Here is a 57,671-nt window from a genome sequence, read left to right as displayed (position 1 = left end):
TCAGGAGTTCGCCCAGTACCGGCAGCCCGGCAACAACGCCAATGCCGTGCAGTTCCGGCAGCGTAGCTGGGTTGCCCGGTACAATCCGGTATCGCTGGCCCTGAAAGGAGCCATGCTGGGCTATCAGCGGCTGATGTCGCAGCAGCTGGCCCGCTCCTGTCCCTATCAGATTTCCTGTTCCAATTTCAGCAAACAAGCCATTGAGCAATACGGTGTGCTGAAAGGTGTTTTCCTGAGTGCCGACCGGATCATGCGCTGCAACCGCATCGGATTACTGGATGTTCATGCCATTGACCTTGATCCCGATACGGGCATGATCATCGATTCCCTCAGCCGCTACCGCTAATGTCACTGCCTTCTGTTCTCCGTTTTCTATGGCTGTGCTGCCTGAGCCTGTCGGGTTCACTAACACTGGCCCAGACAAAGCCCGGCTTTACGCAGGAGTGGCGCTTTGCCCAGTATCTGTCGGATAAAGATGCGTTTGACGAAGCAGCCTATGTCCTCGGCAATATCAGCCCTGACGGCCTGACACCGGCTCAGCTCGACTCCCTGCTGTTTTTCCGCGGCTGGATTGCCTACAGTACCAAATCGCTCGACGAAGCCAGCCAGCGGCTATTGCAGGTATCGCCCAACTCGGCCTTTTACCTCAAATCGCAGTATTTCGGAGCCTATTGCCTGGCTTTTCAGGGTCACCGGCAGCAGGCTGCCGATGTGCTTCAGAAAGCCCCTGTACCCGACTCATCCCTGCGTGAGTTACGGGCGTTGCAGCTCGGCGGCATTGCGCTGCTACAACGGCAGTATGAGCAGTATGACCGCCAGCGGCAGGCCTTCAGCTACGGCTCCTATGCCATGGCCAATGAAGAAAAGCGCATGGACGACTACCGCAGACAGCTGCAATCGGTCAAGCGCCGGTCGCCGGTGGTGGCGGGACTGTACAGTGCCATTTTACCGGGCTTAGGGAAAGTCTATGCCGGCAAAACCAAACAAGGTATTGCCTCCTTTCTGCCCGTGCTGACGCTGGGGCTGCTCACCTACGAAGGGCTGCGGAAAGACGGGCCGTTGAGTGCGCGGTTTATCGGCTTCGGCTCTCTGTTTACCGTCTTTTACGTGGGCAATATCTGGGGAAGTGTGGTCTCCGTCAACATCAAACGCAGTGAAATTAACCGGGTATATGATAACAAGATTCTGTTTGATATGCATATTCCTATCCGGAACTTGCTCAATTAAGGCGCAGTCGTTTCTGCAACAGGCTGATTCCCTGCTGACTGCCGGTCAGTATCTGGAAGCCAGTGTGGCTTACGAACGGGTGCTGTTTTCCGAAACGGCTCCTGAGGTCCGGTTTGCTGCGGCATCCGGAAAAACCCAGACCCTTAAACTACGGGGCCGCTATACGCAGGCCATCGATTTTCTCAATACGCAGATTCAGCAGACGGGTACCGACAGTCTGTTGTTTCAGCTCCGGCAGGAGCAGATCCTGTGTGCCTACCTGGCCGGTCAGTTCGAAAACACGATTTCATTAACCGACCGCATTGCTTACATCCACCCCGACCTGCCGCTGTCACCGGTTACGCAGGCCGTCCGGATTCTGTCCCTTAATGAGTTACAGCGCTGGCCGGAAGCGGCGGCTTATTTCAAGCGGCTGGCCTACGGGAGCGGGCAGGATACAACACTGATAACGGCCTACGATCAGCTGCCTAAACTCAAAAGTGCGAAAAAAGCCCAATGGCTGTCGACGTTTATTCCGGGCGCGGGGCAGTTTTATGCCGGCCGGCCGGGCGAGGCGGTACTGAGTATTCTGGTGCAATCGGCGGGGCTGTATTTTGGTGTGGTCAGTTTCATGCAGCACTACTACCTATCGGCCTGGGGCGTAGGCGCAGCCTTGTTCGGGTCGTTCCATGCGGGTGGCGTACGCCGCGCCGAAGTACTGGTCAACCAGTATAACGCAAAGAAGATCAATGCCTTTAACGAAAAGCTGAAAGAGCAGACGTTGCAGCTGGCAGGACAGCAGAAGCAATAAAAAAGGTGGTACAGTCTGACGATCCGTACCACCTTTTTCAGTCAGTATAAATCAGTGTGCTTACTTAGCCCACATGAAGAACTTAGGGTTATCGACAAACTGAGACAGGTTCTCGTTGTTGATGATGATCACGATGATATCGACCAGCGGTACGATACCAAAGATACCACCGCACGTCAGGATATAGCCAATCCAGGTCAGCGGCTTAGTGCCCAGATACAGACGGTGAATACCGAAACCACCTAAGAACAGGTTTAATAACAGGGCCGGCACGAATTTTTCATCTGACGATTTTACTTTAGCAGGCTGACCAAGCGTGTTTGTCGCTTCGGTTGTCTGCATCAGATCGGCCTGGGCTACCATCATGCTCATGTCTTCGCTCTGAGCAATCAGTTGTTCGACCTGCTGATCATCAACCATGTACATCTCAGCTGTTTCGGCAGCCAGGGCATTATTTGAGATAAAAAAGGTTACGGCAACAAAAAATGCAAGGATTAGTTTTTTCATAAATAGAATGATGGTTTTAATTGTTTACTCGCTCAAAACAACAGCATTATCCCTCACTAAGCAACTTCTGATAAACATTTTTCTGATCCGGTAACCTGTTGACTCCCACCTGCTAACCGGGATTTATTACCTGTTCAGCCTGAAGCTAAAAACTTATCAACTGGTAATCAGCACCTTTTACCGGCAATATGCCTCGCCGCCGGGCGTAGCCTTTTTGTCTTTCCGGATCACTCATATGTCCCGCTGATAAAGATCATTCAAACTTTTTCAGACTTCCACTAGTTTGGATTTGACTTGATAAAGTACACATAAAGTCACTTGAACACAGGATTGGTACTGACGAATTAGTTGATTTAGCCACTTATTAGCTCAGAGTCGCGTTTTGTTAACCGATTTCGACCGAATAATAAGTCCTCGTTACCAATAGTTGTTCTGTTGCTTTTGATGTCCTTTTCTTTGCACTGTGTTTTCACTCAAAACTCTAATCAGGATGAAAAAAATTCTCGCGACTGTTCTTTTCATATTTGCCCTGGCAGCAAGCCAGCAGGCATTCGCACAGTACCAAAAGGGTGATAAGCTGCTGAACCTTGGTCTCGGCTTAGGATCTTACTACGGTGGTGGTGTCCCTATCGGTGCTTCTTTAGAATTTGGTGTTACAGACAATATCAGCGTAGGTCCACAAATTGATTATTATTCATGGAGCTACGGTTATGTGGGCTACAAATGGCGTTATACATTTATCCCTATCGGTGTTCGTGGCTCGTATCACGCAAACGAATTGTTAAATCTGAACAACGACAAACTTGACCTGTATGGCGGTGTAAGCCTTGGTTATTATATTTCAAAATATAGTGATAACACAGGCTATACCGGCACTTATGACAATGCATACGGTGGTCGTGCATTTTTAGGTGTACACGTAGGCGGCCGTTACTACTTTAAGCCAAATCTTGGTGGTTTTGCTGAATTAGGTTACGGTGTATCAACTCTTAAAGTAGGTGTAGCCTTTAAGTTTTAATATAAATCTACGTATAAAAGCGAATCGGCCGCCGGACTTGTCCGGCGGCCGATTCCTTTTATACGTCTGCCTGTTACTTAGCTGCGATTTCGCGCAGGCTCTTCACGCCCATATTCCAGAGCGTAAAGGCATAAATATCGGCCATTGTTTCGATGTTCTTTTTCGTGTTGCTGGCGCCGTGTCCTGAGTTCACATCGATCCGGATCAGCATCGGGTTATTGCCCTTGTACTTCTCCTGCAATGTGGCTGCATACTTGAACGAGTGGGCCGGCACAACACGGTCGTCGTGGTCGGCGGTAGTGATCAGCGTTGCCGGATAGTTTACACCTTCGCGGATGTTGTGGATCGGCGAGTAGCCCGCCAGTACCTTAAACTCTTCCGGATTGTCGCTGCTGCCGTAATCGGCAATCCAGTTCCAGCCGATAGTAAACTTGTGGAAACGCAGCATGTCCATAACCCCAACTTGCGGAATCGCCACCCGGAACAGGTCAGGCCGCTGGTTCATGACGGCACCTACCAGCAACCCGCCGTTAGACCCGCCACGGATCGCCAGTTTCGCCGGACTGGTATATTTCTGCGCAATCAGGTATTCGCCGGCAGTGATAAAGTCGTCGAACACATTCTGTTTTTTGAGTTTCATCCCCTGCTCGTGCCATTTCTCACCGTATTCACCACCACCGCGCAGGTTCGCCTGTGCATAAACGCCGCCCTGCTCCAGGAACGGGATCAGCAGCGAGTTGAACGACGGCGGCAGGCTGATGTTGAATCCACCGTAGCCATATAACAGGGTCGGATTGGTACCGTCCAGTTTAATGCCTTTCCGGTAGGTGATAAACATCGGCACCTTTGTACCGTCCTTGCTGGTATAAAATACCTGCTTTGTTTCGTAGTCGGTCGGGCGGAAATCAACTTCCGGCTCGCGGAACACCGTGCTTTTTTTCGTGGCAATGTCGTAGCGGTAAATTGTTGGCGGGAAGGTAAACGACGTAAAGGTGTAGAACACAAACTTATCGTCTTTCTCACCGCCGAAACCGCTGGCGGTTCCGATACCCGGCAGCTGGATTTCGTTTTCAAGCTTACCGTTGAGGTCATAGACATACACCCGCGACGTAACGTCTTTCGAATACTGCACAAACAGCTTACCGCCGGCCGTTCCCGAGCTGGTCAGCGGTTCCGGCTTCTCGGGCAGAACCACCGTCCATTTCTTAGTGGCCGGACTGTACTTCATTACCTTGCTGTTCGGGGCATCGGCATTGGTTTCGATCAGGAAATCCCCGCCGATGTTATCCAGAATGCCGTAGCTGAAATCGGTGATGTCGGCCACAATCGGCGTAAAGGGCTGCGCCGGCTTTGTGGCATCGATGTAAAACAGGGCGTTACCGTCTTTTCCTTTTCCGCGGTCGCTCACGTTCAGGATCGCAAAGCGCTCGTCTTCGGTCGTACCCAGCGTATGAAACCGCTGCGGATTGCCCTTGTCTTCATACACCAGCCGGTCGGCCGACTGCGGTGTATTCAGCTTGTGGTAAAAGACCTGATGATTCTCATTTTTAGCGGCCAGGGCGCTGCCTTCCGGCTTCGGATAACGGCTGTAGTAGAAGCCGTCGCCCTGCCATGACGCACCCGATACCTTTACCCATTCGATTTTATCGCTCAGGTACTGCTTCGTTGTCATGTCCATCACACGGTATTCATTCCAGTCGGAGCCGCCCTGAGACGTTCCGACGACGGCATGTTTACCGTTTTTCGACAAGGCAAAGGTGGTCATGCGGGTTGTACCGTCGGCTGAAAGCTTGTTCGGGTCAATCACCACCTCCGGCGCCCCGTCAAGGCCTTTTTGCCGGTAGAGCACCGACTGGTTCTGCAGGCCGTCATTTTTGTAAAAGTAATACCACTCGCCTTTCCGCGACGGGGCCGAATATTTCGGGTAGTTATAGACCTTTTCGAGGCGGTCCTGTAGCTGCTTCCGGTACGGAATCTGATCCAGATAGGCGAAGGTCACCTTGTTTTCGGCCTTAACCCATTCCGCCGTTTCGGCCGAGCGGTCATCTTCCATCCAGCGGTACGGGTCCGCAATGACGGTACCGTGGTAGTTGTCAGTCTGATCTGTTTTACGGGCTTGCGGATACGTCAGGGGGCCTTGCTGGGCCAGTGTTGCAGAAGTCGTTAACATCAACGAATAGGCAATAAAGTTGGAAATACGCATCGATGAAGCGAGTTGAGGGTAAAATTAATTTCTCCTCTAAATTAGACAGATTTATAATCCAGGGCGAAATCTGTATCTAAGTTTGTCATTTTCTGACGGTTTTGTTACTTTTCAAGGCATTGAAGGCAACAGTAAAGTACCACGAACCCAGCTTTACCCCCGCATGCCGGCACATCGACGTCATATCCTGCGCTATCTGTTGATGGTTCTCTGGTTAACCGCTTTGACACGGATGGCCGGGGCACAGGCGTTCCGTATTGACCATATCGGTGTTGCCGAAGGACTCACGCAAGGATCGGTTTACTACATTTACAAAGACAGCCGCGGGTTTCTCTGGCTGGGTACGCAGGACGGACTGAACCGGTACGATGGCCAGCACTTCAAAACGTTCCGGCCCGACGCCCGCTTTCCGAAGCAGGTTACGGCCAGTGGCTCCAAAAACCACGGCCGCCAGAGCGTGCAGACCCCTAACGGATCTATTCTGGGGGTAAATATCTTCGGCATTGTCGAATCGCCGGACGGCAACCTCTGGATCGGAACCGAGGAAGGTCTCAACCGGTACGACCGCCTCAGCAGCCGCTTCGACTGCATTCAGGCCACGGCTCCCAACGGCAACAGCCTGTCGAACCGCACATTACCGTTCTACAGCGATCAGGAGGACGTACTGTACCTGAGCGACCTCGAAGGGCTGGTGGCTATCAACTGGCATACGCTCCGAAAAACCGTCATTGACCCCGCGTTACGGCCCACACGGGAATACGACCTGCAAAGCTCAACCACCCGGACGGCCTCCGGTGATGTCTGGCTTCATGCCCCGAAAGGCGTGCTGCGCTATAACCTCGCCGAACGGAAAACCTACGCCTACTTCAGCGACCGGCCCGACAATCAGGTTGGCGACCCGCAGGCTATCTTTTCATTTCTGCTCGATAAAGACCAGAAAACGGCCTGGCTGGGTACCTCCAACGGCCTCATCCGGCTGGATTATACGCAGTGTCAGGTGCAGACCTACCACGCCTTTCCCAACCGCCCGATGAGCCCCGTCTTCAGTATGGACGAAGATCACAGCGGCGGGCTCTGGCTGGGCACCCAATCCGACGGGTTACTGCTGTTCGACAAACGGGCGCAGCTTTTCCGGCAGTTTACCCGCTTTACGAACAACAGCCGCCGGCTCACTGATTTTGAGATCAACAAGGTATTTGTTGACGACCATAACGTCGTCTGGGCCAACGTTGATCCTGACGGACTGGCTAAAATTATTCCGAATGCCTTTCTGTTTGGCGGCCTGACCAAACAAAGTCAGAACGACATGGTACCCGCCGGACAGCAGCTGACCAATTATACCGTCCGCAGCTTTATGGAAGAGACCCCACGCCGCATCTGGGTTGCCAATGAGGGCGGGATTGATGTCTTCGATCCGATGAGTTACCAGATTGTCGACCGGTTTAAACTGAATGCCCAGCGCCAGAATCTGCCTACCTATAACCCTGTTAAAAGTCTGCTCAGCGACGATTGGGGCCGTATCTGGGTGGGCAGCATCGGCGGTGTACTGAAATACTCGACGGCGTCAAAGCACTTTACACGCATCGATTTTCCGGATAACTACAACAGTCTGGTGGCCGCCAATTATGTGCGGAATATGTGTAGTCTGGATCCTGCCACCTTGCTGGCAGCAACGGAAGACGGCCTGTATCTGCTCGATGTGCCTACCAGCAACTGGTCGAAAGCACCGGTATTATCCGGCAAAAACATCTTTTCGCTTCATCTGGATACACGCAACCGGCAGCTATGGGTAGGCACGTATCTGAACGGGTTTATGGTCTATCAGCTGCCGGCAGCCGGACAGACCGGACCGTGGAAGCTGCTGCGGCTTGGACTGAAAGGGTTTACCGTTCTGAATATGCTCAACGATACCACGCGGCACACCACCTGGATCGCAACAGACCGCGGCCTTGGTGCCTACAACCAGCAGACCAAACGGATTAAGCTCTTCACCGAATCAAGCGGACTGGCCAATGCCTTTATTTACGGCACGCTGATGGACGATCACAAATGCCTCTGGATGAGCACGAACCGTGGTATCGCCCGGTTTGATCCGGGGACAGAGACCTTTACCAATTTTACCCTGACCGATGGCCTTCAAGGGTATGAATATAACGGGAACGCCTACCTGAAAACAACCGACGGCAAACTATATTTCGGCGGGGTCAACGGCTTTAACTACTTCCGGCCAACTCATTACCGAAGCAGCCTCTTCAACCCGAAAGTTCATATTTATGACCTGAAGGTGAAGGAGGAACCATACATGACCGACCACTACGTCGGAGAAGTGCCATCGATTGAGCTCTCGTATGCCGACAATACCTTTTCGCTTGAGTTTGCCGCCATCGACTATTTCAGTAACGGCCAGAATGTATACCAGTACCAACTCTCCGGCTACGACGATTGGTGGGTACAGGCCGGCAATAAGAACTACGTCCGGTATGCCAACATCCCGCCCGGCGATTATACGTTTATGGTCAGGGCCGCCAACAAGGATAAACACTGGAGCGGCCACATCCGGCAGCTGCACATTCATGTCCGGCCGCCATTCTGGCTCAGGGCACCGTTTATCCTGACGATGCTGGTCGTTATCGGCACGCTGATTTACAGCATTTTCAGACGGCGGGTAAACGACCTGCGCAGGCAACAGGCCGAACGGCTGCAACTGGCTTACGATATTCAGGAGCAGGTGAAGAAAGACATTGCCCGCGACCTGCACGACGAAATCGGCACCCGCCTGGCGACACTGAAACTCTATGCGTCGCAGCTGGTGCAGCATTTACAGCAATCGCCGGATGTGCTGGGGATAAAGACCAACATGTTCGGGCTGATCAACGATACCATCAGTGATGTGCGGAACCTGCTCCGGAAACTCGATCCGCGCACGCTGGAACAATACGGCTATGTCGCGGCCGTGGAAGAACTGTTTGGCCGCATCAATGCAGTGGAGGCCGTACAGGCGCATCTGACACTCAATCAGGCACCCGAAACCCTGCCCCACCGGACGGCGCTGATGCTGTACCGCATCACGCAGGAGTTGCTGAATAACTCACTTAAACACGCCGCCCCCTCGCAGATTGACCTGCTGATTAAAGGCCAGGAAAACAGCATACTGCTCGAATATCAGGACGACGGCACGGGGTTTGATTATGACCTCAGCCAGCGCGGTCTGGGCATCGGCAACATTGAAGCACGAGTGGCTATGCTGCACGGAAAAATAATCTGGATTACCGAACCCGGCAAAGGCACACGGGTCATCATCGACATACCCACCCGCGACGTTCAACCAACACAGGGTCAGAACACAATGACCACATCGTCACTTTCGGGATAGCCGGTGCAGGTCAGCACCCAGCCTTCGCGCAGGTCGCGTTCGGTCAGAACATCGTTGATCGTCATGTGCACCTGCCCCGATGTACAGCGCCCCGCACAGGTTGAGCAACGCCCGCCGCGACAACTGTACGGCAGTGAAATGCCCTCGTCCAGCGCAGCCTGTAGAATCGATTTATAGGCAGGAACCAGGATGTCAGTTTCTTTATCAGCAAACAACAGCCGGACCATACGATCAACCGAGTGAACGGGCGGAGCACTGACAAAGAGCGGCTCCACCACAAAATTCTCCTTGTGAATCTGCGCCGCCCGCATACCGCTGAACACCAGCGTAAACTGCACCATCCGCATGTAATCGCCGGGGCCGCAGACGTAGCATTCTGCCGCCGCAAGCGGCCCGTGTAACAGCGTGGGTAACAAGGTTTCCAGCAACACATTATTAAGCCGGCCCGTCCGGACAATACCATTCAGTCCCTCCCCATCCTGTGTTGGCTGGCTAAGCAGATGAATCAGCCGGAAACGGTCCGGAAATAACGCTGCCAGCGTATTAAGCTCCTCCCGGAAAATAATGCTCCGTTCGCGGGTGTTACTGTAGAGCAGGGTCAGTTTCGTAGCAGAGGTCGTGGTCAGCGCGGCTTTAATCAGGCTCAGCACCGGCGTAATGCCGCTGCCGGCCGCCACAAACAGCAGGTCCTGCGGTTCGGTATCGCCCATCTGGCTGAGGGTAAACCGGCCGGCCGGAGCCAGGCACCGGATCTCGTCGCCAATCCGCAGTGTGTTGAGCAGGTAACGGGAAATCGCTCCGTTTTCAACCCGTTTGATGGTAATGCGGAGGGGTTCGCCGGGGACTGAACTAATCGAGTACGACCGGCGCACTTCGTGCTCAATGGCCTCATCGCCGCCTTTCGGGTGCAGGATAATGGTCAGAAACTGCCCGGGCAGATAAGCCACCGGCTGTCCGTCGGCTGATTCAAGGTAATAGCTGTTGGTATCGGCTGTTTCAGCCTCAATGCGGGTGATGCGCAGGTCAAGCGTTTGGGTCATATTGGTCAGCCAGGTTCGCTAAAGCAACTCAATTTCATCCGGAAACAAACCGGTGTATTTTACAATCAGGTCAACCGGTATGCCATCCTGTTTCATCTTACGGGCAACTTCGCGCGATTTCTGCAACTGACCTTCCTGAACGCCTTCTACCCTTGCCGTCTCCATAACATCTTTTTCAATACTCGTATTTTCCAGCGTTCTTCTGTAAGCCGCTTTTTCGTCGGGTGTAAGCGCATCAAAATCGAGCCGTTGCCGGACACTTTCAAGTCCTTTTGCATTGAATTCATCTTTTACCTGATTGTTTTTCAGATAATAAATCCATTGGTCCAGGGTATCCTTAGCCACATTATCAAACCGGTTTACTTTGATGATGTAATATTCAGGATAAATCTGGTGAACGTGCTCATAGCCCAATGATGATTTTTGCCGGGCCGATAGTCCCAATACATCGCCATTATGGATGCCCACAAACTCATTCTTACCGTGATACACATAATCGTCACCCTGTCCCAGATCAAAATAGACAATATTGATTGAGTACACTTTCCGGACACTCCTGTAGGAGTCGCCCAGCTGGAAATAGTCGGTCAGGGCTTTGGATGTACCAAACAGCATCCGCTGAAAATAATCAGCTTCGCTGTTATTCTGCAGTTCAATAATCACCAGTTCTTTCCGGCTGTTCAGGGCCAGCATATCTACCCGGTTAAACTTCGTCAGTTCATCCTCCTGGTTGCCTTCACTTTCCAGAATCTGTTCAATCTGAATGTCTTCGCGCAACAGTTCCGATAAAAAGCCTTCCAGGACTACGTAATTGGCTTTATTACGCAGCAGCCGCTTCATCGCCCAATCGAACCGGACCAGATTTTTTGCCATGGTACTTTTTTTTTCAAAGATACATCAATTCCCTTCGCCCGAAAACCGGGCATATCCTGCCGGAAGCGGCGGCTCATATTGCCTGACGGGTTGGGTTAACGCGGGCAAACGTGTAACTTTGCGGATTCTATGGCAAGACTCTTAGCAATCGACTATGGCACCAAACGCACCGGGATCGCAGTTACCGACCCGATGCAGCTTATTGCCACCGCCCTCGACACCGTCCCGACTCATCAGCTGCTCGATTTCCTGAAAAAATACACCGGAACCGAAGCCGTTGAAGCCTTCGTGGTCGGGATGCCGACCCGGCTGGATGGCACTGATACCGATAACACGCCACGGGTCCGTCAGTTTGTAACCCGGCTGGAGAACGCTTTGCCGCAAATTCCCGTTTATCTTCACGATGAGCGGTTTACGTCGTCAATGGCCTTGCAGGCAATGATTGCCGGAGGTACCAAAAAGAAAGACCGGCGCGAAAAAGGCAACATCGATAAGGTGTCTGCCACCATTATTTTACAGTCGTTCATGGAAAGCAAAAAATAGTGCGCCCGATAGAACCTCTTCACTGACTGCTATCAGACGACACACATTTGTCCTATTATGATTCTTCCAATTGTTGCGTATGGCGATCCGGTTTTACGGAAGCCGGCAAAAGACATCGAACCCGGCACGATCGATGTAAAAAAATTCAGTGACGATATGTTTGAGACGATGTACGCATCGTCGGGAATCGGGCTGGCTGCTCCGCAGGTTGGCCAGGGTATCCGGTTGTTTGTCGTCGATGGCACGCAGATCGACGCCGATGAGCCGGAAGAGGAAAAAGACCCCAGCCTGATCAACTTCAAAAAAGTATTTGTTAATCCGGAAATCATCGAAGAAGACGGCGAGGACTGGGGCTTTGAAGAAGGTTGCCTGAGCATTCCGGGTATCCGGGCGGAAGTTTACCGGCCCGAAATCATCCGGATCCGCTACGTTGACCTCGACTGGAACGAACATGAGGAAGAGTATGACGGCATGGCGGCCCGCATCATCCAGCACGAATATGATCACCTGGAAGGCAAGCTGTTTACCGACTATCTCTCGCCGCTGAAACGCCAGCTGATTAAAAAGAAACTTTCCGACATCACGAAAGGTAAAGTGGATGTCGATTACCGCATGCGGTTCCCTAAATAACGGGCCAATCAGCGATGCCTGTCCTCAGGCATCGCTACTCCTCTTCCTATGCGCATTACCCTTATTCAAACCGATCTGCACTGGCAGGACCCTGTTGCCAACCGGGCCATGCTCGAGGAACGTATCTTTGGCTTACCCGAAGCTACTGATCTGATTGTGCTGCCCGAAATGTTTACGACCGGCTTCACCATGCAGGCTGCTTCGGTAGCCGAACGGATGAACCTGACGACCTTCCGGTGGCTGAAACAGATGGCGGCCCAGACGGGGGCGGTTGTCACGGGGAGTTATGTGGTGCAGGAAGACGGTCGTTTTTATAACCGGCTGGTCTGGATGGAGCCCGACGGGACAGTTGATACCTACGACAAGCGGCATTTGTTCCGCATGGCGGGTGAAGACAAAACCTATACGGCCGGTGAACGGCGGCTGGTGAAGGAATGGAAAGGCTGGCGGATTTGCCCGCTGATTTGTTATGACCTGCGGTTTCCGGTCTGGAGCCGTAACCGGGTGATTGAGCCGGGGCCACCGGCGCAGCTCGATTACGACTTGCTGCTATACGTTGCCAACTGGCCGGAAGTGCGCCGCGATCCGTGGAATACCCTTCTTCAGGCCAGGGCCATCGAAAATCTGAGCTATGTCGTGGGAGTGAACCGTGTCGGCGCCGACGGCAACGGGATTCCTCACAGCGGCGATTCGGCCATCATCAATTACAAAGGTGAGGTTCTGGTACGGCATACACATACGGAAGTCTGCCATCAGCAAACACTGTCGCTGGACGAACTCCGCGATTTTCGTGCTAAGTTCCCGGCGTATCTGGATGCGGACGGGTTTGGATTGACCTACCCGTAGAGACGCAACATCTTGCGTCTCCTTTCCTCGCATGATGCACTACTCTCCGGTCTCCCGATACCCAATTACGCTGAGACGCAGGATATTGTCCTGATACCCTTAGCGCTATACTGAGACGCAGGATATTGTCCTGATACCCCATGAGACGCAAAATATTGCGTCTCTACTCGAGGACTTTGGGTACCTGGAAAAACTGCTCGTCGTGTTGCGGGGCGTTGGCGAGGGCACGCTCACGGCTGAGGTGTTCGCCGACAGCATCTTCCCGGACTACGTTCAATTCCTCCGAAATGTGCATCAACGGTTCAACACCCGTTGTATCGACTTCGTTCAGCTGCTCCATCCAGGTCAATACCTCATTCAGGCTGCTGAGCATGCCGGCTTCTTCTTCCGGCCGGACTTCCAGACGCGCCAGATGCGCAATCTTGTGCAAGGTTTCTTTATCTACTTTCATCGTTAACTGGTCGGCCGCCACGGCGGCAATTGCGTACACCCGATAGCTGTCTGCCGGTATTCAATCGGGTGACAGGTTATACACTGGCCACTTTTTCTGACTTCATCAATTCAGCGTCGATGATCCGGAACGTCTGTTCTTTCAGCGACTCAACGTCTTCCTGCGTCATGCCCTGCGTAAGGATGGGTTCATGCACCACGACACGGAGCGCCATGTGATGCATCCGCATTTTTTTCTTGTCCGGCAGAATCTTGTAGTTATTCAGCAACGAGATCGGCACAATCGGTACCTGCTGCTGAATAGCCATCGTAAAGGCCCCGTCCTTAAACGGATGCGCCATCTTTGGCGGTTGTTTGGCACGGATGCCTCCCTCCGGAAAGATCACAATACTACGGCCTTTCGCCAGGGTCCGGATGCATTTGTTCAGCGAATAGGCCCGGCTTTTGGCTTCCTCCCGCGTTACCTGAATGTGCAGTTTGGCAAACATATACCCCAGCAACGGGATTTTCTTTACCTCACTCTTGCCGACAAAGGAGTAATAATTTTCGATCACGACCCCCATCATGGCAATATCCAGGTAGGAAAAGTGATTGGCGCAAAAAACATAGGCCTGCTTCCGGTCCGGCCGGAACCGGTACTCTACCCGCACGGGCATGCCGATCCCGAAGAAAAACAGCTTGCCCCAGATGGAATTAATCCGGTGGGCTGCCGGTTTCCAGGCTTCCCGCTGCAGACAAATATACTGTATCGGAAACAACAGCAGATACAGTACAGTAATCCAGACGGCGCACCAGATTGAGTAGAGGAGTGTCATAAGCGGTTGAGACATTGGCCATTCAGACGGCGCAGCCCATACAGGCCGGCCGTCTGAACGGTCGCAAATCTATATTAATGTTTGAAATGCCGGACGCCTGTGGTCACCATAGCCAGGCCGTTCCGGTTGCAATAGTCAATCGAATCCTGATCGCGGATGGAACCGCCAGGCTGTACAACCGCCGTAATGCCGGCCTGATGCGCGATTTCGACGCAGTCAGGGAACGGGAAGAAGGCATCAGATGCCATCACGCTACCCGTCAGGTCGAATCCAAACGACTTTGCTTTTTCAATGGCTTGTTTCAGCGCATCCACACGGCTGGTCTGGCCGACACCGCTTGCCAGCAGCTGACCTTCCTTCGCCAGTACAATCGTGTTCGACTTGGTATGCTTACACACTTTCAGCGCAAACTCCAGGGCCGACAGTTCGCTGTCGGTCGGTGCTTTTTCGGTAACGGTTTTAAACTGAGCCGCTACTTCGGTCTGCCGGTCCTGATCTTGTTCCAATACCCCGTTCAGGATGGTTTTGATCATTTTCGATGGCAGCGTTACCGGCTTACGGGTCAGCAAAATCCGGTTTTTCTTTGATTTCAGCAGTTCCAGCGCTTCCGGTGCGTAATCCGGCGCAATCAGAATTTCCATGAACAGCTTGTTCAGTTCTTCTGCTGTTGCCAGATCAACCGGTACGTTAGTGATAATCACCCCGCCAAACGCCGATACCGGATCACAGGCCAGGGCGTTCAGGTACGCCTGCTGCGGCGTAGCGGCCGTGGCAATACCACAGGCGTTGGTGTGTTTGATGATCGCAAACGTAGCACCTGCCGAAGCCGAAAACTCGTCGATCAGGTTAACACACGCATCCACGTCAACGAGGTTGTTATACGACAGTTCCTTGCCATGCAGCTTGTCGAACATCGCTTCCAGGTCACCGTAGAACGTTGCCTGCTGGTGCGGGTTTTCGCCGTAACGCAGCGGATTAGCCGGCAACTGCCTGTACGACGACTGATCGTCGGCAGTAAGCCCGGCAAAGTAGCCGTGGATCGCCGTATCGTAGTGCGACGTCACGCCGAACGCTGCCTGCGCAAACTGCTTGCGGTCGGCGAGTTCAGTGCCACCATCTTTTTCGGTCAGCAGGTCAACCACGGCACCGTACTGGCTCCGCGACGACACAATCAGTACGTCTTTATAATTCTTGGCTGCCGCCCGGATCAGCGAGATACCGCCAATGTCAATTTTCTCAATAATATCTTCCTCTGAAGCACCTGATGCCACCGTCTCTTCAAACGGGTACAGATCAACCACCACCATGTCGATATTCGGAATCTGGTGGCGTTCGGCCTGGGCTACGTCCTGATCCAGATCACGGCGGTAAAGGATGCCACCAAAAACGGCAGGGTGCAGTGTTTTCACCCGGCCGCCGAAGATCGACGGATAGCCGGTCAGGTCTTCAACGGCCGTAACCGGAATGCCTAACTCTTCAATAAATGTCTGGGTACCACCTGTTGAATACAGTTTTACATTGTGCTGGTGCAACAACTTCACCAGGGGTTCGAGACCGTCTTTGTAATAAACGGAGATTAAAGCGGAGGAGATTTTCATGATTCTTCCTGAACAGCATCCCTGCTGTTTCCAGCCTTTTGATTGATTTGATTGCCGGATTTGATGTTCGATGGTGCTGCGGCACAATACCGCTGCCATCAATGAAGCCGCAAAGATAACCAAAAGCCTGCACACCACACGCGTTAACACCGGCTTCCTCACGAATGCCGGTAAATTTCCGTTATTTTTGCAAAGCAGCCCTGAACAGGTCGCCCGGCGATGCTGTTCAGGGCGGATGAACCACTACGATGAGTACATTCAAAAAACTGGCCGGCGACACGGCATTATACGGTGTCAGCACCATTCTGGCGCGCTCTATCAATTTTGCACTGGCTCCCATCCAGACCTATGCCTTTGAAAATCCCGCTGACCTTTCGTCCAACGTAACGCTCTATGCCTGGATCGGTATGCTGATGTCGGTGTACACGCTAGGGCTCGAAACGGCGTTTTTCCGCTTTGCGGCCCGCGCCAAAGGCCCTGAACTGGCCGGTGAACGCCAGCTGATTTTTAACCGGAGCACGAGTCTGCTCATCCTGTCGGGGCTGATTCCGGCGATCCTGACTATCTTTTTTGCAGCACCGATTGCCGGTTATTTGGGCTATCCAGGCGAAACTACTGCCGTCATGTGGTCGGGACTGATTCTGGCCGTTGATACCATTGTCGCCATTCCGTTTGCCCGGCTGCGCGTTGAGAACAAAGCCCGCCGGTTTGTGCAGGCCAAGGTGATCAACATTCTGATCAACGTAGCCCTCAACGTCTTTTTCATTGTGCTCTGCAAGGATATCTCGGAAGGCGATTACCTGACTGCCCTCCAACCGGTGGCCGCCTGGATTTACCGGCCTGAGATTGGACCGGCGTACATTCTGCTGGCCAACCTGCTGGCCAACGCCCTGTATTTTGTTTTCATGCGCGACGCTTTTGCCGGCTTCCGCTTTACCTTCGAATGGGCCGTTGTCCGGACGTTGCTCGCCTACTCCCTGCCCATCATGCTCACCAACATGTCAGGGGTGCTGAACTCATTGACTGACCGGCTGCTGCTCCGCCGTTTTCTGCCCGAAAACTTCTATCCGGGTCTGACCTCAGAGGATGCGCTGGGCATTTACGGCAACTGCCTGAAGCTGTCTATTTTCATGGCCCTCGCCATCAACTCCTTCAAGTTTGCGGCCGACCCGTTCTTTTTCAGCCGGGCCGAAGACAAAAACTCGCCTAAACTGCTGGCCGACGTGACCAAGTGGTTCCTCATCGTCTGTGTGGTCCTCTGGGTTGGTGTCAGCCTGAACCTGGATCTGGTCGGGTTGTTGTTATCCCCCAAATACCGCGTCGGGCTGGTTGTGGTTCCCGTACTGCTGCTGGCCAACCTGTTTCTCGGCGTGTATTACAACATTTCGTTCTGGTTTAAACTCAGCGATAAAACACAGTTCGGTACCCTGATTACCGTCATCGGCGCCATTACAACCATTGTGCTGAACATAGTACTGATTCCGCGCATGGGCTACATGGGATGCGCCGTTGCCTTTCTGGCATCGAGTCTGGTGATGATGGTGTTGTGTTATGTACTCGGGGAGAAATATTATCCGGTGCCGTACCACCTCAAATCGGCGCTATGGTACATCGGCAGTGCCGGAGCACTGATTTATTTTTCGGGGCAGATCAGCATCAGCAACCTGTGGGTGGCCGTCCCGTATCACATGGCCCTGTTTCTGGCCTATCTCGGCACCATTGCCATCATCGAACGCGATACGGTGAAACTGGCGCTGGCCCGCTTCCGGAAATGAAAATGGCGGCCACGCCAAAGGCAGTTATTTGTATTTGGGCGACCACGTGGGGTCGCCCGTACGGGGAAAGAAAAGAAGGCTATTTAATATCGCGCAATAATTTGTTGGCGTAAATAAATTCGTTCAGTTCCGGAACGGTCGAGCGGGTAATGGTGGTGTTATCGCCTTCCCACAACTTATGGCCCTGATACAGGAACATAATTTTCTCGCCGATTTCCAGCATCGAGTTCATGTCGTGGGTAATCACAACCGTTGTAATGTTAAACTCGTCGGTGATTTCTTTAATCAGCTGATCGATTTTGATGGATGTCAGCGGATCGAGGCCCGAATTAGGTTCATCGCAGAAGAGGTACTTCGGATTCATCACGATGGCACGGGCAATACCTACCCGTTTTTTCATCCCGCCCGACAGCTCCGAAGGCATCCGATCGGCGGCAGCTTCGAGGCCCACCCGTTGCAGACAGAACATGGCCCGTTCGTGTTTCTCATCCGACGGCGTATCGGTCAGCATATCGAGGGGAAACTGTACGTTCTCCAGCACGGTCTTCGAGTCGAACAGAGCCGATCCCTGGAACAGCACCCCCATTTCGCGGCGGATTTCCTTTTGTAGTTCTTCATCGCCCGTCAGGAAATTACGGCCGTCATACAACACATCGCCCTGATCCGGCTTCACGAGGCCGATCATACACTTCAGCAACACGCTTTTACCGGTACCGCTCCCGCCAATGATCAGGCTGGTTTCGCCAGGCCGGAAGTTACCACTGATCCCGGCCAGTACCTGCCGGTCGCCGAAGGTTTTGGCAATATTTTTTATCTCAATCATTGTCTGAATCCTTAGTGATGATGGTGTGTTTAGAGCAGCAACTGCGCCAGTAAGAAATCAGCAGCCAGTACGGCAATACAGCTGTTGGTTACGGCCGTTGTTGACGCCGCCCCGACCTCCAGCGCACCGCCCCGTACATTATATCCCTGATAAGCCGAAATCGTCGAAATCAGGATAGCAAACACCACCGATTTAATCAGCGCAAACGTCACGCTGAACGGCTTAAAGTCAGACCGAAGCCCGTACACATAATCCTGCGGCGTAATGATGTCGGTTAGCGTACCCGCCACGTATCCGCCCCAGATCGACAGAAAGCCGGCCAGAATAATCAGCAGCGGAAACATGACCATTGAGGCAATCATTTTGGGCAGCACCAGATACGAGCTTGAATTGATACCGATCACTTCCAGCGCATCAATCTGTTCGGTAATCCGCATCGTTCCCAGCTGGCTGGCAATATTTGATCCGACCTTACCGGCCAGTACCACGCTCGTGATAGTCGGCGCCAGCTCCAGAATCGTACTATCCCGGACAATAACGGCAATAATCGACAGCGGAATCAGCGGGCTAACCAGGTTATACGCCGTCTGTACGCACGTAACCGCCCCGATAAACGTCGACACGATAGAAACGATAAAGACCGATTTGATACCGATGGAGATGCATTCTTCCATGACTAACCGGTAGTAGACTGCAAATTTTTCCCGGTTGGTGAAGAGCGTACCTAAGAAAATAAAATACTTCCCTATATGTGACATGTCTGGTAATTTATGCTGCTGCCCTGCTAAACCCGTCGTTATCTGTTCAAAAAAAGGGGCGGTATAGCCCGCAAACGACAATTTACAGTAGACTCAATTAGAAACGCCGGTAAAGATAGAATGGTTTGTTCCGTAAATTGCCGCTTCGATAAAAATTGATAGCCATACCGGGCGATTCCGGCTGCCAGCCGGCGCGGCATTTCCCGATCACTTTACCAACAAAGCCAATTATGAATCCATTACTTGTTGTGACGGGCGGTACCAAGGGAATCGGACGGGCCATTGCCGACCGGTTTGTCGGCGCGGGATTCGATGCCGTGATCTGTGCCCGCACGGTAGACGGTATCGACGGCCCGAACTACCTGCCGTTCGCCGCCGACCTGTCGACCCGCGACGGCGTAGACAGCCTCATCGGTTACCTGCAATCGCTGAACCGGCCGGTTGATGTACTGGTCAATAATACCGGTGTGTTTCAGCCGGGGCAGATTCATACCGAGGCGGAGGGCGTTTTTGAGCAGCTCATGACGACCAACGTAGCCAGTGCCTATCACCTGACCCGAGGGCTGGTCGGCGACATGATTGCCCGCCGCAAGGGACATATCTTTATGATGTGCTCAACGGCCAGCATTACAGCCTACACCAATGGCGGGTCGTACTGTATTTCTAAATACGCGCTGCTGGGCATGAGCCGGGTACTGCGCGAGGAGTTAAAAGTCCATGGCGTAAAGGTGACGGCAGTATTGCCGGGTGCCACATTAACAGCGAGTTGGGAGGGCACTGATTTACCCGAAGACCGCTTCATGAAACCGGAGGATGTAGCGGATACCGTCTGGGCAGCCTACACCCTTTCGCGAAGTGCGGTGGTTGAAGAGGTGCTGATTCGGCCACAATTAGGCGATATTTAGTAAAGATGTTTGTATCTTGCGCGCCACTTCATCCGTAAACTCCCAACTGTAAACTGCAAACAGCAAACTGTATATTCATAAAATGTCTTCTATTCAGTATCTAGGCATTGATGTCGGCGGCACAAATGTTAAAATGGGCATCGTAGACGCCCAAACCGGCAAAATTTCTAACTTCTACAGTCACGATACGTCCTCCTGGCGCGAATCGGGCCATTTCATGGAACGCTTCGGCGACGCTATTGCCATTCAACTGGCCGATCACAAGGACATCACCAAAGTTGGAATCGGTTTGCCGGGCATGATTAACCGTCAGCGTACGGTTCCGCTCGAAATCACCGCCATCCCTGAACTGAATGGCGTTCCGATGGTTGAGACCCTCACAAAGCGGTTTCCTTCCGTTCAGTTCTTCCTGGAGAATGATGCCAACGCCGCTGCGCTGGGTGAGTTCTACTTCGTGGACGACATGAACGATGAGAACTATATCTTTATTACGCTCGGAACCGGTGTAGGCGGTGCGGCGATCATCGATAAAAAAGTGTTCAAAGGCGGCGACGGTAACGCGATGGAGCCCGGCCACATTCCGTCACGGAACGGTAAGGTACTGGAGCGTAACATCGGTAAAAAAGAGCTGCTGGATCTGGCGAACCTGCGGCGTTCGGAGTATACCGGTGCCACGCAATTGCCCGACGACGGTGAAATCTCGACTACCGGTCTGGTGGCCGCTGCCGCCGAAGGCGACAAACTGGCGCTACAGATCTGGACGGAAGTCGGCGAAATGCTGGGCGAAGGCCTCGTCTCACTCATCCGCATTCTGGACATCCGCAATATCCTGATCGGCGGTGGCCTGTCGGCTTCATTTGAGTACATTCTGCCGGCCGTGCAGAAAGAACTGGATTTCTGGCTGACTCCTTACTACAAAGACGGCCTGTCGATCAAGCGGGCAACGCTTGGCAATGATGCCGGTCTGCTGGGTGCAGCTTCGCTCTGCTTCGAATAAAAAAGCCATTACTTACCTAAAGCCCTGATTATCCTAATATTAAAGGATAGTCAGGGCTTTCTTTTTTGTATAGCCACCACACAAATTCCGGGCCAGTTCCAATAAAATCTAAAAAAAATGATCTACAGACACGGCTACGTTCCCGTTTAATAATTAGTTACCATTTTTAACATAAAAGTCCACATAAAACAGGCAAAACTATACCCTATTTGTTATTCAGTGACTTTGACTGAATGCATAACGTCAATACATTTGGTCAGACATTTGCATATTTTAACAGTATTCACCCAAATCTGAGCGACTATGGCAAAACCTCAACTTAGCTATTCTATTTAAAATCCACAGGAGGTCAGACGGCCCACACACCGCTGACCGGTTTACTGCCAGGGTAAGGCCTGTTCCGGCTTTATTCCGCTTCAGGTGCTCACCTGCCTGAAGAACGGTCTCTGCTTTCTTATTACTTCGGGGCAGGGTCATCTATATCGTTTGGAACGCATTCAGCATCATGTTATCCCTACCTCCGGAAAAACCGGAGACTGGTATTGCTTTGTCTGAATCGTCATGTCAACTATCTCTTATTCAACGTTTATGCAAAAAACACTACTTCGTACCCTTAGGCCGTGGCTTCTGGTTTGGGTGGTACTTGCTATGTCCCTGAGCGGAGCACTGGCACAAAATGCTACGGTTACACCCATAGGGCAAATCTGCCTCGGTCAGCCGTTATCGCTTAGTATTGTACCAATTAACGTATCGCAGTTAGCGGAAATTCGTATCAGCGGCCCTAACGGGGTAAGCGCTGTTGTTGGCGGAAATGGCGTTGTCACCCTGCCTACCGGCCCCGGCGGGCTTCAGGCCGGAGCCAACAACCTGACTGTGACAGCGGTACTGCTCGGTCAAACGATTTTGACCGTTCCGGTTACCATTACATTGCCTAATGCGGTCCAGGCTGTTACTAACCTGGTTTCACAAACAGTGCTACAGGGAAACACTCTTACGTTAGCGGGCACCTGCCCGACCGGTGTGCTGAATTATACGTCAACCAGCGGGACTGGTACAGGAAATCCAACCATCCCGACGGGTACAACAGGCGTACAGTCGTATACGGTAGTCTGTATAGACGGCAACGGGTGTGTCAGCCCGGTTTCCGTAGCGAACGTAACCGTCGTCGGCGGCGGGCTTACTCTGTTACCCGGCACACCCTCGCAGATCTGTCTGGGTCAACTCCTGAACCTAAACTTGCTGGGCAGCGGTGTTCTGAGCGACCTCACCGGTGGCATTAACAGCGGCCTCATTAGTTTGTCGGTCACCGGTCCTGTCGGCGTTTCAGCGACCGTGCTCGGTCCGGGCCTGTTGCAGGTCACCGGACTACCGGCCGGACCAAACAACCTGACCGTGACAGCCTTTCTATCAGGGACACCGGTAGCTAACGTAGCCCTGACCACCAACGTCATCAGCCTGCCTGCGGTGCAGAATCTCGTATCTGTCAGCGGCCTGACCGGCTCAACGCTTAACCTTGCAGGTACCTGCCCGACAGGTATCCTCAACTATACGTCTACCAGCGGTACTTCCGGCTCAACGGCTTCGGGTGTAATTCCGGTGCTCACCGGCAGCGCGGGTGTACAGTCGTATACGGTAGTTTGTATAGATGGCAACGGCTGTATCAGTCCGATCTCGGTAGCGAACGTAACCGTCGTTGGCGGCGGGCTCAGCGTGTTACCCGGCACACCATCACAGATTTGTCTGGGTCAGCCCCTGAATCTGAGCCTGCTGGGCAGCGGTATCCTCAGCGACCTGACCGGCGGAGGCGCCAACAGCGGCCTCATCAGTTTGTCGGTCACCGGCCCTGTCGGCGTTTCAGCGACCGTGCTCGGCCCGGGTTTGTTGCAGGTTACGGGTCTGCCAACGGGTCCCGGCATCCTGACCGTGACGGCCTTTCTATCAGGCACACCGGTAGCAACCGTAGAAATCGCCACCAACGTCATCAGCCTGCCTGCGGTGCAGAATCTCGTATCTGTCAGCGGCCTGACCGGCTCGACACTTAATCTTGTTGGTACCTGTCCGACAGGTATTCTGAACTATACGTCTACCAGCGGTACTTCCGGCTCAACGGCTTCGGGTGTAATTCCGGTGCTCACCGGTAGCGCGGGTATACAGTCGTATACGGTAGTGTGTCTGGATGCTAACGGCTGTATCAGTCCGATCTCGGTTGTCAACGTGACGTTAGTAAACGGAACCCTTACGCCATCGGGTGTTATCAATCCGGTTTGCCTCGGCAACGCCTTAAGCCTTACCCTGTTAGGCGGCAATGGGCTGGATCTGAATCTGGTCAGCTTATCCGTTACCGGTGTTTCGAACCTTAACGTAGTAGCCGGCGGCCCGGGCGTACTGACCATCAACGGCTTACCAGCCGGCACCAATAACCTGACGGTAACAGCCTATCTGCTGGGTGCACCGGTGGCCAGCGTTATCCTGCCGGTTACAGTGCTCAGCGTTCAGCCGCCATCGGTTGCGTCAAGCCCGACAGTGGGTCAGACCTATCCGGCCGGTCAGACATCGGTATCGGTTACACAGGGGTCCAATAATCCGGTGGTCTTTACGGCCAGTTGTTCCGGCGGCTCGTTAAGCTATGTTGGCTCAAACGGACTGAGCGGCACCAGCAGCCCGATCAACGTACCAACCACAACGGCCGGTACGATCTCTTACTCGGCGGTCTGTGTGAACGGCGGATGCGTTAGCCCGACAACCATTGTCAGCGTTATTGTGGCATCACCAACCAACCAGAATCCGGTCTTAGTAAATGGCGGTATTCCATCGCCGCAATCGGGTACCGTGGGGGTTGGTTTCAGCACCAACGTTGCGACGGCTTTCAGCGATCCGGACAACAACACGCTTACCTTCAGCAGCACGCCCCTACCGGCCGGATTAGTCCTTTCGCCAGCCGGTACGATTTCCGGCACACCAACCGTTGCCGGTACGACCAGCGTTACCGTAACGGCTAACGACGGTCAGGGCGGTTCGGTATCCGACGATCTGGTACTGGTTATTTCACCGGCAAATCAGCCACCATCGCTTGTTGGCAGCGGTATTGCCAGCCCGCAGACGGCTACGGTAAATACCTCGTTCAGTACACCGACAGCCTATGCGTTTAATGATCCGGACGGAGGGCCGCTGAGCTACTCGGCAACAGGCCTGCCAACCGGTCTGGCTATCAATTCAGGCAACGGCATTATTTCCGGTGTACCGTCGGTGACCGGCAGCTTTGCCGTAACCGTAACCGCCAGCGATCCGCAGGGAGCGGCTGTTTCATCGACCTTTACGCTGAACGTAATCGCACAAACGGCTCCGAATCAGGCACCGGTTGTTAACGGTACACTGACATCGCCGCAGTTCGCAACCGTGAATACTACATTCCTGACGAATACCTCAACGGTATTTACGGATCCGGACGGCGGGCCGCTGAGTTACTCGGCAACGGGGCTGCCAAGCGGTCTCAGCATTGGTAATACAAATGGTATTATCAGCGGGGCACCTTCGGTAAGTGGTACGTTCCCGATTACAGTAACGGCCAGTGATCCGCAGGGAGCAAATGCATCAGCCAGTTTCACACTGGTGGTAGCACCGCAGAATACGCCGAACCAGGCGCCTCAGCTGACCGGTACACCACTGGCGAATCCGCAGTCGGGCACGGTAGGCGTAGCGTTCAGCACCACCACCGCCGGTGCCTTCACCGATCCGGACGGCGGACCACTGAGCTTTACGGCAACAGGTCTGCCAAACGGCGTCAGCATCAATCCAACGACCGGCGTTATTTCGGGTACACCAACGCAGTCGGGCAGTTTCCCGGTCGTTGTCATTGCTTCAGATCCGCAGGGAAGTGCCGCGTCAACCGGCTTTACGCTGAATATCGCGCCGACAAACCAGACACCGGTACTGGTCGGCAGCGGAATCAACTCGCCGCAATCCGCAACCGTCGGTCAGGCGTTTGTTACACCGACAGCCTATGCATTCAATGATCCGGACGGCGGACCGCTGAGCTACTCAGCAACGGGTTTACCGGCCGGTCTGGGCATCAATTCAACGAATGGCATTATCTCGGGCGTACCGTCGGTCAGCGGCGTATTCGCGGTAACCGTTACGGCAACCGATCCGGCCAATGCCGGCGTTTCATCGACGTTTGTCCTCAACGTCTCACCGCAGGCAGTTGCCAATCAGGCGCCTCAGCTGACCGGTACACCACTGGCGAATCCACAGTCGGGCACGGTAGGCGTAGCCTTCAGTACCACCACCGCCGGCGCCTTTACGGATCCGGACGGCGGACCGCTGAGCTACTCGGCAACCGGATTACCGAACGGGGTTACTATCAACCCGACAACCGGCGTTATTTCGGGTACGCCAACGCAGTCGGGCAGCTTCCCGGTTATCGTCATGGCAACGGATCCGCAGGGCGCTATGGCCTCAACCGGCTTTACGCTCAACATTGCACCGGCGAATCAGTCACCGGTAGTAACCAATGGCGGGCTGGCTTCGCCACAGACGGCAACGGTTAATACCGCATTCGTGACGCCGACGGCATATGCGTTCAACGATCCGGATGGCGGGCCGCTGAGCTACTCGGCAACGGGACTGCCAACAGGATTGAGCATTAATCCGGGCAACGGAATCATCAGCGGCAGTGCGTCTGTCACGGGTGTTTTTGCGGTAACGGTTACTGCCCGTGATCCGCAGGGAGCCTCCGCATCGTCAAGCTTCGTACTGAACGTAGTGTCGCAGGCAGTGCAGAACCTGGCACCACAGGTGGTTGGGAATCTGACATCGCCGCAGTTCGCTACGATCAACGCCGCTTTCAGTACGACTACGGCGGGTGCATTCTTCGATGTTGATCCGCTGACCTACACGGCTGGCGGACTACCGGCAGGGCTGAACATCAACCCGGCAACCGGCGTCATTTCGGGAGCTCCGTCGGTAACGGGCAACTTCCCGGTCACCGTTACAGCAACCGATCCGCAGAATGCATCGGCAACAACGGCCTTCACCCTCATTGTCAATCCGGCAATGGTAGTGACAGCACCGCTGGGTGTAACGGTGGTCAGCTATAATTGTGCAACCGGTGATATTGTCTTTGGCCGTACAGGTGGTGATCCGAACCGGCCGGTTGAATACCTGGCGATTGGCGTGAAAGGCTGGAGCACTTCGCCTTCGGGCCGGATTGAGTCAGAACTCCGGTCAGATCCGAATCAATCGAGTATTACGGTGTTTATCCGGTATGTAGGTGAAGGCAGTGCCAGCGCCAGTTACGCGTTCAATTTCCGGACATTCTGCGCCGGTCAGGGCAACCAGCCACCGGTCTACAACGGAACACTGGCGAATCAGACCGGAACAGTGGGCGTACCATTTACGTATACCTTCCCGGCCAACGCCTTTACCGATCCGGAAGGACAGGCGCTGACGTTTACAGCAACCGGCCTACCGGCGGGCGTATCGCTTTCCGGTCAGACCATCAGCGGTACACCGCAGCTACAGGGTGTTTATGCCGTAACGATTATGGCGATGGATCCGCAGGGGGCTTCGCAAATGGGTACGTTTACGATCACGATTAATCCGGCGCCGGTTGTCGGCGGACCACTGGCAGCTACTGTGCTCAGCTACAACTGCCAGACCGGTGATATCGTCTTTGGCCGTACAGGCGGTGATCCGAACCGTGTGGTTGAATACATGGCGATCGGGGTACGCGGGTACAGTACGAATCCAAACGCCCGCATTGAAAACGAGCTGCGTAGTGACCAGAATCAGTCATCGATTACGGTAATGGCACGGTATGCAGGCGATCCGGCTTCGGTTGTGAACTATGTCTTTAACTTCCGGACATTCTGTGGGAATCAGGGCAATCAGCCACCGGTCTACAACGGCGGGCTGCCGAATCTGACCGGTACGGTAGGCGTTCCGTTCAGCTATACGTTGCCGGCGGGTCTGTTTACCGATCCGGAGGGCCAGGCTGTCACGCTCAGCGCCTCCGGTTTACCGGCAGGCCTTTCACTGACCGGCCGCGTCATCACCGGTACGCCAACGCAGCAGGGTGTGTACACGCCGGTTACTATCGTAGCACAGGATCCGCAGGGAGGTACCGCTCAGGCGACCACGACGTTCACGGTAAATCCGGCGAGTCAGGGTAACCAAGCGCCGCTGGTGACCGGTACGATTCCGGCACAGACAGCCACAGTGGGTATTTTCTTTACCTACACGATTCCGGGCAACATCTTTACCGATCCGGAAGGCCAGCCGCTGACGTACACCCTTTCCGGTGCACCACGCCGGTTAGATGTCAATGGCAGCGTGATCAGTGGCTTCCCGCTCACCAACGGTAATTTCCAGATTACCGTAACAGCAACCGATCCACAGGGTGGTTCAGCCAGTACGAGCTTCCTGCTGACCGTATTGCCGAACAATACCTGTGGTAGTGCACCGACCACCCTTGGCCAGACCCTCCAACTGTTACAACCTGACTATAACTGTCAGACGGGGGTAATTAAGTTCAACACGGCGGGCGGTAACGGAAGTACCATTACTTACTCGGCCATCGGTATTACCGTACCGACAACGGACTGTTTTGACCAGATGGATGCCGAAGTAGCGCAGGATGTCCGGAATGATAAGCCAAACGTAGAACCGTTTATTATCCGGGCACAGCAATTCGGCGTAATTGTGCAGTATGCGTTTGATGCACGGGCATATTGCCGCAGTCTGCGTACCGGCCGTGAAGCCGTTGAGGCATCCCCGGCTCTGGAGGTGACGGTACTCGGCAACCCGACTCTGGATGAATGGGTTGACGTGGATGTTCGTGGTGCTGAAGGTCAGCTGCTGCGGCTGCGCGTAGCCAATCCGGACGGTACTGCACAAGGCGAGCAATGGGTTGAAAAAGCCGGAGCCGTTCAGCGTGTAAGGGTTCTGCTAGGCCAGTCGGCCGGAGCTTATCTACTCCAGGTACACACACCAGCTAAGGCCAGAACAGTGAAAGTGATCCGGCAATAACTGCCATCCTTTTCATGTAAACAAACCAGCCGGGAAGTAGGTACTTCCCGGCTGGTTTGTTTACTGACCATCAGATAAATACCACATCATATTTCTCTTTACGACATGTTTAATTAAACCAAATAATGATTATTATACTCTCTGCTTACTACAAAATAAAAAAGATAAAAAAATCCTTAGATTTATAAATCTAAACATACCATTATTCCGTAATCCTCAGTAATATTCCGCGCTAATTCATGTTAATTTTTTTATTGAAAAATTAACAGTCCAGCCAAATTAAATAATTATCGTTTATGGTTACACGTTTATTTCCCTACATCAGGTCATGGTTATTACTGTGTCTTGTACTGCTAGTGCCTTTCGGTAAGGCATTAGCTCAAAATGGTCTGCAAGTTCTAGGACTCCAGGTACCGATCGGGAGTTCACCCAGCAGCTTTACACAAAACTTCGATGCCCTGAATGCAGGCATCACGGTAAACCTGGCCGGGTTAGTTGGCAATGTAGACGGTATCTACAGTAACCGTACACTGATTGTGGCCTCAACAGGGTCACCGGATCTGGTTAGTGGTATTTTACCGACCGGGGGGGGGTACAGTTTTGGTACAACCAGCGAACGGGCTCTGGGCTCTAACTCCAACCTCCTTAACTCAGCAGTTGGTCTAATCCCGATTCGTTACGGGGCTATGATTCAAAATAACACTGGCCTTCCGATCACCTCATTTACAATCACGTACACAGGTGAACAATGGTATCGGGACGGTGACGGAGCGGCACAGACGTTGTTTTTTGAGTATGTACCTCTTGGAACAGTAGGGTCCGGACTTCTGGGCTCTCTGTTAAATTCGACCTTCCTGCTCGCAGGTGGTATCGGTGAAGCAATCAGTCTGGGTGGTATCACCTATAATCCCGTTTCTGTTTCTGCCTTAAACTTTGTCAGCCCGAACTTTTCGGGTGGTGCAACCACGCTGGACGGCAACGCTGCCGGAAACCGGACAACAAAAACAGCAACCATTAACGTCAATATTCCTGCGGGTGGATATATTTTGCTTCGCTGGACAGACCCTGATGATCCGGATGCGCTTCTTGATTTAACAGGCACCGACCACAGCCTGGCCGTTGACAACCTGATTGTATCAGCAACTACCTTAAACTCATCACCAACAGTTACAGGAGTCATTCCCAGTCAGTCGGTGGCCATTGGTAGTTCGGTCAATATACCGACCTCAGGCGCGTTCACGGAACCCGACGGCCAGACACTGGCGTATGCCGCCACCGGTTTACCGACTGGACTAACCATCAGCACAACGTCGGGGGCTATTACCGGCACTCCGTCCGTAACCGGCGTTTATCCGATTACAGTCAGTGTATCTGACCCGCAGGGGCTTTCTACATCTACGACGTTTTCGCTGACGGTAAATCCGCCATCAACGAATGTAACTACCAGCGGGCCGACCTGTGCCGGTCAAAACCTCACCTTATCCGGATTATTACCGGTCGGTTTGCCGGCTGGTGCTATGGTTGTCCTGAAAGGCCCGAACAACTTCAGCGTGGTAGTCGGCGGCACCGGGATTGTCAGCATTCCGACGGGCACCGGTGGCTTACCCTCAGGGAACTATAACCTGACGCTGGTAGCCTCGGCCTCTCTTCCGCTTGTTGGTACGGTCGAACTGCTGAATTTACCGGTTCCGGTATCTATTCTGCCATTACCGGCACTGCCAACCGGTCTGGCCTCACAAACGGCGGCGGTTGGCTCACTGCTAAGCCTGACAGGCGTTTGCGAAGCTGGTAGTGTCCTGAACTACGCCACCTCAACCGGTCTGAGCGGTAGTTCCCTGGCGGGCATCATTCCGATCAGCACGGTTTCGTCGGGTATCCAGACGGTGACCGCGCTTTGCGTTAACGTTACAAGCGGTTGCGTCAGTCCGTCGCAGTTACTGAACATCAACGTCCTCAATCTGATCGGCGATGCGATTAATGCGCTGCCGACAAATCCGGTCTGTTTAGGTCAACCACTGAATCTGAGCTTATTGGGAACGGGCTTATTGGCTGATTTGACATCATCGCTATTAAGCCTCTCGATCGCCGGGCCAAACGGATTTCTGGTTACAACCAGCTCACCGGGCTCCGTGCTGTCCCTTACCGGCCTACCGGCAGGTACATATAGTCTGACGATTACGGGCGCTTTGGTACCAATTCTTGGTTCTCCTATTATCGTTCCGCCAATTCAGGTACCGGTAACAGTCATCAGCCTGGCACCGGTTACCGGCCTGCTGGCCTCCAACACGGTGGTACAGAACGGTATGCTGACCCTGATCGGCAGTTGCCCGACCGGTATTCTGAGCTATAGCTCGGCAAGCGGATCGGGAACGGCTCTCAGCGGAATCGGCATTCCGATTCCGACTGGTACAACAGGCATTCAGTCACTGACGGTGGTCTGTCTTGACCCGAATGGCTGTCTCAGCGTGCCAACGGTAGCAAACATCAATGTACTGGCACCTGTGCTGAATGTAGTACAGGGTGCATTGGCCTGCGTGGGGCAGACAACATCGCTGACACTGCTGCCAACCAACTTCCTGCTTAACGATCCACTGGTGAACGTTTCCATCACTGGTCCGGCAGGAGTAACTGTTGGTGCGTTAGGATCGAATGGTGTCGTATCTATCGGTGGTCTGAGTACAACAGCAACCTCACTGACAGTGAGCGTCAGCATTGCCGGAACGCCGCTGATCAACCTGCCGGTATCAGTATCGGCACTGCCATTGCCGGCCTTGCCGAATTTGCCGGCAACGCTGACGACACTGGCCGGTGCTCCGCTGTCGCTCTCGGGCCTCTGTCCGACAGGCGTACTGGGCACGCTGTCGAACCTGACGCAGGGCATTATTCCAATTAATACAGCTACACCAGGTGTACAAAGCCTGAGCATTATCTGTAACAATGGCGGCTGTATCAGCCCGACGCAGGTGCTGAGTCTGTCGATCCTGAATCCGGTGCTGAACGTAGTACAGGGGGCACTGGCCTGCGTAGGTCAGGCAACTTCCCTGACACTGCTGCCAACCAACTTTGGTCTGACTGATCCTCTGATTGGTATCGGCATCACTGGCCCGGCCGGCGTAACAGTCGGTGCACTGGGTTCAAACGGTGTGGTTTCGATTGGTGGCCTGAGCACAACGGCCACCACCCTGACGGTTAGCCTGAGCGTTGCCGGAACGCAGATCCTGAGTCTGCCGGTATCCGTATCCGCCCTGCCGCTACCAGGTGTACCATTGCTCCCGGTAAGTCAGACGGTGCTGGCGGGTGTGCCGTTATCACTTTCAGGGCTTTGTTCAATTGGCAGTATACTGACACCACTAAACAACCTGACAGCGCTGAGCGGTATCATCCCGGTCAATACAACAATAGCGGGTGTACAAACCCTCAGCCTGGTGTGTAACAATGGCGGCTGTATCAGCCCGACGCAGGTGCTGAGTCTGTCGATCCTGAATCCGGTGCTGAACGTAGTACAGGGGGCACTGGCCTGCGTAGGTCAGGCAACTTCCCTGACACTGCTGCCAACCAACTTCGGCCTGACCGATCCGCTGATTGGTATCGGCATCACTGGCCCGGCCGGCGTAACAGTCGGTGCACTGGGTTCAAACGGTGTGGTTTCGATTGGTGGCCTGAGCACAACGGCCACCACCCTGACGGTTAGCCTGAGCGTTGCCGGAACGCAGATCCTGAGCCTGCCGGTATCCGTATCGGCCCTGCCGCTGCCTGCTCTGCCGAACCTGCCGACGACACTGACCACACTCATGGGCAGCACACTGTCGCTCTCGGGTCTGTGCCCGACCGGCATACTTGGTACACTGTCAAACCTGACGCAAGGCATCATTCCGATCAATACGACAACGGCGGGTGTACAAACGCTGAGTCTTGTCTGTAGCAACGGCGGTTGTATCAGCCCGACGCAGATTCTGAACCTCAGTGTAATCGGCGGCAGTCTGATTCCGGGCGCCATCTCACCGATCTGTCTGGGTCAGGTACTGAACCTGCCACTGACGGGCAGCGGCTCGCTGAGCGATCTGACCAGCAATCTGGTTAGCCTGTCGGTAAGCGGTCCGGTTAACCTGACGACAACCGTTCTGGGCCCGGGTCTGATCCGGATCAGTGGCTTAACGGCGGGTACAAGTAACCTGACCATCACGCCGTCAGTATCCAACATTCCGCTGGCGCCGATAACGGTTCCGGTCAATGTCATCAGCCTTTCGGCCGTTACCGGCTTATTACCAACGCAGTCGGTTATACAAAACACAACCCTGACACTGACGGGCACCTGCCCTACCGGTGGTATTCTGAGCTACACAAATTCAGGAGGCAGCTCCGGAACAGCGTTGAGTGGCACGGGTATTCCGGTTGTGACTAATATTCTGGGCGGACAGTCTTACACAGTAGTCTGTACGGATGCCAACGGCTGTATCAGCCCGGCAACGGTAGCAAACCTGTCGGTTGTGTCGCCGCTGCTGAACGTTCTGCAAGGGCCGCTGGTATGCGTGGGCCAGCCGGTTTCGCTAACACTGCTGCCAACTAACTTCCTGCTGACCGATCCGCTTGTTAACGTAGCCATCACCGGTCCGACCGGCGTAACAGCCTCGGCAGTCGGTTCAAACGGTGTTGTTACCTTATCCGGTTTATCATCCGCAACGACGACCCTGGCGGTCAGCGTAAGCGTAGCCGGTATTCAGGTACTGAACCAGCCGTTAACGGTTAACTCCCTGCCACTGCCGGCCGCACCAAACCTGCCGGCAACGCTGACAGCACTCACAGGCAGTACACTGTCACTGTCGGGTCTGTGTCCGACCGGTACGCTGGGTACACTGCTGCAACCATTGCAGGGTATTATCAATGTACCGACAACGGCAACCGGCATTCAGAGCCTGACCCTGACCTGTACAGGAGCTAACGGCTGTATCAGCCCGACATCTATCGTCAACCTGTCGGTCGTTTCGCCGTTACTGAATACACTGACGAACTCGCCAATCTGTTTAGGCTCACCACTGGCGCTGACACTGGTTCCGCTGAACTTCGGCCTCAACGATGGTGTGGTCAGTCTATCCGTAACAGGCCCGGTCAACTCCACAGTGTCGGCTATTGGCCCGAACGGCGTGGTCAGCATCGGCGGACTACCTGCGGGAACCTCAACCATTACGGTAACCGCCCGCATCGCCGGCATCCCTGTCAATACGATTACGATTCCGGTTTCTGTGCTGAGTACACCGGCACCAAGCGTAACGACGGTTTCCGGTCAAACCGCTTATGCAGGTGGCCAGACAGCCGTATCGGTAACGGTCAACTCGGGTAACGTGCTCTTCCAGGGCTCCTGTCAGAGCGGCGTGCTGAGCTATACCGGTTCTGTAGGCGGTGCGGTTAACACAGGCGCACAGACCTCATTCATTACGGTTCCGGCTACCACAACCGGTGTCTTTACCTACACTGCGATCTGCGTAAACGGCGCCTGTATCAGTACGGGTACCGTTGTCAGCGTAAGCGTCGTGAATGCGACACCAACCAACCAGTCACCAACGCTGGTAGGCGGCGGTATTCCGTCCCCACAATCAGCAACGGTGAATATTGGTTTCAGCTTACCGGCTGCGAATTACTTCACGGATCCGAACGGCGATCCGCTCACGTATGCGGCGTCTGGTTTACCGGCCGGTCTGAGCATTACGCCGGGCACGGGTGTGATCAGCGGCGTACCATCGGTATCGGGTACATTCCCGGTTTCAGTAACCGCCAACGATGGTAAAGGAGGAACGGTATCATCATCGTTTATTCTGAACGTAGCACCGGCAGCGGTAGTTAACCAGCCTCCTTTCCTGTCAAGTGCGCTGCCAACGCCGCAATCGGCAACGGTGGGTGTGGCATTCAGCACGACAACGGCCGGTGCCTTCACGGACCCGAACGGCGATCCGCTCAGCTTTACGGCTACAGGGCTGCCGACCGGTCTGGTGATTAACCCGACAACGGGTGTGATCAGCGGCGTACCGGCAGTGTCCGGCACAACCGGTGTAATCGTAACGGTCAGTGACGGCAAAGGTGGTACTGCACAGGGCTTCTTTATCCTGAATGTTGCACCGGCGCCGGTAAACAACACACCGCCAACATTGGTCGGCGGCGGTATTCCGTCTCCGCAGTCAGCGACCGTTGGTGTGGCGTTCAGCACCACCACAGCCGGTGCGTTCTTCGATGCAAACGGCGATCCGCTTAGTTTTACAGCAACCGGTTTACCGGCTGGTCTGGGCATCAATCCGGCTACCGGTGTAATCAGCGGTGTACCGACAACATCTGGTCTGGCTGGTGTTTCGGTAACTGCCAGCGACGGTAAAGGCGGCTCTGTCACGTCAACATTTATTCTGAACGTATTCCCGGCGCCTGCGGGTAACCTGCCACCGAATATAGTCGGCGGCGGTATTCCGACACCGCAGTCAGCAACGGTTGGTTTTGCCTACAGCACAACTACCGCCGGTGCGTTCTCCGATCCGAACGGCGATCCGCTCAGCTTTACAGCAACAGGCTTACCGACCGGCGTCACCATCAATCCGACAACCGGATTCATCAGTGGTGTACCATCCGTATCGGGTACATTCGGTATTGTTGTTACGGCTAACGACGGCAAAGGCGGTATCGCGCAGGCAGTTTATGTTCTGAACGTAGCGCCGGCACCGACGACAAACACCCCGCCGACGCTGGCGGGCAATATTCCGTCGCCGCAATCAGCAACGGTTGGCGTGGCCTTCAGTACCACCACAGCCGGTGCATTCTTCGATCCGAACGGTGATCCGCTCACCTTCTCGTTAAACGGTCAGCCAGGTGGTCTGAGCATTGATCCGGTCTCGGGTGTGATCAGCGGTGTACCATCGGTTTCGGGTAACTTCCCGATCACGGTGACCGCCAACGACGGCAAAGGCGGTACCGCACAGGCTATCTTTGTCCTGAACGTTTCGCCGGCTCCGGCCGTCAACCTGCCACCGGTATTGCTGGCTAACCTGCCATCGCCGCAATCGGCAACGGTGGGTGTGGCCTTCAGTACCACCACAGCCGGTGCGTTCTCTGACCCGAACGGTGATCCGCTCACCTTCTCGGCCAGCAACCTGCCGAATGGCCTGACCATGGGTCTGAATAACGGTATCATCAGCGGTACGCCATCCGTATCGGGTACATTCGGCGTTATCGTCACGGCCAGTGACGGACGCGGTGGTTCCGTACAGGCAGCTCTCGTGATCAACGTGGTACCGGCAGCCGTAACCAACCTGCCGCCAAGCATCGTCGGCAACGGTATTCCGTCGCCGCAGTCAGCCACGGTAGGTGTAGCGTTCAGCACGACAACAGCGGGTGCGTTCACCGATCCGAACGGCGATCCGCTCACCTTTGCAGCCAGTGGCCTGCCTGCCGGTTTAGCTATTTCACCAACCAACGGTGTGATCAGCGGTATTCCGTCGGTATCAGGCACGTTCCCGGTTTCGGTTTCAGCCAGCGATGGCAAAGGCGGTACGGCGCAGTCGTTCTTTATCCTGAACGTTTCGCCGGCTCCGGCCATCAACCTGCCGCCAGTTATTGTGGGTAATGGTATTCCATCACCGCAATCAGCCACGGTAACCATTGCGTTCAGCACGACAACAGCGGGTGCGTTCTCCGATCCGAACGGTGATCCGCTCAGCTTTACGGCAACAGGCTTACCGACCGGTCTGGCCATCAGCCCGGGCACAGGTCTGATCAGCGGTGTACCATCCGTTTCAGGCAGCTTCGGTATTGTCGTGACAGCCAGCGACGGAAGAGGTGGCACGGCTCAGTCAGCCTTCGTACTGAATGTGGTACCGCTGCCGGCAACAAACCTGCCGCCAAGCGTGATTGCTTCACTGCCATCACCACAGTCAGGTACGGTCAATGTAGCGTTCAGCACCACCACAGCCGGAGCATTCTCCGATCCGAACGGTGATCCGCTGACCTTCTCAACAACCGGTCTGCCATCGGGTCTGGCCATCAACCCGACAACGGGTGTGATCAGTGGTGTACCAACCCAGTCCGGCTCATTCGGCGTCACGGTATTTGCCAATGACGGTAAGGGAGGTACGGCTTCAGCACCGTTTACGCTGAACATTTCGCCGGCGCCGGCCATTAACCTGCCGCCGCTTGCCGGTGTTATCCCGTCACCACAGTCAACAACGGTCGGTGTGGTCTTCAGCACGACAACGGCCGGTGCGTTCTTCGATCCGAACGGCGATGCGCTGACGTTCTCTACGAGTGGTCTGCCAACCGGTTTATCGATTAATCCGGCAACGGGTCTGATCAGCGGTATCGCTTCACAATCCGGTGTATTTGGTATCGTCGTAACCGCCAACGACAACCGCGGCGGCAGTGCTCAGGCGTTCTTCTTCCTGAATGTGGCACCGGCGCCGACCGTAAATGTACCACCGGCTCTGGTGGGCAATGGTCTGCCATCACCACAGTCAGCCACGGTAGGCGTAGCGTTCAGCACGACAACCGCCGGTGCGTTCTCCGATGCAAACGGCGATCCGCTCACCTTCTCGGTTGCCGGTTTACCGGCCGGTCTGAACATCACGCCGTCAACGGGTGTGATCAGCGGTGTTCCATCGGTGTCGGGTACCTTCCCGGTTTCGGTAACAGCCAACGATGGTAAAGGCGGTTTTGCTTCTTCAGTATTTATTCTGAATGTATCCCCTGCTGCAGTGGTCAACCAGCCGCCGACAATTGTTGGCAACGGGCTGCCATCGCCGCAATCAGCAACGGTGGGCATCGCATTCAGTACAACAACGGCCGGTGCCTTCACCGATCCGAACGGTGACCCGCTCACCTTCTCGGCACAAGGGCTGCCAACAGGGCTGAGCATCATTCCGTCAACGGGTGTGATCAGCGGCGTACCTTCGGTTACCGGAAGCTTTGGTGTTATCGTAACGGCCAATGACGGCAAGGGAGGCACAGCACAGGCAGCCTTTATCCTGAACGTAGTGCCGGCGCCGGTGGTCAATCAGCCGCCGACACTGGTTGGCAACGGTATCCCGTCGCCGCAATCGGCTACGGTGAACGTTGCCTTCAGCACGACGACGGCCGGTGCCTTCACCGATCCGAACGGTGATCCGCTGACCTTCTCGGCACAAGGGCTGCCAAACGGCCTGAGCATTATCCCGTCGACCGGGGTAATTACCGGCGTTCCATCCGCTTCGGGCACCTTCGGTGTTACGGTCATTGCCAATGACGGCAAAGGTGGTTCTGCTTCGTCGACGTTCATTCTGAATGTCTTCCCGGCTCAGGGACCTAACCTGCCGCCGGTCATTGTCGGCAACGGGCTGCCATCGCCGCAATCGGCAACGGTGGGTCTGGCCTTCAGTACGACCACAGCCGGTGCATTCTCTGATCCGAACGGCGATCCGCTGACCTTCTCGGCACAAGGGCTGCCAAACGGCCTGAGTATTAACCCGACAACCGGTCAGATCACAGGTGTACCAACGACAGCCGGCAATTACGGCATTATCGTAACGGCGGGCGATGGTAAGGGAGGCACTGCTCAGGCAGCCTTCATCCTGAACGTGGTACCGGCGGCAACCGTAAACCTGCCACCGGTCATCGTTGGCAACGGTCTGCCTTCGCCGCAATCAGCAACGGTCGGTGTAGCATTCAGCACCACAACGGCCGGTGCGTTCTCCGATCCGAACGGTGATCCGCTGTCGTTCTCGGCAACCGGTCTGCCAACGGGTCTGGTCATCATTCCGTCAACCGGTCTGATTACCGGCGTACCATCGGTATCGGGTACGTATGCGATCACTGTTTTTGCCAGCGATGGCAGAGGCGGTTCGGCTTCGTCTATCTTTATCCTGATGGTTTACCCGGCTCCGACCGTGAACCTGCCACCGGTAATTGTCGGCAACGGCATCCCGTCGCCACAATCGGCCACGGTAGGGGTAGCGTTCAGTACCACAACGGCCGGTGCGTTCTCCGATCCGAACGGCGATCCGCTCAGCTATACAGTTGCCGGCTTACCAACCGGTCTGGCGATTAACCCGGGCACAGGCCTGATCAGCGGTGTACCATCGGTATCAGGTATCTTCGGTGTAATCGTAACGGCCAACGACGGCAAGGGTGGCATCGCTTCGGCACCGTTCATCCTGAACGTAGTGCCGGCAGCAGCGCTTAACCAGCCACCGGTTCTGGTTGGCAACGGTATCCCGTCACCGCAATCGGCGACGGTCAACGTAGCGTTCAGTACGACTACTGCCGGTGCCTTCACCGATCCGAACGGCGATCCGCTGACCTTCGCGGCAGGTGGTCTGCCAAACGGTCTGAGCATTAACCCGAATACAGGGGTAATCAGCGGGGCACCATCCGTATCGGGTACCTTCCCGGTATCGGTAACGGCCAATGACGGTAAAGGAGGCACGGCAACATCCGTGTTCATCCTGAACGTAGCACCGGCACCGGTTATCAGCGGGCCGCTGGGTGTTACCGTTGCTGCCTACAACTGTATAACGGGCGCCATTACATTCGGCCGTATCGGCGGCGATCCAAGCCGTCAGGTTGAGTACCTGGCGCTTAACGCTACTGCCTGGACCACGTCGCCGTTCGCCACGATCGGTGCCGATATCCGCAACGATCCGACGATGACGAGCATTGTGGTGTTTGCCCGCTATGTGGGTGATGCCAGCAGTGTGGTAACGACTACGTTCAACTTCCGCGCATTCTGCGGTAGTCAGGGCAACAGCGCTCCTGTCTATAACGGCTCACTGGCAAACCAGGTGGGTACGGTAGGCACACCGTTTACGTATACATTCCCGGCCAATGCCTTTACCGATCCGGAAGGTCAGACCCTGACATTCACGGCGGTTGGCCTGCCACCGGGTCTGACGTTAACCGGCCGTACGATCAGCGGTACACCGCAGCTGCAGGGTGCTTACGCCGTAACCATCCTGGCGCAGGATCCGCAGGGAGCTTCGACTACCGGCTCATTTACCATCACGGTTAATCCGGCACCGGTTGTCGGCACACCGCTGGGCGTGACCGTTGTCAGCTACAACTGCCAGACCGGCGCGATTGTCTTTAACCGCACCGGCGGTGATCCATCCCGTACGGTTGAATACTTTGCGATCGGTGTCCGCCTGAACAACGCTGCACCATATAGCACGAATCCGAACGGTACTATCGAAGCCGAACTGCGCAACGATCAGAACCAGTCGACGATTACGGTTATGGCGCGTTACGTGAACGATCCGACCTCAACGGTGACCTTTGTGTATAACTTCCGTACGCCTTGTGCCGGTCAGACACCGAATCAGGCGCCGGTTTACAACGGTGGTCTGCAGAATCTGGTGGGTATCGTAGGCGTTCCGTTCAGCTATACGCTGCCGAAGACGCTGTTCAGCGATCCGGAAAATGAAGCCATCACGCTGGGTGCCGGCGGTCTGCCACCGGGAATCATCCTCCTGAATGGTGTGATTTCAGGTACGCCGCTTACGGCAGGGGTTTACGAACCGGTTTACATCTTTGGTTTCGACCCGCAGCGTCTGTTTGCGACCGGTACTTTCCGCTTCACGGTAAATCAGCCGACAGCGGGTAACCAGCCGCCAATCGTTACCGGATCAATCCCGAATCAGACGGCTACGGTAGGTGTTTTCTACACGTACACGATTCCGTCTACTGTGTTCCGTGATCCGGAAAATCAGGCGCTGACGTACCGAATCTCCGGTGCACCGCGCCGGTTAGATGTAAACGGTAACGTCATCAGTGGCTTCCCGCTGATCAACGGTGTGTATCCGATTACGGTAACGGCCTTCGATCCGCAGGGTGGTTCGGCCAGTGTCACCTACCAGCTCACGGTATTACCGAACCCTGGTTGCGGCAGTGATCCGGCTACGCTCGGTCAGCAGCTTGACTTACTGCAACCGGATTACAACTGCCAGACAGGGGTAATCAAGTTCAATACACGGGGTGGTAACGGCTCGCCGATCACGTTTGCGGCTATCGGTATTACGGTGCCGACCAACGACTGTTATGATCAGATGGATGAAGAAGTATCGGTTGACGTGCGGAACGACAAGCCAAACGTACAGCCGTTCATTATCCGGGCGATTCAGAGCGGGGTTGTGGTACAGTATTCATTCGATGCCCGCGCGTATTGCCGCGGCCGTGCCCGTGAAGCTACCGGTGTTACGCCATCGCTCGATGTAACGGTGCTGGGTAACCCGACCAACAGCGACGCGGTTGAGGTAATCATCCGTGGTGCCGAAGGCGAACCGCTGCGCCTGCGTGTGGCCGATCCGACCGGAAACGCCATCAGCGAACAACACGTTGATCAGGCCGGTGCTGCCGAACGCGTACGCGTACCGCTCAGCCGCGCTGCCGGAGTTTATCTGTTGCAGGTAAGCTCACCAACCCGCACAAAAGTAGTTAAGGTTGTCCGCCAGTAACCGGCGTCCGACACAAGGATAGTCTAACGGCAAACGCTCTCCCGTCAGTTACGGGAGAGCGTTTTTTTTATTCTTTATCTCTAGATTTCAATAGCTTTGCCCTACCCAACATATGTCGTGCTGACAACTTTCTTATCAGACTATGAAGACCGGATTGTTCTACTACTCTTACCTGATTTTACTTTTGCTGAGTCTCCCACTTACCGCTCAAGTATACACAAGGCGTATTACGACCGGGAATGACTTCAATAAAGCCGGGGCAACCGGCGTAACCAGGCTTGTACCGGGACGTACCCTTAAAGCAGTTGACACCCGTGCTCTGCTTCAGGAGGATGCTCAACGGACCAAACTCGGTCTCCCCGAGCGCATGGGCGTCGACATTGACGTCCAGGCTGATTTTATGCAGATTGCCGAAAGAACCGTTGACAATGACCGGCAGATTTCGCGCTTCCGGTTCGACGTCCCGACAGCTCAGGGACTCAGTGTTTTGTTTGATACGTTAGCCCTTACCGGCGACGCCCGGCTTTTCATCTATAATGCCGATCAGACGGTACTGATCGGCCCCGTTACAGACAAGCAGAACGGACGAAACTACTGGTCAGACCTTGTACCCGGCGAAAGCCTGATCATAGAACTACAAGAGCCGCTTGCCGTTGCCGGGGAGAGTACAGTTCAGATAGCTAAACTCATTCAGTTTTACCGGTATGTGTCAAAATTCGGGTACAATACCTCCAGTAGCTGTGAGATTAACACGGCCTGTTATAGCGGTTATCAACACGAAGCCGATGGGGTGGCAATGATGCTGACGTACTACAGCCCATACACCTATGCCTGCACGGGGTCTATGCTTAATAACACGCAGCAAAACTTCCGGTCGTTTCTACTGACTGCCTTTCACTGCTTTGATTTCTCAGGCGACGGCGCCCTGCAAACGGCAGAACGAAATGCCGCCGCCTCTACGCAGATCCGTTTTCACTGGGAAAGCCCGACCTGCTCCCCCACCTCCGCCGACAATGTTTATCTGACGCTGACCGGCAGCACCTTGCAGGCAGCCTACGTTACTTCCGACTTTACGCTGCTTGAACTCAATCAGCAAGTCCCCCCATCCGAAAACATTACCTATCTGGGCTGGGACCGAACCAACAGCAACTTCAGTTCCGTATTTGGTATTCACCACCCTAGTGCAGACATTAAGAAGATTTCTTTCAGCAATTCGGCGACTTCGTTTATCGGCACTGTCATGACCACAGGCGGGAACTATTACACCGCTCCCGGCTCTACACACCTGAACGTGACCTGGAATGCCAGCCCCAATACACTTGGCGTTACGGAAGGTGGCTCGTCCGGTTCTGCGCTGTTTAATCCCGACCGGCGGGTCGTCGGGCAGTTGCACGGCGGCGGCTCCTACTGCACCTCGCCAACGTCACCAGACCAATACGGCCGCTTGTATACGTCATGGACGGGCGGCGGCAGTGCAGCCACCCGCCTCAGCGACTGGCTAAACCCAACAGGTAGCACGGCCACCACCACCAACAGCGTAAAGAGTCAGGTTTCAGGGCCGGTCACCTTTGTGTCAGCCGCCACATTTTCATTTAACGCCGGCAGCAGCGCCATTACCTCCTGGGTAGTGACCGGAGGCAACGGCATGATCTCGCCGGTCAGCGGCTCCGGTAACGTCGCCAGCCTCACCGCTACGGGGTCGGTCAGCGGAGCGACCATCACCTTTTCGATCAATGCCGGCCAGAGTTATCCGATCAGCTTTGCGAAAAGCTTCAATGCCGATGCCGGGGAGAACTTCCCGCCGTCAGCCGCCAGCATTCCCGCTCAGTCGGCTACCGTCGGTACGCCGTTTTCCTACACGGTACCTGCCTTCACCGATCCGGAAGGCTTACCACTGACCTACAGCGCAACGGGATTACCCAACGGACTGTCCTTTAACCCGGCCACCCGCGTAATCAACGGCACACCCACCACATCAGGGACATTTGTCGCGAGCATTACCGGCACCGACCAGGGGAGCCTGGCGGCCTCCGTTGCCTTTTTATTTACGGTAAACTGCCCCGTAACCAGCATCAGCGCCGGTTCGGTGGCGGTTTGTCAGGGTCAGTCGGTCAACCTGACCGCTACCGGCGCGGCTTCATATCTGTGGTCAACCGGCGCCAATACAGCAAACATCAACACCACCCCCGCCCAGACCACTACCTATTCGGTCACCGGCACCACCAATAGCTGTATATCAGTGGCCACCGTCACGATTCAGGTCCAGGCCTTACCATCCGTGTCCATTACTGCCGGTGCTACCACGATCTGTCAGGGCCAGCTGGTTAACCTGACCGCCAGCGGTGCGGCGTCGTATCTGTGGTCAACGGGTGCCAATACCGCCGCGATCAACCCTGCCCCCGTTCAGACGACTACCTATTCGGTCACCGGCACGCTGAATGGCTGCTCGGCAACGGCCAGCCGGACTATCTTTGTGCAGGCCCGACCGACGGTCTCGGTCAATCCGGGCACACAACTTATCTGTCAGGGACAGGCAGTTAGCCTGACCGCTACCGGCGCGGCTTCGTATCTATGGTCAACGGGTGCCAATACCGCAAGCATTAATCTCGCCCCCGCCCAGACCACCACCTATTCGGTCACCGGTACCACCAACGGCTGTTCGTCGGTCACCACCGTGACCGTTTCGGTGCAGGCCCTGCCTTCGTTAGCCATCAACGCCGGGGCCACCAGCCTCTGTCAGGGGCAATCCGCTTTACTGACCGCCACGGGCGCGGCTTCGTATCTGTGGTCAACCGGCGCCAATACAGCAAGTATTAACACCGCCCCCGCCCAGACCACCACCTATTCGGTCACCGGTACCACCAACGGTTGTTCGTCGGTCACCACCGTGACCGTTTCGGTCCAGGCCCGACCGTCGTTAGCCATCAACGCCGGGGCCACCAGCCTCTGTCAGGGGCAGGCGGTTAGCCTGACCGCCACGGGCGCGGCTTCGTATCTGTGGTCAACGGGGGCCAATACCGCAAGCATTAACACCGCCCCCGCCCAGACCACCACCTATTCGGTCACCGGCACCACCAATAGCTGTATATCAGTGGCCACCGTCACGATTCAGGTCCAGGCCTTACCATCCGTGTCCATTACTGCCGGTGCTACCACGATCTGTCAGGGCCAGCTGGTTAACCTGACCGCTACCGGCGCGGCTTCGTATCTGTGGTCAACCGGCGCCAATACAGCAAACATCAACACCACCCCCGCCCAAACGACCACCTATTCGGTCACCGGCACCACCAACGGTTGTTCGTCGGTCACCACCGTGATTGTTTCGGTGCAGGCCCTGCCTTCGTTAGCCATCAACGCCGGTGCTACCAGCCTCTGTCAGGGCCAGGCGGTTAGCCTGACCGCTACCGGCGCGGCTTCGTATCTGTGGTCAACCGGCGCCAATACAGCAAGTATTAACACCGCCCCCGCCCAGACGACCACCTATTCGGTCACCGGCATCACCAACGGCTGTTCGGCGATCCGATCTGTTTCTGTACTGGTTGACGATGTCCCTGTGCCATCGGCCGCGATTGCCCCCCGCCCTTGTGAAGGTCAGCCAGTCTCCATCACACTAAGCGGAGGCTATACCTACATCTGGAGCACCGGCGACCGTGGTCCGGTTTTAACCGTTACCCCAAGCGTCAGCAGTGTCTATTCGGCGACCGTGTTATCCAGATATGGTTGCTCCAGCCAGATGACTATTCCGGCCGGACTCGTTAAGCCTAACCCGATCCTAAGCCTAACGTCCGGCAGTTCTTCTGTTTGTCAGGGCAAGAGTATTTCCCTCAGCGCGGCCGGTGCCACCAGTTACGTATGGTCTACCGGTGAAACAAGGGCGGGTATACAGCCGAGCCCGACACAAACCACCACGTACTCCGTCACCGGTACAACCGATGGCTGTTCCTCAACAACGGCCGTAACGGTTATGGTACAGGCGTTGCCTTCTCTGTCAGTCAACGTCAGTTCATTAACCATTTGCCGGGGCCAGTCAGTCAGCCTGACCGCCAGCGGAGCGGATTCGTACGAATGGTCGACCGGTGAACGCAGCGCACGTCTCCAATCCACACCGCTACAAACGACCACGTACTCCGTCACGGGTACTACGAACGGCTGTTCGGCTACGGCATCCGCTTCGGTTTTTGTAGACGCAATACCATTGCCAACGGCCATAGTGGGCCCAATACCCTGCGAAGGCTACCCTTTATCTATCAGCGTAACCGGCGGTTATACCTACATCTGGAGCAATGGCGACCGTGGTTCTGTGTTAACGGTAATGCCAACCGTAAACAGCCATTATTCCGTAACGGTGGTATCACAATATGGCTGTACGAGCCAGATGGATTTTCCGGGCAGGCTTGCCCGGCCAAATCCAACCGTCAGCATAACGCCAGATAATTTTTCTGCCTGTTCCGGCCAATCCGTCTCGCTGACCGCCACCGGGGCGGATGCCTACATCTGGTCGACCGGTGAGGCAAAGGCGACTATTCAGACCGCGCCCACCCAAACGGCAACCTATTCTGTTACGGGTACGACCAACGGTTGCTCCTCGGCAACGACGGTTACGATAGCCGTTCAGCCATGCCCGCTGTCGTTGTCGGCAATGGTTACCAACTGTCAGACAGGCGAATTATCGCTGCAGTTCATGGCGACGGGCGGCAGCGGAACGCCTTACGAGTACGCCGGCCTAGGCGTAACCCCGTGGACAACCCGGGCGGGTATCTTTACCATCCCGGTTTTCAGCGATACGGCTCCTCTTGAGCTATGGGTACGCAATGCCGGTATCCCGGGAAACATTGTCCGGTACACACTACCCATACCGGCCTGTGCCCGTCCGTTGCCGCCTACGGTTACGCCGCCCCCGTCGGAAACAAGTAATCAGCCGCTCCGGATTACCGGCGCTACTATCAACTGTGATAGCCGGATCATTACCATAGCAACATCCGGCGGAAACAGTACCCCGACCTATCAGCGCATTCTGCTGGTAACCAGTTTTCAGCCGACCGCTCAGCCGCTTGTTCTCGACTACGACGTTTTTGTCGAACGAGGGCCGGTACAACTCCAGATGCAGCAAGGCGGGATAAACTCCACCGTATTTACCTTTGATTATAGCAGCCAGTGCCAGTCGGTTACGACCACGCAGCCGGTTACCCAAACGGTCGTTATTCCACAACAAGCCTGCGCCAGTCCGGTAGCGACGCTCGGACAACCGCTTACGCTGTCGGCCACACTGACTTGCGGAGGGGGCGGCGGGATGCTGTCGTTTTTACCACGGGGCGGTCAGTTACAGGCGAATACCGTATTTGAGTTTATGAGTCCGGGCATCACCGGCTGGACCACCAACTGCACCGTCAGTACCGGTGAGACTGATGCGGTACTGATTACGTTTGTCCGCCAGCGCAACCTGATAACCAATGATATACTGGCACAGACTGCCTACACCCTAACTAACCCGTGTGCTGCCGGTGCAGGCCGGACGGGCCTTGAAGATCCGGAATTCTCCGTATCCATTTTAGGTAATCCAACTACCGATCGTCAGGTAACCGTTGCTATTTCAGGGAAAACAGCGCAACCGCTCCTGCTAACCGTTACTGATTTACAGGGGCGGATTATCAGTAACCGCCAGCTCGATACAACGCCCTGGCCAATATCCTGCCAACTCGACCTCGGCACGCCGGCGGGTGTCTATCTGCTGATCGTCAGAAGTATACAAAAACAGAAAACGTTTAGCATTATAAAACAGTAATTCGAGCGACTGCACGCATTTACAACCAAAAACATGGTACGTTTGCAGTGTAGTTAATCAGCAACTAATACATTCGTATGATTCGTATTTTACGTTCTACTGCACGGGTTCTCGCAAGCGTTTTTCTGCTCTCACAGGCAGCAAACGCACAAATCGGGTTCACCCCGTCTTCCCTGACCTATACCCAGACGTTTACGGCACCAACCCTGCCGCAAACCGGTACAGGTACCCTTAATCCAAACTCCGCAACAACACCGGGCGCATTGGGTCTGTACGTTGAAAAAACAGGCGCTAACAGCCCCAACCTGATTACCGCCAACAACGGAGCCAGCAACTCCGGCGGCGTATTCAGCTATGGCCCCACCGACGATCCGGACCGCGCCCTCGGCACCATCGGCTCCAGCAATGCCGCCGCCGGTAACTTCTCCTATGGCTTCCGGTTTAAAAATACCACCGGCAGCACCATTACATCGCTGGCCGTCAGCTATGCCGGCGAACAATGGCGGAATTCGGCCGCCGCAGCCCAGACCGTTACGTTTGCCTACCTCGTTGCCAGCTCAGTAACCTCTACCTCACCAGCGGCCGGTTCTGCCCCCGCAGGCTATACGCAGGTGCCGGAGCTGAACTTTACCAGCCCCGTTACCGGTGGAACAGCCGCCGCCCTCGACGGCAACGCCGCCGCCAACCGTGTTCAGGTTTCCCGCACTATTGTGGTGAACATTCCCGACGGACAGGAAATCATGCTGCGCTGGTACGATCCCGACCATACCGGATCCGATCATGGCCTGGCCATCGACGACCTGACCGTTATTGCCTCAACCGGTACGCCGCCCGTACAGACCGTGCTGACCGTCAATCCTACGTCACTGAGCAATTTTGCGACAGTACAAGGTACTCCGTCAGCGGCTCAGTGGTTTGTTATCACAGCCAGCGGCCTGACCGCCCAACTCGGGATTACAGCCCCTGCCGGCGTTGAACTCAGCCTCGATAATGCCACGTTTACGGCTACCCTCAGCTTACCTGCATCGACCACGACAACGACCATCTATACCCGCTTAACGGGTGCGGCGACCGGTGTGGTTTCGGGCAATGTCAGCCTGCAAAGCGGCGACCGGACAGCATCCGTTGCTATCACCGGCGTTGTCAGCGCACCGGGCAGCCAGTTCACACCGATTGCTACCGTCCGCAGCTATCCGGCGGGAATTAATACGGTAGCGGCGGGCCGGGTAACGGTCAGCAGTCAGTTTGGCGGTAATACGTTCTATATGCAGGACGGCACCGGTGGTATCCAGCTGTTCCGTAGCGCCGAAGCACTGGGTAATCAGGTGCAGCTGGGTGACTCCATTCAGGTGGCCGGAGCAACAGCGCTCTTCCAGGGCGGCAAAGAAATCGTGGTGTCAAGCATGACCATTGTGTCGGGCGTTCCGAACCGGATACCGGCTCCGAAAGTGGTTACCCTTGATCAACTGGCCGCCAACGAAGGGTTGCTGGTTCAGGTGCAGGCAACAACCATCGGCGGCAGCGGCGATGTGTTTGCCCCAACCACGTATCCGCTCAGCGGCGGCGGCCAGTCGGGAACATTGTTTATCCGCGCATCGACCGACCTGAACGGCTCAACAAAGCCTGCCGGCAGCATCACCATTACCGGTATCAGCGAGCACTTTACCAGCGGCAATACCAACATCACCGAACTGATGCCGCGCTTCCTGCCGGACGTACCGGGTTCAACCAGCGTTGCCCTAGCCGACCAGACCTGCGGCGGTTCGCAGACCATCGCGCTGACACCGGATCAGACCTTTGACCTGGCTACGTTCAACCTTGAGTTTTTCGGTGCTGACAGCGGCGTCATTACCTGCCCGACCGCCCCGACATCCCGCCCGTATGCCGACAACGGGCCGACCAACGAACTGTTACAGGCCCAGAACGTCGCCACCGTGCTGAATAAACTGAATGCTGACGTGTATGTGGTGGAAGAGGTCAGCGACCAGAACCTGCTGTCACAGGTGGTTAGCAACAGCCTGAGCGGCTATAGCCTGGTGTGCTCAGACAAATTCTCGTACTACTTCCAGGCCGACTGCGATCAGTCGGTAAACAGCGACGGTACGGTTTTCGGCCCGTCGTATCTGGCGCAGAAAGTATGCGTGATCTACAAAACCAGCACGGTTAGCTTCCTGGCGGGTGAAAGCCGCGCCCTGTTCGACGGCAAGTACAACTACCCGAATGCCAATAACTGGTCATCGGGCCGGTTACCGTATCTGTTTGCGGCCAATGTGACCGTCAACGGGGTAACCCAGAAAGTGTACATTGTCGGTATTCACGCTAAATCAGGGTCGGCAACGGCTGACTACAACCGCCGCCGCGACGACATTCTGGAACTGAAAGCCGAACTGGACGCGAACTATCCGAACGCCAACGTAATCATCGCCGGTGACTACAACGACCAGATTCTGACATCCATTGCTACCAATCAGCCATCGTCGTACCGCGCATTCGACGTACTCGACAACGGCAACGACAACCCTGATTACGAAATCCTGACTAAGGCACTCGAAGCCCAGGGTTGCCGGTCATTCAACTCGGGCAGCTTCCTGGATCACATTACGATTTCGAACGAACTGCAGCCAGCCTATATCGCCAATTCAGCGTTTGTGTTCCAGCCAGGCATTCTGAACTATGCCAACACGACGTCTGACCACTTCCCGGTACTGGCCCGTTTCGACCTGAGCAAACTGGTACCGGCCCAGGGGGGCTCGCTGGCCCTGACCGAACCGCTGTATAACTGCGATACCCGCCAGATTACGTTTCAGTCGACGGGCGGCAATGGCTCACCGGTTGAGTACCGCGCCATCGGCGTGCGCGACTGGGGTACCAATCCGGTTGCCTTTATCGAAGCACCGGTGGTGGCTGATCCCAACAATACAACCATCCTGCTGGAAGCCCGTCAGAACGGCGTTCGGGTAACACGTGTCTTTAATTTCCGGACCGCTACCTGCGGTGGTACCACAACCCCGCCAACCCAGCCGGGCTCACTCTCGCTGCTGGCCCCGCAATACAACTGCGCGACCCGCCAGATTACGTTCCAGAGCGCCGGTGGTAATGGCACTGCCGTTGAGTACCGCGCCATCGGCGTACGCGACTGGGGCACCAATCCGGTCGCCTTCATCGAAGCACCGGTTGTGGCTGATCCGAATAACGCCACGATTCAGATGGAAGCCCGTCAGAGCGGTGTCGTCGTAACGCGTCCGTTCAATTTCCGGACCGCCTGCGCGGCTGCCCGCGAAGCCACCCGCAGCGGTGAGCTGCAGGTAACGCTGCTCGGCAACCCGACCCTGTCAGATATGCTCGATGTTGACATCCGTGGTGCCGAAGGGCAGACGGTACAGCTCCTGCTGGTCGACGGACAGGGCAAACAGATCAGTACCCAGACCATTGACCGCGCCGGTGCTACCGAGCAGCAGCGCCTCAAACTGGGTCGTTCGGCCGGTATGTATTTCCTGAACGTATCGACCGCTACGCAGCAAAAGACCGTAAAAGTGATCCGGCAGTAAGTTCGGAACCCGTTACTGATTCATAGAAAAAGGCCCCTTATAGTAAACTGTAAGGGGCCTTTTCTGTGAAAATCGCGCTGAATACGTAGTTTTGTCGAAAACACACGCGCCCCATGACCATTTTAGTAACAGGTGGTGCCGGTTTCATCGGGTCTCATTTAACGGAACGGCTCCTGCAATCTGGTCACACAGTGGTCTGTCTGGACAACCTCGACGATTATTACGATCCGGGCCTGAAGCAACAGCACATCCAGGCATTTACGACCAACCCGGCCTACCATTTTATTCACGGGGATATTCGCCGGCAACCGCTGGTCGCCGATATTCTGTCGGGGCATCAGTGCGATACAGTTATTCATTTAGCGGCCCGGGCCGGAGTTCGTCCGTCGGTGTTTGCCCCCGCACGCTACCTGGATGTTAACGTCAACGGGACGCTGTCGGTGCTGGAAGCCATGCGGCAGACCGACACCACCCGGCTGATTCTGGCCTCATCGTCGTCAGTATACGGCAATACGTCCACCATTCCGTTCCGCGAAGACCAGACCGGCGAACAGCCCGTTTCACCCTATGCGGCCTCGAAATATGCGGCCGAACTGCTGGCCCACGCCTACCATAGCCTGCACGGCTTCGACATCAGCTGCCTGCGGCTGTTTACGGTCTATGGGCCACGCCAGCGCCCCGAAATGGCCATTAGTCAGTTTGTACACGGGTTGCTGACCAACACCCCCATTCAGGTATTCGGCGATGGCTCTGTGGTCCGCAGTTATACCTACATTGATGATGCTATCACGGGTATTGTTCAGGCCCTGATCCATCTGCGGGGCTTTCAACGGCTTAACATCGGGGGAGCCGAAACCATTTCGCTTCGTGAGCTCATCGGCCTGCTCGAAGAACTCACCGGCCGCACCACCCCCGTACAACACGTTCCGCAGCAGCCCGGCGATGTCCGCTATACCGCAGCCGACCTTACCCTTGCCCGGCAACAAATCAACTACTACCCCACCATCAGCCTGCGCCAGGGGCTTGAACGCTTCGTTGACTGGTACAAAAAAAAAGAGTAATATTTTGGTGAGACCATACGATACTATTTGCGACTACTTCGTCTAAAAAGTAGTTTCTTTAAGGATTTCAGGATATGAATATTAAATTTATTTAATTAATACTTACTATAATTAAAGTCCGGAAACACTGAATCAACCTTAAATCACGCTTTTATCGGGTGATCACACAACCATATCTATCTTTTTAACGTATTACTAGTACCTAAAGCAGTCTATTACGCATGCAGCAATCGTCAATCTGGCAAAGAATAGTATCTACTTTCCGCAGCGAGTCCCCCAAAACCGAGACTTGTTTCTGGGAAGTGGATATGCATTCGCACTTGCTGCCAGGGCTGGACGATGGGGTACAGGCACCGGAAGATACCCTTGCCTGCCTCGAGCAGTTTGTCAGCTGGGGCATCCGCAAAGTGATAACCACCCCCCACGTTAGCCGGGACTGGTATCCCAACAGCTCACAAACCATTCGGGACGGGCTGAAGGGCGTTCAGGAGTTGATTGATACCCATCAGCTTCCCATTACCATAGAGGCTGCGGCCGAATACCTGCTCGACGACTTCTTTCCCGGCTTGCTGAAAGAAAACGACCTGCTCGCTTTCGGCCCCCAACGGTATCTCCTCGTAGAAACCGGCTGGGCTTCGGCACCCAATCACCTGGACGATATGCTGTTCCGCATCCAGACCAAAGGCTACACGCCTGTCCTGGCCCATCCCGAACGATATAAATATTACCACGACCAGAAAGAAACACTGCTGTATCTGCGGGAAGCCGGTTGTAAACTCCAGCTCAACTGGATGTCGCTCACCGGCCGGTATGGTAGTTCCGTACAGCGGCAAGCCCGTTTTCTGCTCAAACAACAGGCCGTCGATTTCATCGGCAGCGACCTGCACCAGCCCCGCGATCTGGCCGATATGCGTAAGCTCTTTACCGCCACCGACTGGCAACTACTGCAAACCCAATCCCTCCTCAATCAGACGCTTTAACTGTGCCGAATGGTTACATTATTTAGCAAAATCTCCATAATCAGGTAGTTACCAAAAAGTACCGCTTAAAAGAATCATCAAATAGTACATATATTAATTTGAAATAGCATAAATCTGCTATTTATATATTCTTTTCTATACGTTAACTTTGACGAATAGTTTAAGATACCATATTGATAAATCGTAGACTTATAGTACATTCTATTGTCTACACTGGTTTCGGATGTCTTTTATTGGGTAATCGGGAAGTGTTGAGGCGGAAAGACAGACAGACACACGCGTATATAAACAACCTGAATCTTATCATTAACCAATCAGATACTGGTTACCGGAATGAACCACACCGTATTGTTTCTGTTGCTGCTGACAATGCCGCTTGTCAGCCAGGGTGCGGATAGCCTACCGGTCGAAGGACCGCAGAAAAAGAGTCGTCCGCTCCCGACATACCAGGTCGGACTGGCACCTATTTTGCAAGTAAGCACAGCGGGGTTCGGAGTCGGGGTAGCCCATTCCATCTCCCGCCATTTTGCCGCCAGAGCCGGCATCAACCTATTCAACTACCAGGGAATCTATAATGCAGGGAAAGATACCGACGATCTGCAGTTAGCGTTTGACTATTCGTTTAAGCTGACGTCGATCAACCTCCTGCTCGATTATTACCCGTTCCGGCGGTTGGGCTTTCGCCTGACAGCGGGGACGTATTTCAATCGTAACCGGTTCTCGCTGTTTGGTCAGTCAACAAAGGACTTCAAATTTAATGATGTCGTCTTTACGGTTAAAGACATTGGGACCATTGAAGGAACTGCCCGTTTTCAACGATTCGCGCCATATGCAGGCATTGGCTGGGGACATCCGTTCCTGCGCAAACGCCTCAAACTAATGGTCGATCTGGGGATGTTTTTCCAGAACTCTCCTAAAATCGACTTCCGTACAACGGGTATGCTCGCTCCATCCAGTGACCAGGGAGCTGTATTAGAAGACAATCTGAAACCGCTTAAGTACTATCCTATTTTCAACATAGGTCTGGCTTATCGCCTGAAAACAAGTTTGTTTAATCGTTAATTAATCATTCATCTGTAAAACCTTTACTGACCAATTTATGCAGCGTATTGTTAAATCTTTTCCGCTTCGCAAAGCGCGGGCTACGGCCCTGATTGCTGTAGCCGGAGCCGCCCTGGTAACGGGATGCCAGGACCTGCGCGACACCTTCAGCCTCAAGCCGCTGAACGGCATTACCGCCCGTGTCAGTGTTGAGCCGGCTGCTACGCAGGTGACTGGCGCCATCGTAGACGCCAAAACCCTCGACGCCCTCGGCGATACCCGGGTAACGGTTACCGTTTCGGGTCCGGATGCCGGTCGTCTGGTTGACTCACAAGGCAACAAACTGCCGTCGACCTTCACCACAAAAGGCTCTATTGCCTTGTATCTGACCGGTGCCGTGCCAACCCTGGACAACCCGGCCCGCATCCTGGTACAGGTAACGCCGCCGGATTACACTTCCTACATGGAAAGCAGTACGAACCTGGTGCTGACCAAGGCGATCAACGATCCATTCCAGGTGAAGCTGGTGGATGAGAAGAATTTGCCGTCCGATATTTCGGTTTTACGCACGAGCTTTGCGGTGGGTGCCGGCGGAGCGATTCCGGCTGTTAAAACACTGCCAATTGGTAATATTCAGGCCGCCATCAAGCGTGGTACTGTATTCCTGGGAGAAGACGGTAAACCCCTGGCCAATGGGGCAACCGTTAACGCATTTATCCGCCGTGGCGGGGCGCCGGTTGGCTCCAGCGTTTCCCTGAAAGAAGGCGATAAAGTATCTAATGTTGTGCTGAAACTGTACGACTATCTGGATATTCAGCTGACCAGCGGCGGCAAGCCGGTCACATTCAGCGACAATGACATTGTGATGCTGATTCCGGTCTCAGCAAACGGCTCAATCGATATTGTTAACTACGACGGCAGTACCGGTCAGTTTGCCGTTACAAGCCGCACCAGCGCGCTGAACATCAACGGCGAACGGGTTGCCAGCCTCAACATTACCGACGTATCGAAACCAATCGGCGTAGGTGAGGTTATCAAAAATACCTGCACCGGCTCCCTGAAAGTCAACGTGGTTGGCCAGGGCAACGATCCGATTGAAAACTTTGCGTTTGGCTACGAAATTGAGCAGGACGGGGTAACCTTCAAAGGAACGGCCACATCGCAGATCGATTTCCCGACGGCGCTGTCAAAGCAGGCCACCATTAAATTCTTCGATTCAGAAGGCGAGCAGTTTGATAAACTGCAGGTTGCCAGCCTGTGTGGTAAAGACGAAAAAACCATCCGCTACAACAAACGTTCGGTTAACGTGTTCTTCGAAGCCAACGTTACCTGCGCCAATGGCAAAACACCGAAGCTGAACGGCAGCGACCTGACCATATCCCTCTATCCGAACGTAACGGTTTGGTATGCTGAAAAAGGTAAACCGCTGACGACATCAACAGTTGTCCGCAACGGCAAAGGTCAGTTAACGGCCCTGAAACCAAATACGACGTATCAGGCCCGCGTTGACTTTGAGGGTTCGTACAACTATGAATTCACAACGGGCAACGCCAATACCACCCTGGAGCCTATTCAGGTAAACATCAAGTCAGGTACACTCGTTTGCCCGAACTAAGCCTGGTTTTCTGACTACTATCCATGGTCACAGCCCCTTCTCCAACTGTTCGGGGAAGGGGCTTTTTGATTGCGTTTTTTGTTAAAACCTTCCTGGAAGTTTTGAACTTCCAGGAAGGTTTTAACAAAAGTTGATTGATAACAACAATCTATATAAACTTTTCCATGTCTTTATGTAACGGTCTTTCCGGTCTCTGTATAAAGGCTATCTTTAGTTTATACTAGTAAAAATTCAGTAGCATACTATAGCAAGTTATTAACCATAAAAAGGAAATAAACAGTTTAACTAATCATAATTTTTGTGCCCCTTAGGTACATACCGCCTTTGTGATATAAAACGATCAAGTAGTCATTCAATCTGAAAATATCCCTCATAAACTCAACATCACATGCAAATCGCTGTCGTAGGAACCGGCTATGTAGGACTCGTAACCGGCACATGCTTTGCCGAAACCGGCAATCAGGTAATCTGTATTGACATTGACGAACGCAAGGTCGACAAGCTCCGGAAAGGTATTATCCCTATTTATGAGCCGGGGCTGGACACGCTGTTCAACCGCAATACAGCCGAGGGGCGATTGCAGTTTACCACCAATCTGGCTGAAGGCATTGACGGCGCAGAAGTGATCTTCCTTGCCCTGCCGACCCCGCCCGGCGAAGATGGCGCGGCCGACCTCAAATACATTCTGCAGGTCGCCGGTGATCTGGGCCCGCTATTGAAAGACTATACGGTTATCGTTGATAAAAGCACCGTACCAGTAGGCACGGCAGAAAAAGTCCGTGATTACATTGCGCTGAATGCACAGGTCCCGTTCGACGTGGTCTCTAATCCGGAATTCCTCCGGGAAGGCGTGGCGGTAGAAGACTTTATGAAACCAGACCGCGTTGTGATTGGTACGCAGTCTGAACAGGCCAAAGCCGTAATGAACCGGTTATATGCTCCCCTTGTCCGGCAGGGGAATCCGGTGATTTTTATGGACGAACGCTCGGCCGAAATGACGAAATATGCGGCCAATGCATTTCTCGCCACGAAGATTACCTTTATGAACGAAATTGCGAACCTGTGCGAAAAGGTCGGGGCCAACGTAGACGATATCCGGAAAGGCATCGGCACCGACAGCCGCATCGGCAAACGCTTCCTGTTTGCCGGTATCGGCTACGGGGGTAGCTGCTTCCCGAAAGATGTGCAGGCTCTTGCCAAAACCGCGCAGGACTATGATTATGACTTCAGGATGCTGAAATCGGTAATGGCGGTGAACGCCGACCAGAAAATGAAACTGTTGCCGCAAATCAGTCAGTATTTCGGCGGCGATTTGACGGGCAAAACCATTGCGATCTGGGGCCTTGCCTTTAAACCGTATACCGACGATATCCGCGAAGCACCGGCGCTCGAAAACATCCGCGCCCTGCTGAGCGCAGGGGCCAAAGTGACGGTCTACGATCCGGAGGCAATGGCTAATGTAAAAGCCATTTTCGGCGATCAGCTTATCTACGCGCACACGTCCTATGCCGCCCTCGATGATGCCGATGCCTTACTCATCATGACGGAATGGCCGATTTTCCGCACGCCGGACTTTAAGAAAATGGAGCTGCTGCTGAAGCATAAAGTTATCTTCGACGGCCGTAACCTCTACGAAACCGATCAGATGCGGGATCTGGGTTATACCTACTATAGCATCGGCCGTGAAGCCGTTCAGATCGGCTTCCGCGCGCTGGCGTAGTAGCCGGAATTGACGCGATAAAGCTTAGACTCGAAAACCTGGGGCGATGCCCCAGGCGATTGATTTGATAAAGGCGATTGATTTGCCAAAGGCCGGAACCAACGCGATAAAGCCATTAATCAGTAACCAGGGGCAACGCCCCTGGATTCTCGGGGCAGAAAGTCCCCTGGCATAAGAAACCATGAAAAAAGCACTCATAACCGGTATCACCGGACAAGACGGCGCCTACCTCGCCGAACTCCTCCTCAGCAAAGGCTACGAAGTCCACGGCATCAAGCGCCGCAGCTCGCTCTTCAATACGCAGCGCATCGACAACCTGTATGAAGATCCGCACGACAAAAACGTACGGTTTAAACTCCATTACGGCGACCTCTCCGACTCGACCAACATCATCCGCATCATTCAGGAAGTGCAGCCCGACGAGATTTATAACCTCGGGGCCATGTCGCACGTGCGGGTGAGTTTCGACGAACCGGAATACACCGCACAAGTCGACGGTATCGGTACGCTGCGGATTCTGGAAGCCGTGCGCCTGCTGGGCCTGACGGAGAAAACCCGCATCTACCAGGCGTCGACCTCGGAGCTCTACGGCGGTGTACAGGGCCATGCGCAGTCGGAGACGACGCCGTTTTACCCGCGCTCGCCCTATGCCGTCGCCAAACTCTATGGCTACTGGATTACGGTGAACTACCGCGAGGCCTACAACATGTACGCCTGCAATGGTATCCTGTTTAACCACGAATCGCCGCTGCGGGGCGAAACCTTCGTTACCCGCAAGATTACGCGCGCCGTGGCCCGCATTGCCCTCGGCCTGCAGGACAAAGTCTACCTCGGTAACCTCGACTCGCTGCGCGACTGGGGCCACGCCAAAGACTATGTCGAAGCCATGTACCTGATCCTGCAACAGGAGCAGCCAGAAGACTTTGTGATCGCGACCGGCATCACCACGAGCGTCCGCGACTTTGTCCGGATGGCGTTTGCCGAAGTGGGTGTTGAACTAGCCTTTGATGGCGAAGGCGTGAACGAACGCGCGATTGTGGCTTCGGCCAGCAACCCGGCCTATCCGGTGTCGGTGGGTCAGGAAGTACTGTGCATCGACCCGCGGTATTTCCGGCCAACGGAAGTGGACCTGCTGCTCGGCGATCCGACCAAGGCCATGACCAAGCTCAACTGGCAACCGAAATACGACCTGCCGGCCCTCGTCAAGGACATGGTGACCGCCGATCTGGACCTCTTTACCCGCGATCAGCTGCTGGCCACCAACGGGCATGCGGT

30 protein-coding genes (2 of these 30 cut by a window edge) are annotated in these 57,671 nt (G+C 54.7%); 21 read left to right on the top strand and 9 right to left on the bottom strand.

What is annotated here, in order from left to right:
• The 3 genes in view from yidD to AC23NW_RS03825 are tightly spaced (each overlapping or abutting the next) and all read left to right on the top strand, a layout consistent with a single transcriptional unit that may run on beyond the window.
• Nucleotides 1-346: the 3' portion of a membrane protein insertion efficiency factor YidD gene (yidD, locus tag AC23NW_RS03835; protein ID WP_487447829.1), read on the top strand. It extends 125 nt beyond the left edge of the window; the window shows 346 of its 471 coding nt (coding positions 126-471); its start codon lies beyond the left edge, outside the window; its stop codon occupies nt 344-346.
• Complete coding sequence (locus tag AC23NW_RS03830; RefSeq protein WP_487447828.1) at nt 346-1,227, top strand: tetratricopeptide repeat protein; 882 nt, start codon at nt 346-348, stop codon at nt 1,225-1,227. Before yidD ends, AC23NW_RS03830 begins: the two co-directional genes overlap by 1 nt.
• Nucleotides 1,190-2,017 carry a hypothetical protein gene (locus AC23NW_RS03825; protein ID WP_487447827.1) on the top strand — a complete coding sequence of 276 codons (828 nt, stop codon included), beginning with the start codon at nt 1,190-1,192 and terminating at the stop codon, nt 2,015-2,017. The genes AC23NW_RS03830 and AC23NW_RS03825 overlap by 38 nt, the downstream gene beginning before the upstream one ends.
• Before the next feature lie 60 nt (nt 2,018-2,077).
• Here AC23NW_RS03825 and AC23NW_RS03820 read toward each other — a convergent pair whose 3' ends face one another.
• Nucleotides 2,078-2,524, bottom strand: a complete 447-nt coding sequence (locus AC23NW_RS03820) for an NINE protein (protein ID WP_487447826.1) — start codon at nt 2,522-2,524, stop codon at nt 2,078-2,080.
• Nucleotides 2,525-3,014: 490 nt separating this feature from the next.
• Between AC23NW_RS03820 and AC23NW_RS03815 the strand changes: the two genes are divergently transcribed.
• Nucleotides 3,015-3,542, top strand: a complete 528-nt coding sequence (locus AC23NW_RS03815; RefSeq protein WP_487447824.1) for a hypothetical protein — start codon at nt 3,015-3,017, stop codon at nt 3,540-3,542.
• A gap of 73 nt (nt 3,543-3,615) precedes the next feature.
• Here AC23NW_RS03815 and AC23NW_RS03810 read toward each other — a convergent pair whose 3' ends face one another.
• The gene (locus AC23NW_RS03810; RefSeq protein ID WP_487448332.1) at nt 3,616-5,712 is read right to left on the bottom strand and encodes a prolyl oligopeptidase family serine peptidase; all 2,097 of its coding nucleotides are present in this window, start codon (nt 5,710-5,712) and stop codon (nt 3,616-3,618) included.
• A 196-nt stretch (nt 5,713-5,908) separates the two neighbouring features.
• Here AC23NW_RS03810 and AC23NW_RS03805 point away from each other — a divergent pair, with 196 nt between their 5' ends.
• Nucleotides 5,909-9,118, top strand: coding sequence for a ligand-binding sensor domain-containing protein (locus tag AC23NW_RS03805; RefSeq protein WP_487447822.1), 3,210 nt, complete (start codon nt 5,909-5,911; stop codon nt 9,116-9,118).
• On the opposite strand, the gene AC23NW_RS03800 is transcribed toward AC23NW_RS03805, so the two are convergent.
• Together AC23NW_RS03800 and AC23NW_RS03795 are read right to left on the bottom strand one after the other, a co-directional pair.
• Nucleotides 9,082-10,158, bottom strand: coding sequence for a 2Fe-2S iron-sulfur cluster-binding protein (locus tag AC23NW_RS03800; protein ID WP_487447820.1), 1,077 nt, complete (start codon nt 10,156-10,158; stop codon nt 9,082-9,084). The two genes, AC23NW_RS03805 and AC23NW_RS03800, sit on opposite strands and share 37 nt — an antisense overlap.
• A gap of 18 nt (nt 10,159-10,176) precedes the next feature.
• Nucleotides 10,177-11,031 (bottom strand): Rpn family recombination-promoting nuclease/putative transposase, encoded by an 855-nt coding sequence (locus AC23NW_RS03795; protein ID WP_487447819.1) that lies wholly within the window; start codon nt 11,029-11,031, stop codon nt 10,177-10,179.
• Nucleotides 11,032-11,160: 129 nt separating this feature from the next.
• Between AC23NW_RS03795 and ruvX the strand changes: the two genes are divergently transcribed.
• Genes ruvX through AC23NW_RS03780 form a run of 3 tightly spaced genes read left to right on the top strand, consistent with a single transcriptional unit; the run spans nt 11,161 to nt 13,050 of the window.
• Nucleotides 11,161-11,574, top strand: a complete 414-nt coding sequence (gene ruvX, locus AC23NW_RS03790; RefSeq protein WP_293844381.1) for a Holliday junction resolvase RuvX — start codon at nt 11,161-11,163, stop codon at nt 11,572-11,574.
• A 57-nt stretch (nt 11,575-11,631) separates the two neighbouring features.
• Nucleotides 11,632-12,204 carry a peptide deformylase gene (gene def, locus AC23NW_RS03785; RefSeq protein ID WP_487447816.1) on the top strand — a complete coding sequence of 191 codons (573 nt, stop codon included), beginning with the start codon at nt 11,632-11,634 and terminating at the stop codon, nt 12,202-12,204.
• A 48-nt stretch (nt 12,205-12,252) separates the two neighbouring features.
• Nucleotides 12,253-13,050: an amidohydrolase gene (locus AC23NW_RS03780; protein WP_487447815.1), complete on the top strand. Its 798-nt coding sequence runs from the start codon at nt 12,253-12,255 to the stop codon at nt 13,048-13,050.
• Between the two features lie 163 nt (nt 13,051-13,213).
• Here the strand turns inward: AC23NW_RS03780 and gatC are convergent, their stop codons facing one another.
• From gatC to purH, 3 genes are all read right to left on the bottom strand, one after another.
• On the bottom strand, nt 13,214-13,501 hold the full coding sequence (gene gatC / locus AC23NW_RS03775; protein WP_071506179.1) for an Asp-tRNA(Asn)/Glu-tRNA(Gln) amidotransferase subunit GatC: 288 nt from the start codon (nt 13,499-13,501) through the stop codon (nt 13,214-13,216).
• A 76-nt stretch (nt 13,502-13,577) separates the two neighbouring features.
• Nucleotides 13,578-14,315, bottom strand: coding sequence for a lysophospholipid acyltransferase family protein (locus AC23NW_RS03770; protein WP_487447814.1), 738 nt, complete (start codon nt 14,313-14,315; stop codon nt 13,578-13,580).
• Between the two features lie 74 nt (nt 14,316-14,389).
• Nucleotides 14,390-15,913, bottom strand: a complete 1,524-nt coding sequence (gene purH / locus AC23NW_RS03765; RefSeq protein ID WP_487447812.1) for a bifunctional phosphoribosylaminoimidazolecarboxamide formyltransferase/IMP cyclohydrolase — start codon at nt 15,911-15,913, stop codon at nt 14,390-14,392.
• 248 nt (nt 15,914-16,161) lie between these two features.
• Between purH and AC23NW_RS03760 the strand changes: the two genes are divergently transcribed.
• Nucleotides 16,162-17,688: a polysaccharide biosynthesis protein gene (locus tag AC23NW_RS03760; protein ID WP_487447811.1), complete on the top strand. Its 1,527-nt coding sequence runs from the start codon at nt 16,162-16,164 to the stop codon at nt 17,686-17,688.
• Nucleotides 17,689-17,767: 79 nt separating this feature from the next.
• Here AC23NW_RS03760 and AC23NW_RS03755 read toward each other — a convergent pair whose 3' ends face one another.
• The gene (locus AC23NW_RS03755) at nt 17,768-18,511 is read right to left on the bottom strand and encodes an ABC transporter ATP-binding protein (RefSeq protein WP_487447809.1); all 744 of its coding nucleotides are present in this window, start codon (nt 18,509-18,511) and stop codon (nt 17,768-17,770) included.
• Nucleotides 18,512-18,540: 29 nt separating this feature from the next.
• Complete coding sequence (locus tag AC23NW_RS03750; RefSeq protein ID WP_293840799.1) at nt 18,541-19,269, bottom strand: MlaE family ABC transporter permease; 729 nt, start codon at nt 19,267-19,269, stop codon at nt 18,541-18,543.
• A gap of 230 nt (nt 19,270-19,499) precedes the next feature.
• On the opposite strand from AC23NW_RS03750, the gene AC23NW_RS03745 reads away from it, so the two are divergent.
• From AC23NW_RS03745 to gmd, 12 genes are all read left to right on the top strand, one after another.
• The gene (locus AC23NW_RS03745; RefSeq protein ID WP_487447807.1) at nt 19,500-20,174 is read left to right on the top strand and encodes an SDR family oxidoreductase; all 675 of its coding nucleotides are present in this window, start codon (nt 19,500-19,502) and stop codon (nt 20,172-20,174) included.
• A gap of 82 nt (nt 20,175-20,256) precedes the next feature.
• Nucleotides 20,257-21,171, top strand: a complete 915-nt coding sequence (locus AC23NW_RS03740; RefSeq protein WP_293840805.1) for an ROK family protein — start codon at nt 20,257-20,259, stop codon at nt 21,169-21,171.
• Nucleotides 21,172-21,759: 588 nt separating this feature from the next.
• The gene (locus tag AC23NW_RS03735) at nt 21,760-28,197 is read left to right on the top strand and encodes a putative Ig domain-containing protein (protein WP_487447806.1); all 6,438 of its coding nucleotides are present in this window, start codon (nt 21,760-21,762) and stop codon (nt 28,195-28,197) included.
• Between the two features lie 296 nt (nt 28,198-28,493).
• Entirely contained in the window at nt 28,494-40,649 is a 12,156-nt protein-coding gene (locus tag AC23NW_RS03730) for a putative Ig domain-containing protein (RefSeq protein ID WP_487447805.1), read from the top strand.
• 142 nt (nt 40,650-40,791) lie between these two features.
• Nucleotides 40,792-46,431 carry a T9SS type A sorting domain-containing protein gene (locus AC23NW_RS03725; RefSeq protein WP_487447804.1) on the top strand — a complete coding sequence of 1,880 codons (5,640 nt, stop codon included), beginning with the start codon at nt 40,792-40,794 and terminating at the stop codon, nt 46,429-46,431.
• Between the two features lie 77 nt (nt 46,432-46,508).
• Nucleotides 46,509-49,979 (top strand): endonuclease/exonuclease/phosphatase family protein, encoded by a 3,471-nt coding sequence (locus tag AC23NW_RS03720; protein WP_487447803.1) that lies wholly within the window; start codon nt 46,509-46,511, stop codon nt 49,977-49,979.
• A gap of 113 nt (nt 49,980-50,092) precedes the next feature.
• On the top strand, nt 50,093-51,040 hold the full coding sequence (locus AC23NW_RS03715; protein WP_487447802.1) for an NAD-dependent epimerase/dehydratase family protein: 948 nt from the start codon (nt 50,093-50,095) through the stop codon (nt 51,038-51,040).
• 308 nt (nt 51,041-51,348) lie between these two features.
• The gene (locus tag AC23NW_RS03710) at nt 51,349-52,020 is read left to right on the top strand and encodes a tyrosine-protein phosphatase (RefSeq protein WP_487447801.1); all 672 of its coding nucleotides are present in this window, start codon (nt 51,349-51,351) and stop codon (nt 52,018-52,020) included.
• A 333-nt stretch (nt 52,021-52,353) separates the two neighbouring features.
• Nucleotides 52,354-53,082, top strand: coding sequence for a hypothetical protein (locus AC23NW_RS03705; RefSeq protein WP_487447800.1), 729 nt, complete (start codon nt 52,354-52,356; stop codon nt 53,080-53,082).
• 37 nt (nt 53,083-53,119) lie between these two features.
• Entirely contained in the window at nt 53,120-54,676 is a 1,557-nt protein-coding gene (locus AC23NW_RS03700; RefSeq protein ID WP_487447798.1) for a hypothetical protein, read from the top strand.
• 388 nt (nt 54,677-55,064) lie between these two features.
• Nucleotides 55,065-56,396 (top strand): UDP-glucose dehydrogenase family protein, encoded by a 1,332-nt coding sequence (locus tag AC23NW_RS03695; protein WP_487447796.1) that lies wholly within the window; start codon nt 55,065-55,067, stop codon nt 56,394-56,396.
• A gap of 181 nt (nt 56,397-56,577) precedes the next feature.
• Nucleotides 56,578-57,671, top strand: the 5' portion of a protein-coding gene (gmd, locus tag AC23NW_RS03690; RefSeq protein WP_487447795.1) for a GDP-mannose 4,6-dehydratase. 19 nt of this gene lie beyond the right edge of the window; only the first 1,094 of its 1,113 coding nucleotides appear in the window; it begins with the start codon at nt 56,578-56,580; its stop codon lies beyond the right edge, outside the window.

The sequence above is a fragment of the Arsenicibacter sp. R0_47 genome, from assembly GCF_057652235.1.
This window is presented reverse-complemented; position numbering and strand designations above follow the sequence as displayed.

Bases quoted from the DNA above. Each gene is read 5' to 3' on its own strand.
- AC23NW_RS03830 (WP_487447828.1), top strand. From the start codon at position 346: ATGTCACTGCCTTCTGTTCTCCGTTTTCTATGGCTGTGCTGCCTGAGC.
- AC23NW_RS03820 (WP_487447826.1), bottom strand. From the start codon at position 2,524: ATGAAAAAACTAATCCTTGCATTTTTTGTTGCCGTAACCTTTTTTATC.
- AC23NW_RS03815 (WP_487447824.1), top strand. From the start codon at position 3,015: ATGAAAAAAATTCTCGCGACTGTTCTTTTCATATTTGCCCTGGCAGCA.
- AC23NW_RS03810 (WP_487448332.1), bottom strand. From the start codon at position 5,712: ATGTTAACGACTTCTGCAACACTGGCCCAGCAAGGCCCCCTGACGTAT.
- AC23NW_RS03805 (WP_487447822.1), top strand. From the start codon at position 5,909: ATGCCGGCACATCGACGTCATATCCTGCGCTATCTGTTGATGGTTCTC.
- AC23NW_RS03800 (WP_487447820.1), bottom strand. From the start codon at position 10,158: ATGACCCAAACGCTTGACCTGCGCATCACCCGCATTGAGGCTGAAACA.
- AC23NW_RS03795 (WP_487447819.1), bottom strand. From the start codon at position 11,031: ATGGCAAAAAATCTGGTCCGGTTCGATTGGGCGATGAAGCGGCTGCTG.
- ruvX (WP_293844381.1), top strand. From the start codon at position 11,161: ATGGCAAGACTCTTAGCAATCGACTATGGCACCAAACGCACCGGGATC.
- def (WP_487447816.1), top strand. From the start codon at position 11,632: ATGATTCTTCCAATTGTTGCGTATGGCGATCCGGTTTTACGGAAGCCG.
- AC23NW_RS03780 (WP_487447815.1), top strand. From the start codon at position 12,253: ATGCGCATTACCCTTATTCAAACCGATCTGCACTGGCAGGACCCTGTT.
- gatC (WP_071506179.1), bottom strand. From the start codon at position 13,501: ATGAAAGTAGATAAAGAAACCTTGCACAAGATTGCGCATCTGGCGCGT.
- AC23NW_RS03770 (WP_487447814.1), bottom strand. From the start codon at position 14,315: ATGACACTCCTCTACTCAATCTGGTGCGCCGTCTGGATTACTGTACTG.
- purH (WP_487447812.1), bottom strand. From the start codon at position 15,913: ATGAAAATCTCCTCCGCTTTAATCTCCGTTTATTACAAAGACGGTCTC.
- AC23NW_RS03760 (WP_487447811.1), top strand. From the start codon at position 16,162: ATGAGTACATTCAAAAAACTGGCCGGCGACACGGCATTATACGGTGTC.
- AC23NW_RS03755 (WP_487447809.1), bottom strand. From the start codon at position 18,511: ATGATTGAGATAAAAAATATTGCCAAAACCTTCGGCGACCGGCAGGTA.
- AC23NW_RS03750 (WP_293840799.1), bottom strand. From the start codon at position 19,269: ATGTCACATATAGGGAAGTATTTTATTTTCTTAGGTACGCTCTTCACC.
- AC23NW_RS03745 (WP_487447807.1), top strand. From the start codon at position 19,500: ATGAATCCATTACTTGTTGTGACGGGCGGTACCAAGGGAATCGGACGG.
- AC23NW_RS03740 (WP_293840805.1), top strand. From the start codon at position 20,257: ATGTCTTCTATTCAGTATCTAGGCATTGATGTCGGCGGCACAAATGTT.
- AC23NW_RS03735 (WP_487447806.1), top strand. From the start codon at position 21,760: ATGCAAAAAACACTACTTCGTACCCTTAGGCCGTGGCTTCTGGTTTGG.
- AC23NW_RS03730 (WP_487447805.1), top strand. From the start codon at position 28,494: ATGGTTACACGTTTATTTCCCTACATCAGGTCATGGTTATTACTGTGT.
- AC23NW_RS03725 (WP_487447804.1), top strand. From the start codon at position 40,792: ATGAAGACCGGATTGTTCTACTACTCTTACCTGATTTTACTTTTGCTG.
- AC23NW_RS03720 (WP_487447803.1), top strand. From the start codon at position 46,509: ATGATTCGTATTTTACGTTCTACTGCACGGGTTCTCGCAAGCGTTTTT.
- AC23NW_RS03715 (WP_487447802.1), top strand. From the start codon at position 50,093: ATGACCATTTTAGTAACAGGTGGTGCCGGTTTCATCGGGTCTCATTTA.
- AC23NW_RS03710 (WP_487447801.1), top strand. From the start codon at position 51,349: ATGCATTCGCACTTGCTGCCAGGGCTGGACGATGGGGTACAGGCACCG.
- AC23NW_RS03705 (WP_487447800.1), top strand. From the start codon at position 52,354: ATGAACCACACCGTATTGTTTCTGTTGCTGCTGACAATGCCGCTTGTC.
- AC23NW_RS03700 (WP_487447798.1), top strand. From the start codon at position 53,120: ATGCAGCGTATTGTTAAATCTTTTCCGCTTCGCAAAGCGCGGGCTACG.
- AC23NW_RS03695 (WP_487447796.1), top strand. From the start codon at position 55,065: ATGCAAATCGCTGTCGTAGGAACCGGCTATGTAGGACTCGTAACCGGC.